Genomic DNA, 57,671 nt, shown 5'->3' with positions numbered 1-57,671 from the left:
CAGCCCACCGAGGCGAACTTCCTCGGCACGGCGCGCGCCACGGGCAAAGGAGAGCATGGATTGCACCATCTCCAGCCCGCGCTTGCCGCAGTCGCGCACCAGTTCACCCAGCCGCGCGAGCTGCGGATCGTCGTTGCGGTGACGCAGGGTTTCGCCAGCCAGCAGCAGCGGTTGCAGCAGGTTGCGCAGGTCGTGGCTGAGGCCGCCGGCCAGCATGGCCAGGCTCTCGAAGCGCTGCGCGCGGATCAACTCTGCTTCGGCACGCTGGTTGGCGCGGTGTTCCGCAGCCTCGGCCAGCGCGCGACGCACGGCGCTGGCGAGGCGCGCCGGGTTCTGCTTGAGGATGTAGTCGGTGGCGCCGTTGCGCAGTGCCGCAATGGCCGCCTCCTCGCCCAGCGTGGCGGAGACGAAGATGAAGGGCAGGTCCTCGTCGCACTGGCGCAGCAGCTCCAGCGCGCGCTGGCCGGAGAAGCCCGGCAGGCTGAGGTCGGAGAGCACGATGTCCGGCGCGAACTCGCGCAGGGCGGCGAGATAGGTCGCCTCGTCGTCCACCACGCGCGCCTCGTGCACCAGTGCGTCGTCGGTCAGCTCGGCCAGCGCCAGCTCGGCGTCTTCGCGACTGTCCTCCACCACCAGCACCCGGATCGGACGGGTACCACAATTTTGCGAACCATGCATGGATGCATCCATTGCTCGTGGTCCTCAATCGTATTCGGGCGCCTGGTTCAACACCGCCCAGAATTGCCCCAGCGTGCGCACGGCGTTGAAGAACTGATCCACGTCCACTGGCTTGATGACGTAGGCGTTCACGCCGAGGTCCCAGCTGTGCGCCAGATCGCTTTCCTCACGCGAAGAAGAAAGGATCACCACCGGGATGCGCTTCAGTCGCTTGTCGGCACGCATGTGCTTGAGCACTTCCAGGCCATCCATGCGCGGCATCTTGATGTCCAGCAGCACCACGACGGGGTTGCCCGGTTCGCGCGTGGCCCAGGCGCCGCGGCATTGCAGCCAGTCCATGCACTCCACGCCATCCTGCAGATGCACCACCGGGTTGGCGAGATTGGCTTCGCGCAACGCGTCCAGCGACATTTCGGCGTCAGCCATGCTGTCTTCGACCAGCAGGATGGTGCGGATGTGGCGATTCATCACGAAAATCCCTCGTTGGTTATACCGGACAGGTCTCGTGCCGGCAGCGAAAAATGGAAACGCGCACCGTGATCAGGCTCGGCCTCGGCCCAGGCGCGGCCACCGTGGCGCGCGAGGATGCGCCGCACGTTGGCGAGACCGATGCCGTTACCCGGAAAGTCCGAAGCGCGGTGCAGACGCTGGAACACACCGAACAGCTTGTCAGCGTACTGCATGTCGAAACCTGCACCGTCGTCGCTCACGGTGAATACATAGTCGCCGTTGCGGCTGCGTTGCACATCCACCGCGATATGCGCGACTTCACGCTGGCCGGTGTACTTCACCGCGTTGCCGATCAGGTTCTGCCACACCGTGCGCAGCATGTTCTCGTCGCCCACCACGATGGGCAGCGGCGCCATCGACCAGCTGATCCGCCGCTCCGACGTCTCCGCCACGCACAGTGCGCGCGCCTCCTCCGCCAGCGACTGCATGTCCACCGGCTGCAGGCGCAACGCGCCGCGGCCAAGACGCGAGAACACCAGCAGGTCCTCGATCAGCTGTCCCATGCGCTGCGCCGAGTCGCCGATCACGTCGAGGTAGTGGACGCCGGTTTCGTCAACCTGCTCGCCGAGATGCTGGCGCAATTTGCGCGCGAAGCCGGCGATGTGGCGGAGCGGCGCGCGCAGATCGTGCGAGACGGAATAACTGAAGGCCTCCAGCTCGCGGTTGACATCGGTGATCTGCGCCACCTTGCCCTCCAGCTGGTGGTTCAGCTCGTTGACCTTGTGCTCGGCCAGCGCGCGCGCGGTGACGTCGCTCACGGTGAGCAGCAGCGCCTGCGCGTCACTGTCCTGCTGCTGGATGCGCCGCGCGTTGACCACCACGTGCCGGTCCACGCCGTCGGGGGTGTGCTGCACCACTTCGTAATCCCACAGTTCGCGGTCGCGCAGCAGCACGTCGTTGAGCCGCTGCAGCAGCGCGCCGTCGCTCCATGCGCCATTGCCGATCTGCGGCAACGACAGCGCGCGCTGGTGTTTCGGATCCAGCCCGTACAACTCGCCGAACGCGGCGTTCACCAGCAGGCTGCGCAATTGCTCGTCGAACAAGCCGATCGGCTCACGCACCGCCTGCACGATCATCTGCGAACGCAACACCGCGCGGCCCTCGCGGGTTTCCGCCAGCTGGCGCTTGCCGATCTGCCGTTCGGAGGTGACCACCACCACGATCAGCAACAGCAACTGCGCCAACGCAATCAGGCCGAGCACGAACTGGCTGCGGTGCACCTGCTGTTTGACATCACGGCCGCGCTCGGCCAGCAGGCGGTCAGCGGACTGCACGATGTCGTCGGTCAGCGTATTCATGCGAAACAGGTCACCGGCGTCGCGCAGCGATTGCCGCGCCCCGCCGGCATCGCCCTTGTGCATCCGCGCCAGCGCCTGGTTCACCAGCGTGATGCGGCCGTTGACCACGCTCTCCAGTGCGCCGATGCTCGCCTGCTGCTCTGGACTGTCGAGGGTCAGCGCATGCAGCTGATCCAGCAGGGACGGGATCCTGCCCCTGGCCTCGAGAGCGCGCTGCTCGACGGACGCATCGCCATCGCCGGCAAGGATGCGATAGCTCGCCGCCTCGCTGTCGCGGATCAGATAAGCGATGCGGTAGGTGAGTACCTTGATCGTACTGGCATGATTGAGCCAGAGATTGGCCTGCTGCGTCTGCTCAGCCATCACGCGCATGGCGAAGTACGGCAACGCCACGATGACGACCATCGCGAGCAGCAGGCCAGCGAAACGCCAGCGCGGCAGGCCTTGGGTTTTCATCGGACACGCAACATTGGCGACTCCGGCTCGGTAGCGCCCGGCTCCCCTTCGGACGCTCTCCCTATTCTGCGCAGGTTTGCCGGCGACGGCCAACCTGCAGGCAGTATCTGTCCAAAACTCCCGCCCCACCCTTTTCGACGTTGCAGACGAGGAACTGCGTTATCGCAAGTAACAAAGTGGCTTCGATGGCCTGCCAGCGCCCGACTTCCTGCTCTCCATGCTGATTCACGCCAGCGCAAGAGCGCTGGCGAACGGCAAAGCCTGCCCGAAGGTCGCAGGGCAGGATGCCCGGAGTCAAGAGAAACAACCAGAAAGACGGCCTCATTCAATCCACTGGGACTGCAGGCAGGCCGCGTCGAGGATTCCGGAACCGCTCCCGCCTACGCGATGGACAGCACGGCTACTCAGCACCCTATCTGGAAGCCGGGATTGTCAAGCCCGGCATCCTGCCATGGCGCTTTTCGGCAACCGCAGGCCGGTCAACCCGAACGGAAGGACGGGAAACGCCCGCCCATGACCGGGTGATGACGCAGGCATGCTGGCAGAGATCCTTTGTGCCAGCCATGCGGAGATCATGGACGGACCCTCACTGCTGCCACGCGCTCATCGACGTTGGCCGTGCCGTGGTCGCCGTGCCCCATTGCCTGTTCGGCTGCGCCTGCATCACGAAGCGCAACTCGCCGCCGGCGAGGATCTCGGCATGACGCAGGAAAACGCGATCCAGCGGCTTGCCGTTGAGCGTGACCGATCCGACATACGGGTGCGCGTCGTCCATGTGCTCGGCCACGATGGTGAACGCGTGCCCGTTCGGCAGATGCAGCACGGCCTTCGGCACGAAGGGGCGGCCGATGGCGTATTCGTCGCTGGCCGGGGTGACGGGGTAGAAACCCAGCGCGGTGAAGATGTACCAGGCCGACATCTGGCCGAGGTCGTCGTTGCCGACGAGGCCGTCCGGCTTGACGCCGTACTGGCTGTCCATGATCTGCTTCAGCCGCTGCTGCGTCTTCCAGGGCGCGCCGGCGTAGTCGTAGAGATAGGCAATGTGATGGCTGGGTTCGTTGCCGTGCGCGTACCAGCCGATCAGGCCGGTGATGTCTTCCACGTTCTTGAAGATCGCCGGGTCCACCTTGGCGTCGAACATCTGGTCCAGCTTGCCAGTGAACTTCGCGTCGCCGCCATAGGCGGCCACCAGGCCCGCCACGTCCTGCGGCACATACCACGAGTATTGCCACGCATTGGCTTCGGTGTAGTCGCTGCCGTAGGCGGCCGAGGTGGGGTCGAACGGCGTGCGGAACTGGCCGTTGCTGAGCTTCGCGCGCATGAAACTGGTCTGCGGATCCCACACGTTGCGCCAGTTGGCCGCACGCTTTTCAAAGGTGGCGTAGACATCGTTCTTGCCCAGCGCCTTGGCCATCTGCGCGATGGCCCAGTCGTCGTAGGCGTATTCCTGGGTCTTGGAGCCGGCCTCCGTCTCCTTGTCGATGGGCACGTAACCGAGCTTCATGTAATCGGCGAGGTCGCCATAGTTGCCGTAGGTGGCCGTGGACACCATGGCCTTCAGCGCCTGGTCCGCATCGAAGCCGCGCACGCCCTTGATGTAGGCGTCGGCGATGATCGCCACCGCGTGGTAGCCCGTCATGCACCAGGTTTCCAGGCCCTGGTACGCCCACACCGGCAGCATGCCGAACGGGCTGGCCTTCTGCGCGGCGATCAGGGAGCGGATGAACTGCGTGCTGAGGTCGGGCCGCAGCAGCACCATCAACGGCTCCTCGGCACGGTACACGTCCCACATCGACCAGCTCGAATAGAACTCGAAGCCGTCCGCCTTGTGCACCTGGTGGTCGGGGCCACGGTATTCCCCGTTCACGTCCATGCTCAGCGTGGGCGCGAGCATGGCGTGGTAGAGAGAAGTGTAGAAGCCGGTGCGCTGCTCCGGCGTGCCTTCCACGTCGATGGCGGACAGCGCCTTGTTCCAGGCCGCGGTGGCGCTGGCGTGGCGTGCGTCGAAATCCCAGCCCTTGCCGTCCTGGTCGAGGTTGGCGACGGCATTGGCTTCACTTACCGGGGAGATCGCCACCTTCGCCAGCAGCGGCTTGCCGAGGTTGCCGAAGTCGAACACGCCTTCCAGTGCACGGCCGTTTTCGGCGTCATTGTCCTGCGGCTGGTTGCCCGGCCCCTTGAAGCCGTTGTAGACCAGACCCGTCTCGCGGTTGTATAGCGTGCGCGAAGTCATCGGCTGGCTGAAGCGCATCGCGAAGCACAGCTCGCGCCCGGGCGCCCAGCCGCGCGTGGTGCGGCAACCCGTCACCGTGCCGTCCGCACGCACGCGCAGATCGGACCACAGCACCTTGCCGGGGTAGTCGTAGATGCTGGGGCGGAAATCCAGCAGCACGTGTGCCGGCTTGTCCTTGGGGAAGGTGTAGCGGTGCCAGCCGATGCGCGGCGAGGCCGTAAGTTCCGCCCGCACGCCGTAATCGCTCAGGGTGACCGCGTAGTAGCCGGCCTGCTCCACCTCGGTGCCGTGGCTGAAGCGCGAGCGGTAGCCGCTACCTGGCTTGTCCGCATCGCCCGGATCCAGCTTCACGTCGCCGGCGATCGGCATCACCAGCACGTCGCCCATGTCCGAATGGCCGGAGCCGGAGAAGTGCGTGTGCGAGAAACCCATGATCGTGCCGTCGCCGTACTGGTAGCCGGCGGCCCATTTGTAGGCATGCTTGAAGTCCGGCATCGCGGTATCGGGCGACAGCTGGATCATGCCGAAGGGCACCGTCGCGCCCGGGAAGGTATGGCCGTCGCCGCCAGTGCCGATGCGCGGATCGACCGCAGCCGCATTGCCGCCCGTGGCCGCCGCCAACGCGCCACCGCTGGACAAGGCCAGCGACACCGCCATCGCGAGTGCCGAACAAACCTGCTTGCCGCGCTGCTTCATGGGTCGCCCCTTCGATTGCTTTGTAAAAGGTGCGGCCAGGACGGCCACCCTTCGGTTCCAGTGATCGTGGATCATCGCGAAGGCCCGGGCTCCAGCCGTGGTTGACCGTCGGCCCTCGCGATCAAAGACGACCAAAACCCTGCCGATCGCAAAAAATTTGAATCGTTCCAACCCGGGGACGCTACCATTGCGGCAGGGATATGTGCATGTTGCAACGCGGAACCACGCGTGCCGCGCATACGCTACATTTTGATCGTTCCAATCAACCTTAGACGAGCATGGCAACGGACACCACGCCTCACGCCAACCGCAAGATCACTCTCGCCGACATCGCCGCAGGCTGCGACGTGTCGCGGGCCACGGTGTCGCTGGTGTTGCGCGGCAGCCCGCTGGTCAACAAGGTCACCCGCGCCCGCGTCGAGGAGGAACTGCGCCGCCAAGGTTACGTCTACAACCGCGCCGCGGCCAACCTGCGCCGGCGTACCTCGTCCAGCATCGCGCTGGTTCTCAACGACCTCGCCAATCCGTTCTTCGCCGAATTTGCCACCGGCGTGGACGAGGCGCTCGGCGGCGCCGGCTACGTCACCCTGCTGGGCAGCACCGGGGAATCGATCGCACGCGAGCAGGCGGTGCTCGGCTCGCTGCTGGAGCACGATCCGGCCGGGGTGATCCTCTCGCCCGCGGAAGGCAGCGATGCAGGCCAGGTGCTGAAGACCATCGGCGTGCGCACGCCGCTGCTGCTGTTCAACCGCGAACTCGCCGGCAAGGCCTCGTCCGACGCGCCATGGGACCGGCTGATGCTGGACAACCAGCGCGGCGCGCGGCTGGCGACTGAACACCTGATCGCGCTGGGCCAGAAGCGCATCGCCTTCTTTGGCGGCCACGCGAATTCAAGCTCCTGCCAGCAACGCCATGCCGGCTACGTCGAGGCCATGAAGGCGGCAGGCCTGCCGATCGAACCGCACTGGCGCATCGAGTGCGCACCGAACCGCGTGGACGCGGCGGCGCAGTGCGGCGCACTGTTCTTCGACTCGCCCGCACCCACCGCGGCGGTCTGCTACAACGACGCGGTGGCGCTGGGCCTGATGCTGGGCCTGTACCAGCGCGGCATCCGGCCCGGCCGCGACTTCGCCGTGACCGGCTTCGACGACATCGCCGAAGCCGCGTTGAGCGCACCGCCGCTTACCACGCTTGCCTCCATGCCGCGCGCGCGCGGGCGCCAGGCCGCCGAACTGCTGTTGCGCCGCCTCGGCGAGCCGGAGGCCGAGCCACAGCGCACCGTGTTCCCGGTGCAACTGGTCGTGCGGGGCAGTAGCTGCCCGCCGCCCACGCCCTGATTCATCGCACTACCCATCGCTCCAGGGGAACCGAATGGCCTTTGCCTCCGCACCAACGCCCTCTTCCGCCGCCCATGCCGGCGCCGACGGCGGCCGCTTCACCGATTACCCGGCGGCGATGGCGTCCTGCACGGTGATCTTCTTCATGTGGGGCTTCCTGACCAGCCTCAACGACGTGCTGATCCCGCATTTGAAGGCGTTATTCACGCTCGACTACACCCAGGCGATGCTGGTGCAGTTCGTGTTCTTCGGCGCCTATTTCCTGATGTCGCTGCCCGCGGGCAAGCTGGTGGAACGGATCGGCTTCAAGTTCGGCATGGTGGTTGGCTTGCTGGTCGCCGGCGTCGGTGCTGCGATGTTCTGGCCGGCCGCGCGGTGGCAAAACTACGACCTGTTCCTGGCGGCCTTCTTCGTGCTCGCCACCGGCATCACCGTGCTGCAGGTGGCGGCCAATCCCTACGTCGGCCTGCTCGGGCCGGAGCGCACCGCGTCCAGCCGGCTGACGCTGGCGCAGACACTCAATTCACTGGGCACCACGCTGGGCCCGAAGCTGGGCGGCATCGTGATCCTCGGCACCATCCTCGGCGCGGATCAGATCAGCAAGCTGTCCGACACCCAGCTTGCCGCCTACCACGTGCAGCAGGCGCAACTGGTGCAGGTGCCATACCTGGTGCTGGCCGCGCTGCTGGTGCTGCTGGCGCTGTTCGTCTGGTGGGTGCGCCTGCCTTCGCGGCTGGGCAATGTCGTCGCCGCCGATCGCGATCATTCGCTGTGGGATGCGCTGCGCGTTCCGCACGTTGCCTACGCGGTAGTCGCGATCTTCTGCTACGTCGGCGCGGAAGTGGCCATCGGCAGCTTCCTGATCAGCTACCTGTCGCAGCCGGAGATCGGCAACATCAGCGAAGCGCACGCGGCCGACTACGTGGCCTATTACTGGGGCGGCGCGATGCTGGGGCGTTTCATCGGCACCTTCCTGCTGGCCCGCTTCGATCCACGCAAGCTGCTGGCGCTGTTCGCCGCCATCGCCGGCATGCTGGTGCTGGCCAGCATGCTCAGCTATCACGGCCTGGCGATGTACAGCATCGTGGCGGTGGGTCTGTTCAACTCGATCATGTTCCCGACTATCTTCGCGCTGGGCATCGAGCGCCTCGGCCCCTTGACCGACAAGGCTTCCAGCCTGCTGGTGATGGCCATCGTCGGCGGCGCGGTGATTCCGTATATCCAGGGCGCATTGGCCGACCACCTTGGCATCCACCATGCCTTCGTGCTGCCGCTGCTGTGCTACGCCTACATCATCTTCTACGGTCGCAGCGGATCGAAGATCCGTGATGTCGCCGCCAATCAGGGATAATTCTCGCAATGCGTTCCGTACTCTGCTTCGGCGAAGCGCTGATCGATTTCCACGCCGAAGGCCGCGACACGCACGGCTACCCGCGTGCCTTCGTGCCCTTTGCCGGTGGCGCGCCCGCCAACGTGGCGGTGGCCGTGGCGAAGCTGGGCGGTGCCGCGCGCTTCGCCGGCATGCTGGGCACCGACCTGTTCGGCGACCTGCTGCTGGACAGCCTGAAGCACGCCAATGTGGACACCCGCGACGTGACGCGCACCGGCGAAGCGAACACCGCGCTGGCCTTCGTGGCGCTGGATGCGCACGGCGACCGCAGTTTCAGCTTCTATCGCCCCCCTTCCGCCGACCTGCTGTTCCGCCCCGAGCACTTCCGCGCGGATGCGTTCGACGGCACCGCCGTGTTCCACATCTGCTCCAACAGCATGACCGAACCCGGCGCGGCGGAAACCACCCGCGAAGGCATGCGCCGCGCACGCGACGCCGGTGCGCTGGTGAGCTTCGACCTCAACCTGCGCCCCGCGCTGTGGCCGCGCGACGTGGACGCTCGCGCACACGTCTGGCCGGCGCTGCAACTGGCCGACCTGGTGAAGCTCAGCGCCGAGGAATTCGAGTGGCTGGCGGTGGACGGCGAAGAGGCCGTGCTGGACCGCCTCTGGCAGGGCCATGCACGCCTGCTGGTAGTCACCGATGGCCCGAACCCGCTGCGCTGGTTCCATCCCGACGCCGACGGCGAACTACCCGCCTATCGCGTGCCGATGGTGGACAGCACGGCCGCGGGCGACGCCTTCGTTGGCGGCCTGCTGCAGCAGATCGCTGAACAGCAGATCGGCGCCCGCGACCTCGACACGCTGGTCGCCACGCTGCCGCGCCTGCACGCCACGTTGCGCCACGCCGCCGCCGCCGCCGCGATCGCAGTGACGCGCCAGGGCTCGTTCGTCTCGCTGCCGACCACCGACGAAGTTCTCGCTTTCATGGCAACACACTCCTGAGTCCCGCATTCATGACCCACGTACTGCCCGCCACGCCGCTCCCCGACTTCAATTCCCCGGCCTTCCTGCGCCGGCACATCGCCGACACCATGGCGTTCTACCACCCGCGCGCGATCGATCCGGCCGGCGGCTTCTTCCACTATTACAAGGACGATGGCGCGATCTACGACCGCAGCCACCGCCACCTGGTGAGCAGCACGCGCTTCGTCTTCAACTACGCGATGGCCGCCATCGAATTCGCCGACGACACCACACTCGCCGCCGAGTACCACGACGCCTTGCGGCACGGCCTGCGCTACCTGCGCGACGTGCATCGCAATGCGCAGAGCGGCGGTTACACATGGACGATCCGCGACGGCGTGCCGGAAGACCGCACCAACCACGCCTACGGCGTCGCCTTCGTGCTGCTGGCCTACTCCAGCGCGCTGAAAGCCGGCGTCGCCGAAGCCGGCGCGTGGATGGAAGAAACGTGGAATCTGCTCGAACACCGCTTCTGGGATGCCGAGGCCGGGCTGTACCGCGACGAGGCCGATGCGGACTGGAACTTCGGCAGCTACCGCGGCCAGAACGCCAACATGCACATGTGCGAGGCGATGCTCGCCGCGTATCAGGCCAGCGACGACGTGCGCTACCTCGACCGCGCGCTCACGCTCGCCGACCACATGACGCGCCGCCAGGCCGCGCTGGCCGACGGCCTGGTGTGGGAGCACTACGACACGCAGTGGCACATCGACTGGAACTACAACAAGGACAACCCGAAGCACCTGTTCCGTCCGTGGGGTTTCCAGCCCGGCCACCAGACCGAATGGGCCAAGCTGCTGATGATCCTCGAACCGCTGCTGCTGGAACGCAACCGCGAGGAACACTGGATCCTGCCCGTCGCACGCCACCTGTTCGATACCGCGGTGAAGCACGCCTGGGACGAGACGCATGGCGGCCTGTGCTACGGCTTCGCACCCGACGGCAGTGTGTGCGACGACGACAAGTATTTCTGGGTGCAGGCCGAATCGCTCGCCGCTGCGGCCCTGCTGCATGCGCGCACCGGCGACGCCAGCTACGCCGCATGGCACGACAAGCTGTGGGCGTATTCGTGGAAGCACTTCGTCGACCACGAATACGGCGCGTGGTACCGCATCCTCACCCGCGACAACCGCAAGTACAGCGACGAGAAGAGCCCCGCCGGCAAGGTGGACTACCACACCATGGGTGCGTGCTACGAGCTACTGCAGTTGCACGAGCGCTGACAGCAGCCACGCTTTTGTTCCGCACATGCCCGCGCAAGCGGGCATGTTTTTTTGCGCTTCCGGGTAGCCGCAATGCGATAGCCGCAGAGGACGGCATGTCCCTCCCGTCATGTAAAAAAACGCCCCGGTCGAAACCGGGGCGTCGGGGAAAGCCCAACCTGAGAGGGATCAGTTGAGCTTGTAGTCAAAGGTCAGGAACAACTCACGACCGTCGTACTCGCTGCCGGTCTGTCCGGTCGTGACGAATTCGAAGCCGCCGGCGTAGTACGGGATCGAAGAGACCTTGTTGAAGATGTTGGACACGGTGAAGCTCAGCTTGGTCTCCGGGTTGATCTGCCAGCCAAGCGAACCGCTCCAGGTGATCCACGCCGGCACGTGGCCGTAGTAGACGGTGTCGTTGACGGTTACCCCGCCGATCTGGCAGACGCCGGTATCGACCGTCGTCCCGTCGGGGCTGACGACAGCCACCGGGCTCGGCTGGATGCCATTGGGCAGCGTGTTGCAGTTACCGTAGCCTGGCGCGCGCATGCGGCCATCGCGCACGCCGGAGAGCGACGCGTTCCAGTCGCCCTTCTGCCAGGTGCCGATCCAGGTGACCCTGCTCGCCACATTCTGGTAACGGGTGTTCAGCAACGGGTCGGAAGACAGCACGCGCTGCTTGTACGAGAGGTTGTCGGTGTAGTTGACGCTGGTGGTGAAATTGCCGTAGTCCTCGGTATTCAGCTTGTACTCCAGCGTGGCATCGACACCGCTCACGTACAGCGAGGCCTCGTTGATCGGGCCGGATTGCACTGAAGTGATTTGGCCTGCCGCATTGCGCTGCACATCCGCTATCACCATCTGGCAATACGCCGATCCCTGTACGTGCGCGGTGTACGGTGTCAGACCCGTTGAGCCGTCCGGCTGATAGCCGGTAAGGCAGCCAGCCTCGTCCTGGAGCACGGTGCCCTGGCTGATGTACTCGATGGCGTTGCTCACACCCATGTGCCAGTAGTCGGCAGACACCGACAAGCCCTGCACGCCCGGAACCTGCCACACGAAACCATAGGTCCAGGAGTGGCCAGTCTGCGGCACCAGGCCCGGGCCGCCGACCGTTGTCGCCTCGTACCACTGCGACTGGGGACGTTGAATACTGCCGTTGCACCAGGTGCTCGAGGTGTTGCCCGCCTTGATGGCGTTGATGCAACTCAGGTAATCCTCGTAAATGCCTTGCGGTACGACGGAGCCGCCCTGGTAGATCGCCTCCATGTCCGGCGCCTTGAAATTGGTGCCGTAGCTGCCGCGGATCAGCAGGCTGTCGAGCGGTCGCCATTCGAGGCCGGTGCCCCAGGTGCGGGCAATGTCGGCGCTGCTGGCGTCGTGGTACTTGTCGAGGCGGCCGGAGATGGTCCAGGTCACCGAGTCCAGCACCGGCACGCGGAACTCGGTGCCCAGCGAAAGGCGCTGGCGGCTGCCGCCGCCAAAGTTGTCGTTATAGAAGGGATCCACGAAGGTCGCGCCGTTGGCCTCGCGCGGATCCGGCGACAGCAGGAAATCGTTGTCCGCAGCTTCCAGCACGGCTGCCCAACCCACCGACTCGTCCACCCACGGTAACTTGAACAGGTCACCGTTGACGCGGAACTGCGCCTGGTTCAGCGACGACTCCGCCGTGTTCTCGCCATTGACCGCGAACTGGCTGTATTGCTGCGGCGTGATGGGGTTCCAGAAGCGCTGCCAGTTGACGGCATAGATGGGCAGCCCACCGGCGGTGGTTCCCGTTTGCTGGCCGAGGAAGAAGTTGTTCATGGCCGCCTGGTCCATGCCCGTAAAGTCCTCGCGCACGATGTACTTCTGGCTATTGAGGCTGAAGTCCCAGTTGAAGTTGCCGTCGAACATGGTGCCGCGCAGGCCGGCCGTGATGTTCCAGTTCTGCTCGCGGTCATGGGTATTGGCGGACGTGCCGATTTCCTGCGCGGTCAACTGGCGGTCGAGCGCGTTGATGGTCTGCCCCGTGGTCGAGTCATAGAACGGGCTGCCGTAGCCAAAGAAGGGCAACTGGGTCTGGGAGATACCCACCGAGTCGTACAGGGCCGCCGAGCCGTAGAGTTGCAGGCCATTGCTGAAATCGTATTCGCCAGCCAGGTAACCGTTGTTGGTGCGGCTGCCCGGCGTCAGCACCCAGTTCTGGAACAGGTTGGGCTGCGAGCAGAAGGAGCCGTTGTCGGTCGTCCCGGTGATCTGGGTGCCGCTGGTGGTGACGCTGTGCGATTCGCTCAACTGCGAGTTGCTGAACTTGCCACAGGTGCCCGCCGGCGGCGTGATGAACTGGCCATTGCCGTTCGTCGCGGAGAGAGCGATGGCGCCGGCCGGAGCGTACTGGTAGCCGAACATGCGGTCGGCCGCGTTCCAGGAACCATAGCCTGCATCGGACACCGAATCCTGGTACGGACGATCGCTGCCCCACAAGGCCGTGCGGTTGGACTTCTCCACGTTGTAGAGAATGTGCCAGTTTTCGCCGGACTTGCCACCGAAGAAATTGATGTCGCCATAGGAACGGCCGCCACGGGTGGCGCCGCCACCGGTGACCTGCAGGTCGTCACCCTGGTAGTTCTTCTTCAGGATCACGTTGACCACGCCCGCCACCGCATCCGAACCGTAGATCGACGAGGCACCGGAGGCCAGGATCTCGACATGGTCGATCATGCCGCTAGGCAGGTTTGCGTAGTTCTGGAAGTTGCTCTGCCCGTACAGCGGCTGCGCGTAATCCACCACGCGAACGCCGTTAATCAGCAGCAGGCTGAAGCCCGGACCCAGGTTGCGCAGATTCACCGGGCGCGCATTCACCGCGGTGGCTCCCCAACTGGCCGGATCCTGCGGCTGCTGGCCCATCTGCGGCAGCGAATCCAGGAATTCCCACAGCGTGGTGAAGCCCTGCTGTTTGATCTGCGTGCCGCTGATGGAAACCACAGGCGCGGGACCTTCGACTTCCACGCGCGGGATCATCGAGCCGGTGACGGTGACCGTCTGCAGCTGCTTGGCCTTGTTCTGGTCAGGCTGCCCGCTGGACGAGCTCGTCTGCGACGAACTGGACTGGGCATCGGCAGCCGTAGCCGTCTGCGCCTGGACGGCGAGCGGCGACAGCAGCGCGATGGAAAGCGCACTCACGAGTGTGGTGCGACGCAAAGCGATGGCGTGACGCATGGGAACCCCTCCCTCAAAAATGTTGTTTGCCGTTGTCGCACGACCTGGCGAGAACACCCCAGACTCGCCTAGTCCTGCTGGTTTCTTTTGCCACCGACTCGATTGGATCGAGTCAAATTCCAATCGGGCCGATCTACAATCTTGTCTGCGTAGGCTGACAAATTTGCGCGGAACTTCCTGCGCCAGTTTGCAAGCCTGAAATCCTTGGCGTTATTTAGATCGATCCATATATGAAGCTATCATTCACCCATGAACGATGCAAGCGGCATTGCAATATGCCGGTAACGCCGGCCTGGCAAGGCCAGGCTGGGCGCCATGCCGTGGCTCAATTGCTCTCGATCGGCTTCACTTCGTCATGGAACAGCTTCACCGGGCCGTCCAGCGTGAGTGCCAGCACGGTAACCTCGGGGTCCAGCGTGTCCGCCGGCAGGTCGACGTAGAGCAAGCCCGGGACTTTGCTCCAATAAGCCTTGCCCACCACCTGCGTGTCGAGCGTGGTGCCGTTGCCGACCACGCGTGCGTGCAGCACGCGGTTCATCAGGCCCTTCACCAGCACCGGTCCGTTTGGACGTCCATCCACGAACAGGTACAGCGTGCTGCCGTCCTTGGACAAGGTACTGGAGCCTGCGTAGTAGTCCTTGGGGATGCCGGCCTGGGTGCCGTAGATCGCCTCGGCGTTCTTGTGCGTCCAGCGACCGATTTCCTTCAGCGTGTCGACTTCCTGCTGCGGAATCGTGCCGTCGGGGCGCGGACCGATGTCCAGCAGCAGGTTGCCACCCATGCCGATGGTGTCCGCAAGTATCCGGATCAGCTGGTTGGCACTCTTGAAGTGGTCGTCGTTCGGCTGCCAGCCCCAGGAGTTGTTCATGGTCATGCACAGCTCCCAGTATTTCTGGGGCGGCGGCGTGATCGGCACGCCCTGCTCGGGCGTGGCGTAGTCGCCATAACCGGCGAGGCGCGAGTTGATGATGGCCATGGGGTTGCGCGCCAGCAGCATCCCGCGCACCTCCTTGGCGTGCCACTCCTCGGCGCTGTGCTCCCAGTCGCCGTCGAACCAGTACAGGTCGGGGTTGTAGCGCTGCGACAGATCCTTTAACTGGCCCTGGTAGTACTGCACGAAACGGTTCCACCGCGCGGGATCGGCCTTGGCGTCGTAGCGCGACTCGGTCTTGGTGAAGCCCGGATAGTCCGGATACGACCAGTCGATCAGCGAGAAATACAGGCCTACCTTGACGCCGTCCTTGCGCAAGGCCTGCACGAACGGCCCCACCAGGTCGCGCCGGGCCGGCGTGTCTTTCACCACGTTGAGGCCCTGTGCGGTATCCCACAGCGCCACGCCATCGTGGTGCTTGGCGGTGAGCACCGCATAGCGCGCGCCGCTTTCGCGGATCAGGTCGGCCCAACCCTGCGGATGGTAGTTCGCCGCAGTGAAGCCCTTGAGTTGCTGCATGTAGTGGTCGTAGCTGACATAGCCGTCGAAGAACGACCACGACTCGTCGATGCCGTCCACCGCGTAGATGCCGTAGTGGATGAAGATGCCGAACTTCGCATCTGCGAACCATTGCATGCGCTGCGCTTCGGTGGGCGCAGTCGTGGAGGCCGGCGACGAGCCCGTCGGTGTCGCGGCATGCACGGCGAGGCTGGCGCAGGCAGAGGCAAGCAGCAGGACGATCCGCCGGCAGAATTTACTTGGCATGGGTTTGCGAGAAAGTGCTTCGAACGATGGTTGTTGCAATGGACTGGGCATCTTCTGGGATCACAGGTACGGGAATGTCGGTTACTTCAATTTGGCATTGCGCGGCGTCATCGATGGAGGCGCATCATCCGGATCGGCTCCCCAGGACTTGTTCGGCTCCGGCCCCATGGTCAGCACCAGCTTGGCACCTTCCGCGATGTCGGCCTGGCTGAACCATGGCTTGTTCCACGGCTTGCCGTTGAGCGTCGCCGACTGGATGTACATGTTACGCGCCGAATTGTTGAGTGCATCGATCTCGAGCACCTTGCCGTTGCCCATGTGCAAGCGCATCTGGTCGAAGATCGGGCTGCCCAGGATGTAATCCGGAGTGGACGGGTCCACCGGATAGAAGCCCATCGCACTGAGCACGTACCAGGACGAAGTCGAACCCTGGTCGTCCATGCCGGGGAAGGCATAGCCGCTGGCGTCGCTGCCGTACATCTCGGTGAGGATGCGGCGCGCCAGCGCCTGCGTCTTCCAGGGCTGGCCGCTCCAGGCGTAGAGATAGGCCGCCTGCTGGTCAGGCTGGTTGCCCTGCACGTATTGCCCGATCAGGCCGGTGCAATCGCGGCAGATGCCTTTGGCCGTGTACGGCGTGGAGAAGAACGCGTCGAGCTTGGCGTTGAACGCGTCGCGGCCGCCGAGCAGGTCCATCAAGCCCTGCACGTCGTGTGGCACCAGCCATAGCGTGGACCAGCCCGAGGCCTCCTTCATCATGAAGTTGTAGTAGGGCTCGCCCGGGTCGAACGGCGAGATCCACTGGCCGTCCGCGGTCCTGCCGCGCATGAAGCCGACCGACGGATCGAACACGTTGCGGTAATTCGCGGCGCGGCGCTCGAACATTTGCGCGTCGTCGGTCTTGCCGAGGCGGCTTGCCATATCGGCCAGCGCATGGTCGTCCCAGGCGTATTCCAGCGTGGTGGCCGCACCCGCCTTGCCGCCGGCATACGGCGGGCTTGGGTTGCCCGGCGGGACGATGTCGGAGATCCAGCCGTTCTTCATGTATTCGGCGAGATAGCCGCGCGGCCCCTTGGGGTCGGTCGCGTTCTTGCGCAGATAGTCATAGGCGGCGGCATAGTCGTACGGAATGCCGCGCTGCCAGGCGCCGTCGTACAGGAACACGGCATGGTCGCCGTGGAACGAGGTGTCCATGTAGCCGCGTTCGCGCGCCCGGTCCAGCTCGGAATGCATGATGTCCTGCACGACCTTCGGTTCCAGCAGCATCAGCAGCACGATCTGGTTGCGGCCGGTATCCCAGAACGGCACCGGGCCGTAGCGGTCGTAGCCGGCGACCTGGACCTTGCCGTCCGCTCCGGTGAAGTGCTCGCCCTTGCGCGCCAGCAGCCGCGGACTGGCGAAGGAGTGGTACAGCGTCGAGTAGAACAGCATGCGCTGCTTCGGCGTGCCGCCGGTGACTTCGACACGGTCGAGTATTTGCGCCCACGCTTCGCGTGCCTTGGCATGCACGCGCTCGAAATCCCAGTCCGGTTCTTCGTCGTGCAGCCGCTGTTCGGCCTCATCGGCACTGTGGCCGTGGGCGATCTTCACCAGCACCTGTTCGCCGGCCTTGGTGTCGAAAGTGACGTAAGCCCCGGCGTAACTGCCGGAAACCGTATGCCGGCCCTGTTGCACGTCGGCATCGCCGATGCCATAGCCGTCGTGGTCGCGGTCTGCGCGGAAGGTGCCGAATCCGGCGAACGGGCGCGAGAACTCGGCGACGAACCAGGAGCCATCCGAGTCGCGTTCCGGGCGACCGCCCGCGGCGACGCCGCGGATGGTGTGGTCGTCGACCACTTCCACATCGCCGCCGGGGCGGCGCAGGTTGATGATGACGTTCGAACGATGGCTCGCCGGAAACGTGAAACGCATCAGGCTGGTGCGCTGCGTCGCCGTGAGCTCGACCTTGGTATGGAAGGTGGCCAGGTCCACCGTGTAGTAGCCCGGGGACGCCTTTTCGCTCGCCTTGTCGTAATACGACTGCGCGTAGTCGGGCGGCACGGTCCAGTCGCCCACGACCGGCATGATCATCGGCGATGCCTGGCCGCCATAGGTCGAGCCGCCGCCGGTGAACCCGATCATCGTCGGTCTGGGGTAGTAGTACGACATGCCGACGCCCGCGGGATAGCTGAGGTCGACATTGAGGTTGACCGGCGTCGCCTCGGTCGCGCTTTGCGGCAGGCTCGCGCCCGGCGAGGTCATGCCCGAATACAGCGGCTCGCCCGGCGGTGGCGCGTTGCCGATCAGCTCCTGCCGGTCGAGCGGCGCGGTACCGACCAGCGGATTGGCTTCGTCGACGGACTGCACCGCGGATGGCGGTGCATTGCCGGCGCGGGCATGCCCTGCCCCGCTAGCCGGCACGCTGATCGCCAGGGCGACCAGCAAGGCAGCGGAACGATGATGCAGGGCCGGCGAAGTGCGGCTGGCTGGACGTGTGCTGGATGTATGCATGATTCCCCCAACGAGGAGATGAAGTCGCGCCCTCCCCGTGACCTTGCGACCGCCATCCATGGCAGTCGCCCTTCAGGTCATCGCTGGCGCGCGCAAGAATCGCTCCCGCGATATCTGGCAACCATCGTCCATGGCCGTTGCCGCCTGGCTCAGTCGCCCGTGCCGAAGTTGTACGTGAGGCCCACGTAATACTGGCGCCCGTCGTACTCGAGGGTGTTCAGGCGGTCGGTCGTGTCGCTGCCCAGGTAGGAGCGCGTGGTGGAGCGCGTCAGGTTGAGGACCGACGCGGTGACCATCAGGTGCTTGTTGATCTGGTACTGGCCGTTCAGGTCGATCTCGTTGTACGGCGCCGTGTACTCCGGAAGACCCGCGGCCAGGCCGTCCATCACGCGGCCCGTCCAGTTGGACGACGCGCGCAGCAGCAGCCCGTTCTTCTGGTAGAACAGCGAGAGGTTCCCTGCGTATTTGGCGCTGCCGATCAGCGAAGCACTGCCGATGCGCGTGTCGCCGATGGAAACCGCCGTCGAGTTGGTCTTGTTGAGCGTGTAGTTCGCGATGACGCCGAAGCCCGACGACCAGGTGTGCTGCGTGTACAGCTCGATGCCCTTGGAAACACCGGCCTGCCCGTTGGCATTGGTGCTGTACTGCGCGAACAGCGTCGGCGTGCTGTTCACGTCCACCGTGAAGTTGTTCACCTGGACCGGCACCACGAAGTTCTTCACCGTCTTGTAGAACAGGTCGAAACCCAGCACCGATTCCGGCGCGTAGTACCACTCCACCGCTGCATCGTACTGAGTGGCGAGAAAGGGTTGCAGATTGTTGTCGGCACCGCTGCCATACCAGCCGGGCAGCGGCGCACCGAACTGGCTGCGGTCGCTGTAATAGGTCGGGAGGTAGTCGTTGAGGCTGCCCAACTGGGCCAGATCGCCATAGTTGGCGCGCGCCATGGCGCGGTTGGCGGCGACGCGCAGGTCGAAGTCGTCGGTGAAGTTCCACACCAGGTTGAAGCTGGGCAGGAAGTTCCGGTAGCGCCGGCGCTGGGTGTTGAGGGTGTAGGCCTCGTAATACGAACACTTCCCGGCCTGCCCGGCCGCAAACGTTGTGCACTGCTGAGGGAGATATTCGAAATCGCCGGGAGCGCACGGGCCGCCGGCGGAGTTCAGGCCGCTGGCCGGACAGATCAGGATGGAACCATCCGCGCCATGGTAGTAGTCCGCGAAGTAGGTGGTGACCTGGTCGGCGGTGGTCACGTCCTGCAGGGTGTCCACGTAGCGCAGGCCGAAATTGCCGTGCAGGGTGTCGGTGTCGAAATTCACCTGCACGTAAGCCGCCGAAATCGACTCGCGCACCCTCGCCTGATTGTCTGGATCCATGTACTTGACGGGATCGTAGGTCTGGTTGAGGTAGTTGTAGTACGCCGGGAAATTGATCCCCGGGAAGATGTTGTCGTGGTATGCCAGCGTATTGGTGGTCAGCTCATACGGCAGCAGGAGACTCGGTTGCAGGTTGCCGGCATTGGGGTCGCAGCTCTGGAACTGCTGGTCCGTGCCAGGGCAGTACCAGCGCAACTGACCACTCTGCTGGAAGGCCGTGTTGTAGCGGTACTTGGCGCCGAACTGCACCGACGACAGCCAGTCCTGGTCGAAATCCAGCGTGAAATCGGCCTGGGCGACGTTCTGCGACGTCGTAGTGTTGATGAAGCCGGACCCGGTGGAACCCAGGTCCACCTGCCCCTCGCCGTTCAGCATGTTCTGCAGCGTGTCCGTCGAAGCCGAGATACCCGGCGTGCCCTCGCTGCCATTCAGCGTCCACTGGCTGTATCCGCTGCCGTCCACCCACTGCCCGTTGACGAAGTTGCGCGGCTTGGCCGCCACGCCAAACTCCACCGACGGACCGCCCGTCGCCCAGGTGCGGCCGAGGTTGAACGTGCCGCTGAGGATGCCGCCGGTATTCCATTCACCCTCGATGTTGGCGGTCTGCGACGTCGCCTTTTCGACGGAGTAGTTGCCATTGAGCCACGGCGTCTGCGTGGAGCAGACATCCACCGGCTGGCGCTGCGCGCCGGTGATCGGATTGGTCAGCGAGTTGCATCCCGTGCCGGCCGCCGGCAACCGGTAGTTGGCGCCGGTGACGACCGTGCCCGACGGGTCGAACGTCAGCCCGTTGGGCGCCAGCAGGTTGCCCTGCTGATTCGCGTAGGTGTCGGTGGGCAGGTTCCATTCGGGAATCTCCAGCGTATTGGTGATCTGATCGCGGTCCAGCTGGAAGCGGAAGTAGTTGGCCGTCATCTGGAAACGGTCGCTGGGCTTGAACTGCAGAGTGAGCTGGGCAGCCTTGTTCTTCAGGTTCAACTGCGTCTGGCTGGTGCTGAACTGCTGCGGCATCCAGTAGCCCGAATAGGCGCGCCCGCCCTGGTCGACGATGCCGCCCGGCGGCACGTTGCCCCATTCGGGAATGTTGGGCTCCACATAGCCGCCGAACTGGTTGCCGCCGACGCTCACCGGCGGCTGCGTGTTGTAGTTGTTGGCCCACCAGTACCAGTTCGTGGCGCTGGACGTGTATTCGGTTTCCTGCCGTTTGTCGTAGGCGCCGCTCACCAGCACACCGAAGGTGCTGTCGCTGTTGTGCCAGGAGTAGAGGCCGGAAACCTGCGGGTTGATCTTGCCGTTGTTGTCGGCACCCGTTTCATTGACGGTGAGGAAGCCGTCGTTGGGCTTCATGTCGAGCGGCTTGCGCGTGTGCGCCTCCACCACGCCGCCGATGCCGCCTTCGTCCAGCGATGCCATCTGGCTCTTGTAGAGCTTGACGCTGGAAAACATGTTGGCCGGCAGCAGCTGGTAGTTGAATGAGCGATCGAGCCCGCTCGATGTATCGGCGGAGGCGACGTAGTTGCCGTTGAGCTCGGTCAGCGTGAGCTCCGGCGCCAGGCCACGGATGCTGATGTTCTTGCCTTCGCCGTCGCTGCGGCTGATGACCACGCCGGGGACGAACTGCAGGGCGTCGGCGATGTTCTGGGCCGGGAACTGGGCGATGTTCTGCGCGTTGACGACTTCCACGATCTCGTTGGTGTTGCGCTTGTCCTGCAGGTTCTGGTCGATCGACTGGCGGTAACCCGTGACGACCATGCCTTGCAGGACCACAGGTTTCTCGTTTGCGGCCTTCTTCTTGCCATCCGTCTTCGTCTTCGTCGTGTCGGATGTCGTGTTGTCGGTCGTTTGAGGTGATGGCGAGCTTGCCGGCGCTGCCGGTGCCTGCTCGGCATGGGCGGCGACGGATAGGCAACCACCCGAAGACAGGATCGCTAGGGTGAGCGCTGCATACAACGGCTTTCGGGCAAAAAAACGTGACAGACAGGTCATTTTTTGAATCCCCATTTCGTTGGCGCGCGCTGTTTATCGGAGTCAGCGCGACATCTCCTTCCCCCTGTTCAGACAGGCATCGAATTCACGCAATCATCACAACATCCGATATCCGGCAGATAATCCATGGCGCGAGCATCGCCCCTGAGCGATACGCGCACTTCCCCTGCGCCATGCCAAGACATGGACGTTGCGAAAAAGCCGTATTTGTATCGATCTAAATTACATTCGAAACTTATACACCGAGGCGCAGCATGTCACGCTGCACTGCGCAAAATTTTCGCACTTTCTTAATCGCCGAATGCCGGCGAAATTCGCTACGCCGCATTGCGTTCAATTCAATATCGGCAATCAGGCGCAAGCGGCGGTACGGGAGGAGGGAAAAGCCCTCCTCCACTGAATATTCATTAGCCGTTTTGACAGGAAACTGACAAAGCTTAATTAATCAAAACGAATCACGGCATTCCACCTGCCCGAATTACCGCCTGGTTGATCGCGCGCACCTTGGCTTCGTCGACCTTTTCGATCTTGCGGTCGTAGGTGAACAGCCCGTTGTGCTCGCCCTCGACATCGGTGATCTGGGTATAGACGCTGCCGGACATTCCCTTGGGCACGCCCTTGTCGAGCAGCACCTGGGTGTTGGCGACATAGCCGGCAACCAGCGCCGAGCGATCCTTCACCGCACCATAGGGGTTGATCGGCGTACCGGGCCAGACATGGCCGGGAATGCCGAGGGTAAGGCCGCCGTGCTCGCCGTCGATGGCGGCACGCGTGGCATCCGGACTGGGCAGACCCGGCCCCTGATAGTCGTGCACGTCGTAGACGTCGCCGGCATGCGGGTCGCCCTTCATGTCGCAGCAATTGGCACCGCTGCGCGCATCGACGAGACGCGACGGGTCGAGCTGCTTGATTTGTGCAGCCAGCTCGGCCGCGGCGGGAATGCTCCACTGGCCCCAGCCCTCGTTGAAGGGAATCCAGCCGACGATTGCCGTCGTACCTTTGAGCTGGTCGACGACTGCCGATACCTGCGTGCGGAAGTTGTCCTTGTCGGCCTCGCTGAGCTTGTCGTTGCGGTCCGTGGGCAGCGCCGGCATGTCCTGCCACACCATCACGCCCAGGCGGTCGGCCCAGTAGTACCAGCGCGCCGGTTCGACCTTGATGTGCTTGCGGATGGTGTTGAAGCCGAGATCCCTGGTTTTCTGGATGTCGAACTTCAAGGCCTCGTCGGTGGGCGCGGTATAGATACCGTCCGGCCAATATCCCTGGTCCAGCGTTGCCAGCAGGAAGGTCGGTTTGCCATTCAGCACGATGCGGTTGCGGCCGTCCTCCGGCTTGATCGCAATGCTGCGCAGGCCGGCGTAACTGGTCACCGCGTCGCTTTGCCCATCCCGCGTGAGGGTGGCCTTGAAGGTGTAGAGGAAGGGGTCCGATGGACTCCACAGGTGCGGTCGCGCAATCGCCAGATGCAGCGGTCGATCTGACGGGCCATCCGCCTCTCCCGCCACTTTGTCGCCCGCATAGGCGGTGACGCGCAGCGTGGCGCCCTCGCTTCCGTGCACCTTGGCGGTCACGGTGAAGGCATCCAGGCTCTGTGTCGGCGTGAAGACGAGCTGCGCGAGGCTGGTGGCCGGTGCCGGCTCCAGCCACACCGACTGCCAGATGCCCGAGGCCGCCGTGTAGAAAATGCCGCCGGGCTTCAGGCGCTGCTTGCCTACCATCACGTTGAGGCTGTCCACCGGCGCGTGCACGGCGACGACGATCTCCTGCGTTCCGCGCAGATGAAGATAAGGCGTGATGTCCACACTGAAGGATGTGTAGCCGCCCACGTGCCGGGCCACTTCCTTGCCGTTGACGTAGACCGTAGCCTCGCGGTCCACCGCGCCGAAGTTCAGCCATACGTGCTGGCCGTGCGCGGTGAATGCTGGCGGGATATCCACCAGCCGGCGGTAGAACATGAAGTCGGCATGCTGCTGCACGCCCGACAGCACGGACTCGATCGGATATGGCACCAGCACGCGTCCCGCCAGCGTCTTGCCGAACGGCGGGGCGCCCTTGCCGTCATCCGGCGCAAACTGCCACAGGCCGTTCAAGTTCATCCATTGCGGATGTGCCAGCGATGGCCGGGCGAGCTGTGGGCGCGGGTAGTCCGGCAACGCATTGGCTGGCGAGACCTTGGCCGTCCATGGTGTCGCCAATGGCGCGACCTTGCCGCTCCATGTGGCCGCCTGATCCGGCGCCGCCATCGCCATGGGGGCAGACCCCATGGCGACCGCCAGACCGACCCACGCCATCACGTGTCGCATCCCGCCCTTCTCGATCATGCGCGCGCCCTATCAGTCATGCCTTGGTCTCGGTGGCCAGATGGCCGAACGACGGCGGACGATCTTCCGGTGCCGCGCCGAACTTCTTGTTCGGCTGGTCGCCCATCTCGAACACCAGCGTGCCGCCCGCGGCCAGCTCCGCGTGGCTGATCCAGCTCTTCGTCCACGGCTTGCCGTTCCACGTCACGGACTGGATGTAGGGCTTGCCCGGACCGTTGCCGTTCGCTTCGACGACGAGTTTCTTGCCGTCGCCCACCATCACCTCGCCGCGATCCACCAGCGGGCTGCCGAACACCCATTCGGCGCTCACCGGATCCACCGCGTACAGGCCCAGCGCGCTCAGCACGTACCACGCGCTCATCTGCCCGCAGTCGTCGTTGCCGGCGGTACCGTCGGGCAGCGGCGGGTACATGGTTTCCAGCAGCGAACGCACGCGCGACTGCGTCTTCCAGTGCGAGCCGGTGTAGGCATACAGATAGGCCACGTGGTGGCTGGGTTCGTTGCCGTGCGCGTACTGGCCCACCATGCCGGCGATGTCCGGCGGCGCATCGGCGGGCAGTTCGGAGCTGGTGGTGAACAGTTCGTCCAGCTTGCGTTCGAACGCAGGTGTGCCGCCGAACATCGACATATAGCCGTAGAGATCGTGCTGGTTGAGGAAGGTGGCTTCCCATGGGTTCGACTCGGTGAAGTCGCGCCACTTCTCGAAGTGCCCCATCTCGCGCGGATCGAACGGCTCGATCCACTGGCCCTTGCTGTCGCGCGGACGCATGAAGGCGATCTTGGGGTCGAACACGTTGCGGTAATTGCGCGAACGCTTGCGCAGCGCCTCCGCATCCGCGTGCTGGCCCACGCCGTCGGCCAGGCGCGCCATCGCCCAGTCGTCGTAGGAGTATTCCAAGGTCTTGCTCACCGACTCCCACTCCATGTCGGCGGGGATGAACCCCATCTCGCGGTACAGCGGCAAACCGCGGTAATCGTCATCGAAGGCGCGCTTGCGATAGACCGGCCATGCCTTGTCGAAGGCGATGCCGGGGTAGCCCTTGGCCTGCGCCTCGGCGAGCAGCACGATGGAGTGGTAGCCAATCATGCAACCGGTCTCGACGCCCTGCAGCGGCCATACCGCCGGACCCTCCGGGCTTTCGTTCGCCTGGCGGATCAGGTCGTTGGCGAAGTCGGGAATGCGCTCCGGCTGGAACAACGTGTACAGGGGATGCAGCGCGCGGTAGATGTCCCACAGCGAATACGTGCTGTAGGTGTGCTGCCCCTCCGGCAAGGCGTGTACCTTGAGGTCCATGCCGCGGTAACGGCCATCGACGTCGCTGAAAAGCGTGGGCGCGACCATCGTGTGATAGAGCGAGCTGTAGAACGTCTTCAGCACCACGTTGGACGAGCTGTCGATGCGGATGCGCGAGAGTTCCTGCTCCCACTGCTGCGCGGCAGCTTGCTGCACACGTTCGAAATTCCAGTCGGGCAATTCCGTTTCGAGGTTGCGCAGCGCGCCGTCGACATCCACGGCCGAGAGGCCCACCTTGACCAGCAGCGGCGCCTTGTTCGCGTCGTCGAAATGCAGCGCGGCCTTGAGATGGTCGCCCGAGGCTTCGTGCATGCCGCTCGGCAGCGGCGCATCCTCGATGTACAGCGTGGCCTTGGCGATGGGCCGCGACAGCTTCATCGCGAAGTAGATGTAGCGGCCAGGCGCCCATTCGCCCACGCGACGGCCGCCGACCAGGGTGTCGTTGCCGACCAGGCGCAACTTGGCGTCGGAGACCTTGCACGGCGTGTTCGCGTTGTCCTGGTAGCCGTGCGTGAAATCGAGCAGCAGATGGCCGGGGCCGCTCTTGTTGAAGGTGTAGCGATGGAAACCAGTGCGTGCAGTCGCAGTCAGCTCGGCGAGGATGTCGTTGTCGGTGAGGCGCACGCGGTAGTAACCCGGCACCGCCTGTTCCGAACCCTTGTCGTAGCGCGAGCGGTAGCCCTTGCCGGGGTGCGCCACCGAGTCCGCCGTGAGGTGCGGCCCATGCGCCGCGCCGTCGAACTTGGAGTAGTACAGCTGGTCGGGCAGCCCCCGCTCGCCCGGCATGAGCAGCACCTCGCCCTGCCTCGGCATCACCAGCACGTCCAGCAGGTCGCCGCCGCCGGTGCCGCTCAGGTGGGTATGCGAGAAGCCCATGATGGAACCATCGGCCTGGTGGTAGCCCGAGCAGGCATCCCAGCCGTAGTTGTTGGTGTCGGGCGAGAGCTGCACCATGCCCCACGGCAGCGTGGGGCCGGGATAGGTATGTCCGTGGCCGCCGGTGCCGACGAAGATGTCGACGTATTTCGACACGTTGTTCTTCGGCAGGCTGGACAAGGACAGCGCGTCAGCACCGCCTTGCGCGTGTGTTGCGGCCAGCGCGCGGTGCGCGTCGATGCCGCCAAGCAGGGTCAATGCCGTCGCGCCTTGCAGGAATCGTCTGCGGGTCACCATGTTCGTGGGCTCCTTCGGGGATGTGGGGTGCGGAGTTACCGCAGCAGCTCGGGGTGGTGGTCGGCCAGGTCGACGATCAGTTCGCCGAACAGGCTGTTGGCCCAGGCGAACCAGGGCCGGGTGAATTTCGCGGGATCGTCCTGATCGAAGGCTTCGTGCATGAAGCCGGTGCCGGCGTGCGTGGTCTTGAGCCAGTGCAGGCACTGGCGGATCTCGCCCGTGTCCTCGCTGGTGAGTGCGCGCACCATCAGCGCCATCGGCCAGATCATGCGCAGGCCCTCGTGCGGACCGCCGATGCCCTCCGCCGCCTTGCCGCGGAAGAAATACGGATTGTGCTCGCTCCAGGCACGGGCGCGGGTGCGGCGATAGCGCGCATCGTCGCGCGCGCAGAAGCCGAGATACGGCAAGGCCAGCAGGCTGGGCACGTTGGCGTCGTCCATGAACAGCTGGTTGCCGTAGCCGTCGATTTCGTAGGCCCAGAAATCCTGGCCGCCGTCGGTCATGACGGCGTACTTTTCCAGCGCAGCCTGCACCTCGCCGGCCAGCGCCTCGCAATCGGCGGCGAACGCGGCGTCGCCATGCAGGGCGCGCGACATTTCGGCCAGTTGCCGCAGCGAAACCACGGCGAAGGCATTGGCCGGCACGAACAACGGATAGATGCAGGCATCGTCCGAGGGACGGAACATCGAGAAGACCATCCCTACCGGCAACGCCGGGTTGCCGTAGCCGTCCAGCGGCACGGTGTCGGTGGGTACGGCCGATGCACGCTGGAAGTGGTACGGCCCCTTGCCGTCCTTGCGCTGCTGCGCGCGGAATGTCGCCAGCACCTGGTGCATCGCGGCGCGCCAGTCGTCATCGAACGGCACGCGATCGCCAGTGGCTTTCCAGTAGCCGTGCGCGATGCGTATCGTCCAGCACAGCGAATCGATCTCCCACTTGCGTTCGGCTACGCCGGGCTTCATGTCGGTGAGGTCGTGCTGCGCCCAGTCCAGTGTGGTGTGCGCCTGCGAGTCGGGCAGGAAGGCGTTGGCGTAGGGATCAATCGCGATGCACGCCGCGTGGCGGTGGATCAGCCCGCGGTACAGCCGGCGCAGCGATTCGTCTTTCGCCGCCAGCGGCAGGTACGGCCACACCTGCGCCGAGGAATCGCGCAGCCACATCGCGTCGATGTCGCCGGTGACGATGAAGGTGTCCGGCTTGCCGCGCAGAGTGCCGATATGCACGGTGGTGTCCAGCGTGTTCGGGTAGCAGTTGCCGAACAGCCACGCCAGCTCGGGGTCGCCGATCTTCGCCTGTACGCGCGCGATCTCCGCCTCCACCGCCGCACTGGTGAACTTGCGCTTGCCCGGCGGCGGCCGGTGGTCGGGCCGCGCCGGCTTCGTGCCCGCCGTGGCGAAACGCGGCAAGGCCAGCGCGAAAGCACCGGCACCGACCAGCTTGAGCATGTCGCGCCGGGTGAGCGTGTCCATGGTCATGGTGCCAACACCTCTTTGCCGTTGATGGTGAATGTGGATGCGACACCCGCAGCCTCGCCGGGCTGGCCGCCGCCAATGAACACACGATAGCGGCCGGGTTCGACGGCGCGCACGCCCGCCGCGTCCACGCTGCTCACGTCGCGCGCTGAGAGTATGAAGTTCACGCGCCGGCTTTCGCCCGGCTTGAGATGCACGCGCTGGAAGCCGACCAGCGCGTGCCGCGGCACCAGCGGCGACGGCGGCGCGTCCAGATACACCTGCACCACCTCGTCTCCCGCACGCAATCCGGCGTTGCGCAACTCGGCGCTCACCTGCAACGTGCCACCAGCCCTGAGCGCATCCGCCGACAACGTGGGCTTGGCATAGGCGAAGTGCGTGTAGCTAAGGCCATGGCCGAAGGCATACAGCGGCGTGCCCTGGAAATAACGGTAGGTGCGTCCCTGCATCGTGTAGCTCGTGAACGGCGGCAGATCCTGCGCCGTGCGATAGAACGTGACCGGCAACCGGCCACTTGGATTGGCGTCGCCCGCCAGAGTCTGCGCGATCGCCGTGCCACCTGCCTGCCCCGGATACCACGCGGCAAGGATGGCGTCGGCGTGCAGTTTCGCCCAATCCAGTGCCACCGCGCCGCCGGACATCAACACGACGACCAGCGGCTTGCCGGAGGCCGCGGCGCGTTCCAGCAACGCGCGTTGCGGTGCCGGCAGGTCGAGCGAAGTGCGGTCGCCGCCCGCGAAGCCGGGCACCTCGACCTGCAGGGCTTCGCCTTCCACGTCGGGCGACAGGCCGACGAAGGCGACCACCGCATCCGCCGCATGCATCGCGCGGTCGGCCTCGGCGAGTTGCGCCGTGGGTGGCGCCAGCCATTGCAGGCGCACGCCACCATCACGGCTGCGGTGCAGCAGCTCCATGCGCAAGGTATGCGGCTTGCCGTCGGCGAAATGCAGCTTCGCCTGCAGGTGCTTGTCGTCGCCTTCGTCCGCGAGCACTGGCTTGCCATCCACGAACAGGCGCACCGCGTCGTGCGCGTCGCAATCGAAACAGCGGTCCACGTGCAAGGCCAGCACGTAATCTCCGGGGCCAGGTGGCAACAGCTCGCCGCTCCAGCGCACTGCGTAATGACCAGCGTCGAGACCGGCAGCAGGCACCGCGCGATCCCAGTCGAAGTCGATCACGCGATCGGTACGCGTGATACGCGGCGTACCGTGGAAGTCGGCGCCCGCGTAGTACTCGCCCGTAAGGCCCGCCACGCCGCTTGTCGTGCGCAGCGCGCTCTCTGGCACTGGGACCGGAACGCCGATTGCGACCGGCGCCCCTTGCGCGTAACTGACGTGGTCGTTGCCGAAACGCGCGCGCAGCCCCTGCAACGGCGTCACCGACCCGCGCGCGGTGCCATGGTAGTTCGCCTCCAGCGTCTCCAGCGTATCCGCGTCCGGACCGACGACCGCAAGGCGCAGGCCGGCCCGCAGCGGCAGCGTGTCATGTGCGTTCTTCAGCAGCACCAGCGACTCCTGTGCGGCCTGCAACGCCAGCTTGCGGTGCGCGTCGCTGTCGATGTCGTCCGCGCCGATGCGTGCATACCTATCGCCGCCGCCGAGTTCACCAAGGCGATAGCGCGCGTTGAACAGGCGCACCAGCGCGGCATCCAGCGCGGACTCCGGAAGCTTGCCCTTGCCGACCATGGCGGCGAGGCTGGCGTAGGTGTGGCCGCAGTCGAGGTCGGTGCCGGCGCGCAATGCGGCCGCGGCAGCCTGGCCGTCGTCGGGCCTGTAATGGTGGAAGGCCGAGATGTCGCCTACCGCATCGCAATCGGAGACCACATAGCCCTTGAAGCCCCAGTCCTTGCGCAGGCGCGTGTCCAGCAGCGCCGCGTTGGCGCACATCGGCACGCCGTCCAGCGCGTTGTAGGAACACATCACCGAGCCCGCGCCACCCTCGGTGACGGCTGCACGGAACGCCGGCAGGTAGGTGTCTTCCAGGTCATGCGGCGACACCACTGCGTTGAAACTGTCGCGACCGGTCTCCGGCCCGCTGTGCGCCACGAAGTGCTTGGGCGTGGCGATGGCACGCGGATGCTGTGCATCGTCGCCCTGGATGCCATGCACGAAGGCCACCGCGAGGCTGCCGGTGAGGAAGGGATCCTCGCCGTAGGTTTCCTGGCCGCGCCCCCAGCGCGGATCGCGGTCGATGTTGATGTTGGGCGACCAGATGGTCAGGCCCTGGTAGCGCTCGTGCGCATGGCCCGCGCCGACTGCATTGAAGCTGGCGCGCGCCTCGGTCGATACCACCGTCCCCACCGCCTGCAGCAACGGCGCATCCCAGCTCGCCGCGAGGCCGATGGCCTGCGGGAACACGGTGGCGTAGCCGTCGCGCGCGTGGCCATGCAGGCCCTCGTTCCACCATTCGTAGGCCGGCACGCCGAGGCGCGGGATCGCCGCCGCGTCGTTCTGCAGCTGCGAGACCTTTTCCGCCAGCGTCATCTTCGCCACCAGCGCCGATGCCTGCGCTTCGGCGTCTTGCGTTTGCGCTGCGGCGGACCCCGCCGCCAGCAGCAGCGCAATGACGGCGATGCTGGCGACGCGTTTCGTCACGGCGCGGTTACCGTGGCGCCGTACAGGCTACGCACTGTCATGGAGCGCTGCAAGGCGGCCGCATCCGCGGCACTCTCGACATGCAGCGTCACCGATTCGCCGGGCAGCAGGTCGAAGGCGTTGTCGGACAGGCGCGCATCGGGATCGGCGAAGTCCAGCCATACCTCGCGCGCGAGGTGTTGCGCACTCACCGTGACGCTGTGACCGTCCGCGGAGAGCTCCGCCTTCAGGCCGGGATCGGGCAACGCCAGGTTCTTCGCATCATCGAAGTACACCAGGTGCCGCGAAACTGGCTTGCCTTGTTCAAGCAACTCGAACACCGCCACAGCGCGACGCGGATCGGCGCCATGCAGCAATTGCGCGTCGGTGTAGTCACCAGCCGGCGTGCTGGCCAACGCCGCCACGTGCGCAGGCTGCGTGTGCTCCGAGATCGTCTTGCCATCCATGTCGAGCACGCGCACACGCAATTCGGCGTCGAACGCCCCGGTGCGGTCGGACACCAGCGACACCTGCGTCTTGCCGTCCTTGCGCAGGGCCACTACGCGCAGCGGGGCGTAGAAGCGCTTGGCGTGGTATTGCAGCGCCTTCCAGCGGCCGTAGTAGTCGATGCTGGCCCAGGTGGCGCCCGGCCACACGTCGTTGAGCTGCCAGTACAGCGAACCCATGCTCTGCGGCCGCGAGGCGCGCAAGTGTTCGGCGGCGAGCTGGATGCCCTCGGCCTGCATCACCTGGCTGAGGTACACCAGCGAGGCGAAATCCTTGGGCTTGCCGTATCCGCGCTCCACGTACATCAGCAGGCGCCGGTTGCCCCTGCCCTTGTCGAATTTCTGGTGCGCTCGCAGCACCGGCGAATCGATGGAGAGGTCGGACGGCTCGAGCGCGCTGCGCAGCGTCGCCATTGAGGGGAAGGATTGCAGGCCGTATTCGGACTGGAAACGCGGGGTCACGTCGAGGTAGGCCGTCGGCGGCAGCGCGTCGCCCGACCACACGTTCCAGTAGTGGTAGTCGCCGTTGTCCAGCACGTTGGCCTTGTCGTCGTAGTCGCTGCTGGGGGTGCTCGGCCAGTACGGCGTCTCGGGCGACTGCGACGCCACCACGCCGCGCAGCGTGTGGTCGAACAGTTCGCGCATGCCCTGCACGATGCGCTGCACTTCGGCCCTGGGCTGCGTGGCTTCGAGATGCGCACCGCCGCCCCAGGTCTCCCACGCGGTCTCGACCTCGTTGTTACCGACCCATATGACAATGGAGGGATGATCGCGCAGGCGATCCACCTGCTCGACGGCCTCGGCGCGCGTGTTGTCGCGGTAGGCCTTGTCGTAGGGCGTGATGGCGCCGCCGAACATGAAGTCCTGCCACACCATCAGGCCCAGCTTGTCGGCCTCGGCGTAGAACGCGTCGTCGAAGTAGTAGCCGCCGCCCCAGATGCGCAGCATGTTCATGTTGGCGTCGCGCGCGGACTGCAGCATCGCGTCGATGCGTGCCGGCGTGACGCGGTTCGGGAACATGTCCTGCGGAATCACGTCCGCGCCCTTGGCGAAGATGGGCACGCCGTTCACCACGAATTCGAAGCTCTTGCCCCACTGGTCCTTCTGCCTGCGCAATTCGACGCTGCGCAGGCCGGTGCTGCGATCCGCGCTGGCCACGGCCTGGCCGCCCATGTCCACATCGACGTGGAAGTCGTACAGATTCGGTGCGCCGTAGCCGACCGGCCACCAGCGCTGCGGATGGGCGATGCGCAGCGGCAGCACGATGTGATTGTCGCCGGCCGTCAGCGCGATGTCGCTGGCTTGCGATTGCGTGCTGCCATCCGGGGCACGCCAGCGCAGCATGGCCCTGGCATGGCCTGCGGCATCGGCATGGATGTCGAGCTGCGCCTGCAGCTCCGCGACATCTGCCGTGACTTTCGGTTGCGCGATGTGGAAGTCGGCGAGACGCAGCGCGTCCCAGCTTTCCAGCTTCACATCTCTCCAGATGCCTTCGGTGACGATGCGTGGGCCCCAGTCCCAGCCGTATTGCCAGGCGGCCTTGCGCACGTAATTGGCTGTCTGCTTGCCTTCGGGCTCGTCTCCGAAGGGCGTGTCGAACTCGCCCGGCAGCGCATAAGGCTGCTTCAGCAACCAGGGTTGCAGGCGCGCGATCGGCGAATGCAGGGTGACTTCCAGCGTGTTCGCACCCGCGTGCAGCCATGCCTTCACCGGCACGCGCCAGCGGCGGAACATGTTGTCCGCGACGAGCAGCTTGTGGCCGTTGAGCGAGACGTCGGCAAAGGTGTCCAACCCGTCGAACACCAGTTCCACGTGCTTGCGCGCCAGCGTGGCGGCTTCCACGGTGAAGGTGCTGCGGTACTGCCAGTCGGACAGGCCCACCCACTGGATCCTGGCCTCGTTGTCGCGCCAGTACGGATCGGGCACCAGCTTTGCGGCCAGCAGGTCGGTCTGCACCGTGCCGGGCACGGTGGCCGGCAGCCATTGCGCGGCCTCGGCATGGTCGGTGGCGTGCTTGTCGCCGGGCGCGAGGCGAAGCTGCCAGCCACTGTCCAGCGATTGCGTCGCCAGCGTCGATGCCACGCCCGGCAGGGGCAAGGCCAGCACCAGGGCCGCCAGTACGGACAGCAGCCTGTGGCATGCCGGGATGCCTCGCGCCCATCGCTTCTTCATCGCCCACCCCTTTCGTGTTGCCACAAGCCGGCTCTGTGACTGTCAAAATTTAGATCGATCCATGTGGACGCTAACACCGACCTGACCGTGGCGCATGCCGCAGCGCAAAATCCGCTGGCGATCTTGCATGGATCAGCGACTTCAACCGATCCAAAGCAAGGCTCCAACCGCTGGCGGGAAATGAGGAGCAAGCACATGAATACGTATGCATCAGGCTGGCTGCTGCATTGCGATGCCACCTAACCTCGCGGAATCACCTTTCCCAGGCTCGCGCCCTTGACGTCCGCTCCCGCTTACCGCGCCCCATCGCAACAACAGCCCGAGCTCTCCTTCCGGCAGATCTGGAACATGTGTTTCGGCTTCCTCGGCATCCAGTTCGGCTTTGCGCTGCAGACCGCCGACGTCAGCCGCATCTTCCAGACGCTGGGCGCCTCGCTGGAACAGATCCCGTCGCTGTGGATAGCTGCGCCGCTCACCGGGTTGATCGTGCAGCCGATCATCGGCCACTGCTCCGACCGTACCTGGACGCGACTGGGCCGGCGCCGCCCGTACTTCCTCGCCGGCGCGCTGCTGTCCACGCTGGCGCTGCTGTGGATGCCTAACGCCGGCGTGCTGTGGATGGCGGCGATCCTGCTGTGGTTGATGGATGCCAGCTTCAACGTGGCCATGGAGCCGTTCCGCGCCTTCGTCGCTGACCAGTTGCCGGTGCGCCAGCGCCCGCAGGGCTACCTGATGCAGAGCTTCTTCATCGGCGTGGGCGCGGTGGTCGCTTCGATGCTGCCGTGGATCCTCGCTCACCTGGGCATCAGCAACGTAGCGCCGGACGGTGGCATTCCCGATACGGTGAAGTACTCGTTCTACGCCGGCGGCGCGGCGCTGCTGGGCGCGGTGCTGTGGACGGTGCTCAGCACGCGCGAATATCCGCCCGAACAGTTGCACAGCTTCGATGCCGCACCGGTACACGAGAGCCTGCCCGATCTGCGCGGCATCTGGCGCCGCGGCAGCCTGTGGCTGGTCGCGGGCATGGCGCTCGGTGTGCTGGTCTGGTTCCTGCAACTGCGCGACGAGGTGTACCTGCTGGCCGCCGGCCTGGCCTTCTACGGCCTGCTGCTGATCGGCTACGAGGCAGCCATGAAGATGCGTCCCGCACTGGCGGAAAAGCGCGGCCTGCTCGGCCACGTGCTCGGCGACCTGCACGCGATGCCCGTGGCGATGCGCCAACTCGCGTGGGTGCAGTTGTTCTCGTGGTTCGCCCTGTTCGCGATGTGGATCTACACCACAGCCACGGTGGCGCAGGTGCAGTACGGCGTCACGGACGCGCACTCCGCGCTCTACAACGAAGCGGCGAACTGGGTCGGCGTGCTTTCCGCCGCATACAACGTCTGCGCGGCGGTGGCGGCAATGGTCATTCCACGGATGGTGCGCCGCTGGGGCCTGCGCAGGAGCCACCTGGTTAACCTGTGGCTGGGCGGTCTGGGACTGGCGTCCTTTCTGTTCGTGCGCGACCCGCGCTGGCTGCTGCTGCCGATGGTCGGCGTAGGTTTCGCGTGGGCATCCATCCTGTCGCTGCCCTACGCCATGCTCTCCGACAACCTGCCTGCGTCGAAAATGGGCGTCTACATGGGCATCTTCAATTTCTTCATCGTGATCCCGCAACTGGTCGCCGCCAGCGTGCTGGGCGAACTGCTGAAGCGTTGCTTCCACGACCAGCCGGTATGGGCACTCGTGGCCGGCGGGGTCAGCCTGTTCGTGGCGGGGTTGTGTACGTTGCGCGTGCGCCTGGGAAAGGGACTCGCGAACTGAGGGGCCGTTCAAAAAGCCCTTGATACGCAACGTCGGAAGACAGCTATATTGCTCCGGCGCAAGGAACAAGGCGGTTTCGGCCGACTGCCGGCGGTCGAGTTATCTTTCGTTGCTGGCGCACGCCACCGCAGCAGCGGCGGCAGACGGCGAAGCCTGCCGAGGGCTGATGGCAGGATGTCTGGACTCAAGAGAGGTGCCCCAGAGAGCTGCAGCCGCCGGGACTACAAAGCCGGGACTACAAATCTAGTTGTATCGAGGCTGTGGAAGCCACTCCAACCTACGCGATAAACGGCGCGGCCACGCCGCGCCTTATCCGGAGATAAAGGGATCTCTAGCTCGTTATCAGCTCGCCTACGCAGAGATTTCGAACCGGCTCTTAGAGCGTTTCCAACGCAGCGTCATAGTTCGGCTCGTGGGTGATCTCGTCCACCAGCTCGGCGTGGATCACCTTGTCATGCTCGTCGAGCACCACCACCGCGCGGGCGGCAAGACCGGCCAGCGGACCGTCTGCGATCGCCACGCCGTAGTCGCGCAGGAACTCGCGCCCACGCATCAGCGACAGCATCTGCACGTTCTGGATGCCCTCGGCGCCGCAGAAGCGACCCTGCGCGAACGGCAGGTCGGCCGAGATGCACAGCACCACGGTGTTGGCGAGCTTGGTCGCCAGTTCGTTGAAGCGGCGCACCGAAGTCGCGCACACGCCGGTGTCCACGCTGGGAAAGATGTTCAGCACCTTGCGTTTGCCGGCGTGGTTGGCCAGCGTGACCTCGGACAGGTCACCGCCAACTAGATGGAATGCCGGCGCCTGGCTGTCGAGCGCAGGGAAACTGCCGTCGACGCGTACTGGCAGGCCCTTGAAATGGACTGTGGACATGGCGCACCTCTCGATGGGGAAGACAGGGCCTACAAGTAGAACATGGTCTTGGCCGGAAAGACGATGGCCGCCATCGCTGGCGGCACGACGCAATGCGTATTTCCGCACATGCGCCGATTGCCGCCACGCCACCCGCTACTTCTCCACGAACGCCCGCTCGACCACGTAGTCGCCCGGCTCGCGCGTGCGCGGCGAGGCGTGGAAGCCGCGGCCGTCGAGCAGGGCGCAGAGGTCGTCCAGCATTGCCGGGCTGCCGCACAGCATCACGCGGTCCGTCTCAGGGTTCAATGGCGGCAGGCCGGTGACCGCGCTCATCGCTCCATCGGCGATCGCATCGGTGATGCGGCCGCGGTTGCGGAACGGCTCGCGCGTCACCGTGGGGTAATAGACCAGCTTCTCGCGCACCAGCTCGCCAAGGTATTCGTGCTGTGGCAGTTCGTGTTCGAGGTAGTGCGCATAGGCAAGGTCGTTGACGTGGCGCACGCCATGCGCAAGCACGATCCTGTCGTAGCGCTGATAGGTGTCCGGGTCGCGGATGATGCTCAGGAACGGCGCGAGGCCGGTGCCGGTGCCGAGCAGGTAGAGATGCCTGCCGGGCTTGAGGTCGGTGAGCACCAGCGTACCGGTGGGCTTGCGCGTCACCTGCAGCGGATCGCCCGGCTTGAGGTGCTGCAGGCGCGAGGTGAGCGGGCCGTCCGGCACCTTGATCGAGAAGAACTCCAGGTGCTCCTCCCAGCTCGCGCTGGCGATCGAGTAGGCGCGCATCAACGGGCGACCTTCCATTTCCAGCCCGATCATCACGAACTGTCCGCTGTCGAAACGGAAGGCCTGATCGCGCGTGGTGCGGAAGGAGAACAGCGTGTCGTTCCAGTGCTGCACGTCGATCACGTGCTCGGTTGCGAAAGCCACCATGGGTGTCTAGTCTCGGATTGCGTGTCGGGGAAAGCGCGCCGTCGCACGACGGCAGCGGGACTCGCGTGGGGTAGCGTGGACCAGGGAACCTGGCGAGTGCCGCGCGAACGTGGCAATGCACAATTTTACGTGATCCGCGCCAGCGCCGCCTGCCATTTTCTTCGGCATCATGCGCACAGTCGTACAAAGGGAGAGGACGATGGAACCGAATGCCGCCCCACCCACGCACGAGCAGCCCGTGCGTGAACACCATATCCACCAGCGCCACTTCGATCGGCTGGTAATGCTCGCCGACGGCGTGTTCGCGATCGCGCTGACCCTGTCGGCGGTGGAGCTGCGGCCGGAGGCCCGATCCGGCCAGAGCCTGCTGGACGTCTGGGGAGTGCCACTACTGGTCTATTTCTTCAGCTTCTACCTGATCGCCGGGGTGTGGTACCAGCATCGCCGCGCCATGGCGCAACTGCGCCGCATCGACGCACCGCTGACCGTGCTCACCATGCTGCTGCTCAGCCTGGTGGCACTGGTGCCAGTGTTGATCCGCAACATGATCGCCGGCGGGGTCCTCCATGAAATGCCGCTGGGGCCGGCAATGCACGCGATGATCACCGCCAGCAATGTGCCGAGCACATTGCCGCCAGGCAATGCCGCTCTTGCGCACGGCTCGGTGTATGTGTTTTCGATGAATGGCTTCGTGCCGTACGCGCTCATCATGTTGATGATCCAATCCTGCCTCACCGCCGCCTGGGGCTATGCGGCCTTCATCGCCAGGCTGGCACCCGATCTGCTGCCTGCTCGTACCAAGGCCTGGCTGCTGCACGATCTGTCCCTCACTGCAGTCTGGGCCACGCTCATTGTTTGGAGTCTGCAAATGCTCTGGCTGGCGGTGGTGCTGCTCGTAGTGGTGGTGGCCCTGCGCATCACAGAGAGACGCATGCGACGCGCGGCAATGGCTGCCGAAGGCTGATTTCCACCACGCCGTACCGATACGGGACAATAGCGGCCTGATGACCGCCTTTGCCCCCAAACCCGACACCAACGACTGGCGCCTGTCCGTTGCGCCCATGATGGACTGGACGGACCGGCACTGCCGTTTCTTCCACCGCCTGCTCTCCCCGCACGCGCGGCTGTACACCGAAATGGTGACCAGCGCGGCGCTGGTGCGCGGCAGGCAGTTTCGCCTGCTCGAACACAGCCACGAGGAACACCCAGTGGCGCTGCAGCTCGGCGGCAGCGATCCGCACGAGCTGGCGCAGGCCGCGCGCTTCGGTGCCGAGGCTGGCTACGACGAGATCAACCTCAACGTGGGTTGCCCGTCCGACCGCGTGCAATCCGGCCGCTTCGGCGCCTGCCTGATGTACGAGCCCGCGCTGGTGGCCGACTGCGTGAAGGCGATGCGCGACACGGTGAGCGTTCCGGTGACAGTGAAGTGCCGCATCGGCGTCGACGAACAGGACGATTACGCCGACCTGCAGCATTTCACCGAAACCATGCTGGAAGCCGGTGTCGAAGTACTGGTGGTGCATGCGCGCAAGGCGTGGCTGAAAGGCCTGTCGCCAAAGGAGAACCGCGAGATCCCGCCACTGGACTACCCGCGCGTGCACCGCCTGAAGCGCGAGTTCCCGCAACTGGTGGTCGCCATCAACGGCGGCATCACCACGGTGGAACAGGTACAGGCGCAACTGGCCGAGCTCGACGGCGTGATGCTGGGTCGCGCCGCCTACCATGACCCGTACATCCTGGCCCGGCTGGAACACGCGCTCTATGGCACGCCCCTGCCCGGCCGCGAGGACGTGCTGCGGCGTCTGCAGCCCTACATCGAAGCCGAGCTGAAGCGCGGCACCGCGCTGAAGCACATCACCCGCCACCTGCTGGGGCTGTACCAGGGCGAGCCGGGCGCACGCGGCTTCCGCCGCACGCTCAGCGAGGGTGCGCACCTGCCGGGCGCCGGCTGGGCGCTGATCGAGCAGGCCATGATCCCGCTGCAACCGGCCGCGTGACAGCCGCCGCTCGTCCGGTCACTATTCAGCCCGACTCGCCCAAACTGAACGACCAGAGACATACCCATGGTCGAGGCATGACATGAAAACCCGCTGCACCCTCGCGCTGTTGGCGTTGGCGTTGGCGCTGGGCATGGGCCCGGCGGTGGCGCAGGCACAGCAACAAGCCAGGCCGGGCGAACTGAGCCTCGGCCAGGCCGTGGACAAGGCGAAGCAGGAAACCAGGGGGCAAGTGCTGTCGGCCGAATCGCGACACTATGATCGCCGCACCGAGTACCGCATCAAGGTGCTCACGCCGGAAGGCCACGTGCAGGTGATGAGCATACCCGCCAGTGGAGGCGACAGCCTCCGGCAGCCCACCCAGACCACCCGCAACCCGCCCGGCCGGCACGCCGGGGGCAAGGAGAAACACTGATGCGCATCCTTTTGGTGGAAGACGAGGCCCCGCTGCGCGAGACGCTGGCGGCACGCCTGAAGCGTGACGGCTTCGCCGTCGACGCGGCGCAGGACGGCGAGGAGGCGCTCTACCTCGGACGCGAAGTGCCGTTCGACCTCGCCATCATCGACCTGGGCCTGCCCAAGATGTCCGGCATGGACCTGATCAAGGCACTCCGCGAGGCCGGCCAGCGTTATCCGGTACTGATCCTCACCGCGCGCGGCGGCTGGCAGGACAAGGTGGAGGGCCTCAAGCAGGGGGCCGACGACTACCTCGTCAAGCCGTTCCACGTCGAGGAGCTGCTGGCGCGCATCAACGCGCTGGTCCGCCGCGCCAGCGGCTGGTCCAAGCCGGTGCTGGCCTGCGGCCCGATCAAGCTGGACACCACCGCGCAGACGGTGACGGTGGAAGACAAGATCGTCGACCTCACCAGCTACGAGTACAAGGTGCTGGAATACCTGATGCTGCACGCGGGCGAGCTGGTCTCCAAGGCCGATCTCACCGAGCACATCTACCAGCAGGACTTCGACCGCGACTCCAACGTGCTGGAAGTCTTCATCGGCCGCCTGCGCCGCAAGCTGGATCCGGAAGGCGCCTTGAAGCCCATCGAAACCGTGCGCGGCCGTGGATATCGCTTTGCCATCCCCCGCACCGACGGCGACGAGTGAGCCTGCGCCGCGCCGCCCGCTCTCGCTGGCGGCGCGCTCGGCCATCACCACCGGTTTCGTACTGGCCGCCTTCCTCGGGCTGGTCGGCGTGGTCATGTCCGTGGTCAAGAAGGACACCGCGCTGAACAGCTTGCAGACAAGCCTGCGCGACTCCGCCGTCACGGACATCATCACCCACACCGACGTCGATCGTTATGGCCGCCTGCTGCCTCCCGATTCGCCACCGCAGAAGTTCTCCCAGCCCGGCTCCGGCCTGTACGCGCTGATCCTCGGACCGAACGGCTACCGCTGGAAATCCAATTCGGCGCTCAACAGCGACTTCAGTTTCCTGAAGCCACTGCCTCCAGGCAAAGACCAGTTCGGCGGCCCGGTCGATACCCGCATGGGCCGCGTGTACTACTACGCCATCGGCGTGACATTCGACTACCTGGGCAACCAGTCCACGCCGACCACCGTCATGGTGGCGCAGACCGAACAGCAGCTCGAAGGCGAAAACGCCGTATACCGGCGCACCCTGGCATTGTGGCTGTCGGTACTGGGCGTGTTGCTGATCGTGCTGCAATTGCTGCTGTTGCGCTGGAGCCTCACCCCGTTGCGCAAGGTAGCCAGCGACATGAGCCGCGTCGAGCGCGGCGACAGCGACCATCTGGACAGCCAGTACCCGCTGGAGCTGACCGGTCTGACCGAGCGCATCAACGCCTTCATCGAGAGCGAGCGCGAACAGCGCACGCGCTACCGCCATACCCTCGCCGACCTCGCGCACAGCCTGAAGACACCGCTTGCGGTGATCCGCTCGCAAATGGAGTCCGCCAGCGAGGAGCCCGCGCGGCGCGACGTGCTCGACCAGGTACGCCGCATGGACGAACTGGTCGCCTACCAGCTCGCCCGCGCCGCCACCTCGGGCCGGCAGACGTTCGCTGCGGCGGTTCCCATTGCCGGCCACGCCGAGGACCTGGTGCAGAGCCTGGAGAAGGTCTACGCCACCAAGAACGTGCTGTGTGAGTTCGACATCGCGGACGGTGCCTCCTTCCACGGCGAACTGAACGACCTGCTGGAACTGATGGGCAACCTGCTGGAGAACGCGTTCAAATGGACGCGCCACCACGTGCTGCTGGTGGTGCAGAAGCAACCCCAGCCGGGCCGAGGCCGCCCCGGTCTGCTGATCAGCGTGGAAGACGACGGCCCCGGCATCGCCGAGGACAAGATCGAGAAGGTGCTGCAGCGTGGCGTGCGCGGCGACGAACGCGTGCAGGGCCACGGCATCGGCCTGTCCATCGTGCAGGACATCGTGCGCGCCTATCGCGGCGAACTGGTGGTGGATCGTTCGCCCGACTTCGGTGGCGCGCGCTTCAGTGTGAAGTTGCCGCCGGAATAAAGGCCGGCGACGACGGCGGACGAATGAATTACTGGATCGAACCCGGCAGCAGCGATTGCCAACCCAGCGTGGCCGGCTTTGCCGTCGTAGGTGCGGAGATGCGACCACCGTGCTCGCTGCCGCCGGCCGTGCCATTGCTGCGAGCATCGGCATCGCCGTTGTCGGCATCGCTGCCGCGGTGGGAGGCCGGGCAATCGCGGTTGAGCCCGAGCGCATCGGCGCCACCGTTGCCACCGGCGTCATGCGCGTTGCTGTCCGCCGCGGGGCGGCTGGTCGCAGTGATGTCGCGGGCGCCGAGGTCCGACGCCATCGCGCTGCCCATGCCGGCCAAGCCGATCAGGCAACCGATCATCCAGTGTCTGGCACTCATGGCTGGGCACCCCTTGACGCGCAGGCGAGATTCCCGATCCTCGCAGAAACCGAGGCATGGGCGCCAGTGCCGCTGCGAGGGCCGGCCTTGGCCGGCTAGAATCCGCCGGATGCGCGCCACCTTCCCCTTTCACTGATGCAAGCCGCCGACTTGTTGGCCGAACTGGCTGCAGGCGAACCGCGCTCCGGTGTCGAGCTCGCCGCCAAGGCCGGCGTCACCCGGGCCGCGGTCTGGAAACAGATCCAGGCGCTGCGCACGCGCGGCGTGCCGATCGAAGCCGGCGGCGCCGGCGGCTACCGGCTGCCGTGGCCCGTGCAGGTGCTGGATGCCGGTCGCATCCGCGCCGCCCTGCCCGCTGGCGTCGCCGAGCAATTGGGTGCGCTGGAGGTACATTGGGAACTCGACTCCACCTCCAGCGAGTTGCAGCGCCGTGGCTCTGCCACGCCGGATCTGTCCATGGTGATGGCCGAGACGCAGAGCGCCGGCCGCGGGCGGCGCGGCCGCACCTGGCTGTCGCCGCCGGGACTGAACATCTACCTGTCCTGCGTGAAGCGCTTCGACACCGGCTTCGCCGCGCTGTCGGGGCTGTCGCTGGCGATCGGCGTGATCGTGCTGCGCACGCTGGCGGCGCTGGGCGTCACAGGCGCGGGCCTGAAATGGCCGAATGACGTGCTCGCGGCGACTCCCGACGCCGCGCCTGGCAAGCTGGCCGGCATCCTCGTCGAACTGAGCGGCGAATATCAGGGACCGTGTGCCGCAATTATCGGCGTCGGCCTCAACCTGCGGCTCACCGATGCGCTGCGCGGACAGGCCGGCCAGCCGATCTGCGACCTCGCCACGCTGGCCGGCGGCGCGGCGCCGGATCGCAACCGCGCCGCCGCCGCGCTGGTTGCCGCCCTGGCCGACGGCCTGCGCCAGTTCGAGCGGGAAGGCTTCGCCGCATTCGCCGAGGAATACGCCCGCCACGACCTGCTGCACGGACAGCCGCTGCGGCTCAGCGGCGCCGGCGGTGAACGCGACGGCGTCGGTGCGGGCGTGGACAACCGCGGCGCCCTGCTGTTGCGCCTGCCCGACGGCGAAATCCAGCGCATCGACAGCGCCGACGTCACGGTACGCCGCGCATGAAGCTGCTGCTGGATCTGGGCAATACGCGCCTGAAATGGGCACTTCATCGAGGCACGGACGTGCTCGCCGGCGATGCGGTGGCATGGAACGAGAGCGTGGCGGAAGCCCTGGCAGCCTCGTGGGCAGGGCTCGCGCCGCCTTCCGCCATATTCGGCGCGTCGGTGGTGGATGCCGCGCGCGAGCAACTGGTGGCCGCCAGCGCCACCGCCGCGTTCGGGCGCGAACCGTGGTGGCTGCGCACGCCCGCCGAAGCCTGTGGCGTGCGCAACGCCTATGCCGAACCTCAGCGATTGGGCGTGGATCGCTTCCTCGCGATGGTCGCTGCCCGCGCCGAAGGCAGTGCACCCTGCATATTGGCCGGCGTGGGCACTGCATTGACGCTGGATGCACTGGCCGCCGACGGCCGTCATCTTGGCGGCCTGATCGCACCGGGGCCACGACTGATGCAGCAGTCCCTGCTGGGGGCGACCGCACAGGTACGCCCCGCACACGCCGGCACGATCGTCGAGGTGGCGGACAACACCGCCGACGCGGTGGCCTCCGGCTGCTGGCTGGCGGCGGCGGCCCTGGTCGGACGCTTCGCGGCCCACATGTCGCCTGCGCTCGGTGGTGCGCCATCACTGCGCCTCGGCGGCGGCGACGCGGAGGCACTGTTGCCCTTGCTCGCCACGCCAGCGCAACTCGTCCACGACAACGTGCTGCGCGGACTGGCGGCATGGGCCGCGGCACAATAGGCAAGCAAACGCCGCTGGCGTGAATGACGGGGGATCGATGTTCCTGCGATTGCTGTTCGTGCTGCTGATCATGCTCAACATCGTGGCCGGGGCGTGGCTGTTCCTCGGCCAACCGTATGCGCACGTGCCGCCGGCCACCGACCCGGGCGTACCGGAACTGCACCTGCTTTCCGAACTGCCCGCGCAGGTGGCCACGACAAATCCTGTCGCGGACACTTCAGCGCCGATGCCGCCTGCTCCCACTCCCGTGGCACCGGACACCGCCAGCGGGAGTGCGTCCGAGTCGGGCACCACCGAGCTCCGCTGCCTCACCCTTGGCCCGTTCGCCACGCCGCACGACCTGCTGCAGGCCCGCACCGCGCTCACGTCCATCACCAAGCGCATGCGCTCGCGCCAGGAGCAGGTCGCGCAATCGCGCAGCTGGTGGGTCTACCTGCCCGCGCCCACCAGCCGCGCGCAGGCCTTGGCATTGACCAAGCAACTCGCTGCGCACGGCATCGGCGACTACTTCGTGGTCGGTGGAGGCGATCAGCCGAACACGATCTCGCTTGGCCTGTTCAAGGATCAGGACAACGCACGCAAGCGGCGCACCGAAGTGGTAGCCGCCGGCTTTCCCGCGCGCATCACCGAGCGCAGCGAAACCGCGCCGCAATACTGGCTCGACCTCGTGGCCGCCAGCAACAGGTTCGACTGGCAGAGCCGAGTCCACGCCGACGGCGTGGATTCGCACAGCACATCCTGCTTTTGAACATCCCCTGCTAGAATCTGCCGCTGCGCCGGCATAGCTCAGTTGGTAGAGCAACTGATTTGTAATCAGTAGGTCGCGGGTTCGATTCCTGCTGCCGGCAGACTCCCTCCGAAACGGCCTCGTTGCAGCCGACCCGTTACACTTGATGGCTGCAAGTCATCGACGTGGACACGCAACATGAGCAAGCAGACCATCGCCCTGGTGGGCGTACCCACCGACATCGGCGCAGGCCATCGCGGAGCCTCGATGGGACCGGAGGCGCTGCGCGTGGCGCAGATCGCGGAGAAGCTGCGCGCGCGCGGGCTGGACGTAGTCGACCGCGGCAACCTGCACGGCCCGCATAACCCTTGGCTGCCGCCAGTCAATGGCTACCGCCATCTCGCCGAAGTAGTGGCGTGGAACCAGGCGACGCATACGGCGATCTACGATGAACTGGCGCATGGCCACCTGCCGGTCATGCTGGGCGGCGACCATTGCCTCGCGATCGGCACGATCAGCGCGGTGGCGCGCCACTGCCGCGAGCAGGGCAAGAAACTGCGCGTGCTGTGGCTGGATGCGCACGCCGACTTCAACACCGCCACCATCACGCCCTCGGGCAACATCCACGGCATGCCAGTGGCCTGCCTGTGCGGCAACGGCCCGGCGGAACTGGTGCGGATCGGCGACCACGTGCCGGCGACCACGCCCGACGTGTTCCGCCAGATCGGCATCCGCTCGGTGGACGAGGGCGAGAAGCGGCTGGTGCGCGAGGCGCAGATCGTCGTGCACGACATGCGCAGCATCGACGAGATGGGCATGCGCAGCACGATGGAGCAGGCGCTCGCCGACATGGACGGCGGCACCCACCTGCACGTGAGCTTCGACGTGGATTTCCTCGATCCCATCATCGCGCCCGGCGTGGGCACCACCGTGCGTGGCGGCCCGAACTATCGTGAAGCACAGCTGTGCATGGAAATGATCGCCGACAGCGGCAGGCTTTCCTCGCTCGACATCGTGGAACTCAATCCCGCATTCGACAAGCGCAACCAGACCGCGAAACTCGCTGTGGACCTGGTCGAATCCCTGTTCGGTAAGTCCACCCTGCTGCGCTGAGCAAGCGAAACCAGGCGGAGTCATTGACGCGTGCCACCTCCGACCATTGAGGTCAGCCCGTAACCGTGTCGCAATAGCTCCAGATTGGCTCGTTGAATTGCTGCATATGCCTATGCCATTCTGGTCGAGGGAACAGCAGTTCGACCGGTATCGAGCGGCGCTTGACGTCAGGATGCGCAGATCCGGTAGACGGCGAAACATGGACATTTCGACCGCAAGGAGGCATTCGCATGTCATTCACCCGTTCTTCGCCCCTGTCGCATCGTTTGGTCAATTGGATAGGGGCATGCTTCCTGTTGCTGTTCGCGACGTGTGTATCCGCCCAAGACCATACCTGCGAGGCCAATTTCACCCATGGCGGCGATGCTGCCAGCGGCCTGACCTTCGCCACTTCACGAACGATTGCCGGACTTTCGCCTCGCGAGGCGCTAGCGCAATACAAGCCCATCGCTCAAAGCCAGGGTTTTGCCATCGGACAAGAATCCTATGGTAAGCAGGGCGGCGATCTCATCGTAAGCCAACGAGCGTCCATCAATGCCCGCGGCTTTGACTTGCATTTGCAGGCCGACACCGCCGGCAACGTATCGATATCTGCAACCCTCCCGGTCGGCATGAGTGCCACGCCCGAGGCTTTCCGCAACAGCATGTGCCAAGCGCTCGACAGGCTTCGGGTGGGCGCCACCCCTGCCGCGATCGCAAATACGACGACGCAAATCCCGAGCTTTGTTCCGACCCCGCAAGAAAGCACCGATATCTGCACGGCCAATTTCCTTCCCAGCGGCACATCGGTCGAAGGTCAAACCTTCTCCACCTGGTCGCTGGGCTCGGCGATGGACATTTCATCTGCCATCGAAAACCTGAAAGCCTTCACTTCACAAGTGAAAGCCATGCATCTTTCGACCAGCGCAGTTCACGGCAAGAAAGCCACGCTGACGGTTGCACTGGACAACGCCGCCATCGTGTTCGATGGCGGCTACTCCATCAATGGGCCCGATCTGCGCGGATTCACCATCCGCCTCGACCTTGATGCCGCGCTCGATGCCGTTTCCTTCTCGGTCCGCATGAACAAGGAGCAGCAAAGCATCAATCAGGATCGCATGCGCCGCCTTGCCTGCACGTTGGTCGCCATCGTCGCCAATGGCGCCCCCCCTCCGGAAGAGAAAAAGCCTTCACGCTTCCGCAACCCATTCAAGAATCCGCAAAAAGACGCGCAAACGCAGTTGGATAAGGAAATCGAGTTGATGCGCAAGGCCAGGACATCGCTCTATCAACGCGCCGTGCATGCGGGCAAGGCGATTTTGTTCCTGCCGATGACCAACGTGGATCACAAATACGCTCAGGCGACCGCGAACGACCTCATCCCCGGTGGCGCCATTCACCAGTCCTATCACTTCGACCAGACGACCGTACTGATATGGCGCGCAACGGGTGATACCGACGACATCATCAGAGTGGGCGACCAGATATCCCTGATTCGCGAAGGCTTGTTCGGCTATGTCCAGAGCGCGAGCGCCAACAAGACCAGATACGGCATATACATAGCCGATCCGGGCAGCTACGACCTGGTCGGCCTGACCTACGACCTGGCACACACCTCACTGCCGGCATTGAGCTCCAAGCACTGGACGACGACACCAAGACTCGGCATGGGCATACTAGCCATCACCCGCGACGTCGAATTCAGCTCGCACCAGCAATGGTTCAACGCGCAGTACCAGAATGTGCAAGTCTACGATGGCTCGACCTGCGACATGGTGCAAACGGGTGGCGGAGTAAGCGGTTGCGCCCATTGGCAGGAAAACTATCACGACGAGACTCACGTGAGCGATCCGGGTGGTTGGCGCACAATGGTGGATAAAGGCTATGCCGGAGGCCTTGCGACTTCCATAAAATTCGCAAAGCCGTTTGCCCATTTCGATGTAAAGCCGGGTGCCATCATAGTCAGCGACGGATTTGCGGCGACGCCGGATAGCATTCAGTTTGACAGCAATGCCTGCCATCAGGCAGGCGACAGCCTCGTCGACTGCAACATCGATTCGGTGAAGCTGTTCCGTATCCCGGGCAGCACCAGCGAGTTGCAGATCTCGCCTGAGACAGCCGCCAAGATACCCGAAGTCGCCAACTTCATTTCCAAGGCGACCTATCAACCCATGACCGTCAACGCAACGAAACTTGAGGAAACACCGGGCAGTTACGAGGCTTCGTGGGCTACGCCGTATTCACTGACCGTGCATTGATGCCCAAAGGCAAGCGGAAAACGATGCAGGAAGAGCCGCAAGGATAAAAGCGGCGACATGAAATTCCGAAAACTTGGTTCTGCAAGTCACCGCATTCGTCATCGAGACGTTGGGAAAGATCCGGTGTAATCGATCTGATGAGGGCAAACTCGACTGCAGCACGTACACCGGACCAAACCTACAATCATCACGGCAACCCAAGACAACCGCATCACCATAAGAAACGGCGACAATGGGTGCACGACATCATCACTGCAAGCGTGACCGGACCTCGACGACGATTTCATCGAATTGCCTGCACATATATCGGCCACAGCTTAGGAACGGCAGTTGGCTTGGTGGCAAGACACTTGGTATTGGAGACGCAATGACGACCGATAACAACAGGCTAAGAGATCTACTGATTTAGACGTAAATGCCGTGGGAGTGTCGCCATGGGTGACGAATCCATCAAGGGTACCTTTCAAGCGATTGCAACACCTGCCTGTACCGCATAACCAAACATGCGGGCATCTCCTTGAGGTCCCGGAACGATTCGACGCAAACACCAGGAACGGCCTCCATCCAGCACGTTCCTCCGCCGACCGCGTAAACTGCTCCATTTCCGCAACCGTGCGCATCATGCAGACCCGAGTCCTCACCGGAATCACCACCACCGGCACCCCGCATCTCGGCAACTACGTGGGCGCGATCCGCCCCGCGGTCAAGGCCAGCCGCCACGCGGACGTGGATGCGTTCTTCTTTCTCGCCGACTACCACGCGCTGATCAAGAGTGACGACGCCGCGCGCATCGAGCGCTCGCGGCTGGAGATCGCGGCGACCTGGCTGGCCGCCGGACTCGATCCCGCGCGCGTAACCTTCTACCGCCAGTCGGACATCCCCGAAATTCCCGAGCTGACCTGGTTCCTCACCTGCGTCACCGCCAAGGGCCTGCTCAACCGCGCACACGCCTACAAGGCCGCGGTGGACCGCAACGGCGAGATCGGCGAAGACCCCGACGCGGGCGTCACCGCGGGCCTGTACATGTACCCGGTGCTGATGGCCGCCGACATCCTCGCGTTCGACGCGCACAAGGTGCCGGTGGGCCGAGACCAGATCCAGCACATCGAGATGGCGCGCGACATCGGGCAGCGCTTCAACCACATCTACGGCCGCGACTTCTTCGTGCTGCCCGAGGTCGTGATCGAGGAGCAGGTGGCCACCCTGCCCGGCCTGGACGGCCGCAAGATGTCGAAGAGCTACGACAATACCGTGCCCCTGTTCGCCGGCGGCGCGAAGGCGCTGCGCGAGGCGATCATGCGCATCGTCACCGACTCGCGCGCGCCAGGCGAGGCGAAGGACCCGGACAGCTCGTCGCTGTACACGATCTTCCGCGCCTTCGCCGACGAGGCGGAAAGCGCGGCGTTCCGCCAGTCGCTGCTGGACGGCATCGGTTGGGGCGAAGCCAAGCAGCGCCTGTTCGAGCGCATCGAGACCGACGTGGCGCCGATGCGCGAGCGCTACGAGGCCCTGATCGCCAAGCCCGACGAGATCGAGGCCATCCTGCGCGACGGCGCAGCCAAGGCGCGTGCCATCGCCTCGCCGAAGCTGGCCGCGATCCGCGACTCTATCGGCCTGCGCGCGATGGGCAGTACGCCTGCCGCCAAATCGAACAAGACGGCTGCCGCCAAGGGCGGCAAGGCGCCGCGCTTCGCCAGTTTCCGCGACGGCGCCACCGGCTTCCGCTTCCGCCTGTTCGCCGCCGACGGCGAGGAGCTGCTGCTCTCCATGCCGTTCGCCGACCCCAAGGCCGGCGGCGCGTTGCAACAGCGCATCCGCCAGTTGGGCCATGCCGCCGTGTTGCGCGAAGACGGCGAAGCGCTGGTGCTGGAACTGGACGGCGAGGCCGTCGCCCGGACCCCGCAGGCCGGCGACGAGCTGCTCTCACGCCTGCGCGAGGCGCTGGAACAGTTGGCCGCGCAAGACTGAGCCGACAGCCAACGATGCGCTACCTCGCCCTGTTGCTGCTTGCGCCCTGGCTGCTGATTCTCGGCTGGGCTTACGCGAGCTACCCGAAGTCGCTTCCGCGCACGCCGGCGCGGCGACTGTTCGACGCACTGGCACTGCTGTTGGCGTTCTCCGCAGCGGCCTACGCCGGCCTGCTCGGTCACGACGCGGTGCAGCTGCCCGGGCTCGATGAGGCCGGCCGCCGCGCCAGCGGCGCAATCTGGCAGCAGGTACTGCCCGCATTGTGCGGCTACGGCGCCTTCGCCGCCGTGCTCGCACTGGCGCTGCCGCTACGTCACCTGCTCTGGCAACGCCTGCGCTGAAGCGCAGGCACATACGGAATCGCCGTCATGGACATCGCCACACTGCAACGCCACCTGCTGCGCTTGTTCGAGCGTCACGAGGTAGAGCTCGAACCCGACGAGGACTGGCTGCTTACCGATGGCGACTTCCCCGCGGTCCGCGCCAGCTGGCATGACGCCATCGCCGATGCGCCGGGACGGCTGGATCTCGACATCGTGCTCAGCGAGGACCAGCAGATCGAGGAAAGCTACGCCGGCATCGGCACTGGCGACACGGCTTGCCGCGACGCGCTGGAGCGCTTCGAGCAAGGCAGCCTGCATGTGCTGCTGGCCGCTTGCTGGTATGTCACCGACGCACGCAAGTTGCAGTTGGATTCGTGGGACATCGGCGTGCACGGCTGGGATGCGTTCATCGGCCCGCTTGTCGTCCAGGGCACGGCGGTGACGCTGCCGGCGGATGCGCTGGCGCCGTTGACCGCTGCGCTCCGCAGCGAAGTGCTGGCGCCGCGGATGCATTGGGTGCGGATGTTCCTGCGCCGGGAGGCGAACGGCAAAACGACCGTCGAGACGCGGCTCGACAATGAGTCGTGGCCGGCAGGCGACCGCGCCCTCGCTGCCGTGGCGTGGCCGCAAGCAGCGGAACCTTACAGCGTGCGTTGCTTCATGATGCTGGACATCCGCGACTACTAAAGATGCCCTGATCAGCAGATCCCATGTTCGTCATTCCTGCGAAAGCAGGACAAAAGCAAGCCATGCAAGCGTTGAACGGCCGAAGGCTGGTCCCGAAGGGGCGAGCGTAGCGAGTCGTCCAGCGCCTTTGCGTTCCATGGCCTACAGGCACTGGATCCCCGCCTTCGCTGGGATGACGGGCAAAGTCAGAGTTTCCCTAACGCTACTCAGTCCCAGCGGTTGAGGTGCTGACCGAACGCAGCGCGCTGTTTCTGCACGATACAGAAGCGCTGGCCGCTGGGCGCTTCCATCACCCACCAGCGCCGCCGCACGAAAGCGATGCGCTTCGCACTCAATTACTCCAGGCGCATCGCCTCGGCTTCGAGATCGTCGGTTTCGATATCCAGGTGCACGCGGCTCTCGTGCTCGACTTTCTGCAGCAGGATCAGCGGCTCGTCGTCCGTCGTGCACAGTTCGGCATAACGGCCGTCGCCATCCTGGTCCAGCGCGGCGATGGGCTTGCCCAGCGTCGCGCTCCAGAATCTCGCGGCATCACCGAGATCATCGACCCTGCAGTCCAGTACCAGGGCACACAGCCGGCTGTGATGCATGGGACACCTCGCGATGGGACGAGATGCCCAGTGTGCGCCGGCTGCGCATTCGTCGTGTCGTGGTCAGCGCGCCAGCGGCGCGATGCGCTGCTCGATCGCGCCGAAGATCGAAGCGCCTTGCGGGTCGGTGACCTCGATGCGCAGCGTGTCGCCGAACTTCATGAACGGCGTGCTCGGCTTGCCATCGCGCAATGTCTCCACCGTGCGCTGCTCGGCGAGGCAGGAGGCGCCCTTCGAGGTGTCCTGGTTGGCGATCGTGCCGGAACCGACGATGGTGCCGGCGGTGAGCGGCCGCGTCTTGGCCGCGTGCGCCACCAGTTCGGCGAAGCTGAACTGCATGTCCACGCCGCATTCGGCCTCGCCGAACCAGGCGCCGTTCAACCAGGTGCGCATCGGCAGGTGCAGCTTCTCGCTCTGCCAGTTCGCGCCCAGTTCGTCCGGCGTGACGAACACCGGCGACAGCGCCGAGCGCGGCTTGCTCTGCAGGAAGCCGAAACCCTTGGCCAGCTCGCCGGGGATCAGCCCACGCAGCGAGACGTCGTTGATCAGGCCAACCAGTTGGATGTGTTCGGCAGCCTCAGCCGGCGCGGCCGCCATCGGCACGTCGTCGGTGACCACGACCACCTCGGCTTCGAGGTCGATGCCGTAGTCCTCGCTGGGCACCACCACCGGATCGCGCGGACCGAGGAAGCCGGCGCTGGTGGCCTGGTACATCAGCGGGTCGGTATAGAACGAAGCCGGCACTTCGGCGCCACGCGCCTTGCGCACGCGCTCCACGTGCGGCAGATAGGCGCTGCCGTCCACGAATTCGTAGGCACGCGGCAGCGGCGCGGCAAGCTGTGCCATGTCCAGCGCGAAGGCGCCTTCGGCGGTATCGGCGTTCAACGCATCGGACAGCGCGTTGAGCCGCGGAGCGGCGTTCGACCAGTCGTCCAGCGCAGCCTGCAGCGTAGGTGCGACGCCCGTGGCCTTCACCGCGCGCGCGAGATCGCGGCTCACCACCACCAGGGTGCCGTCGCGGCCGCCTTCTTTCAAACTGCCAAGCTTCATTGCGTGTGCTCCAGATCGTTTATGCGCGCGACGAATCGAAGTGCTTGCGGATGCCCTGCCAGCACTCGTAGTAATTCTGCTGCAACTGCGGCGCCGCCAGCGCCTGCGCAGTGGGCCGGATCACCTTGCGCGTCTCGAACATGAAGGCCATGGTGTTCGCAAGATGGTCGGGCTTGCCTGTGTCCGCCGCGCTGGCCTTCTCAAAGCTGGCCGCGTCAGGGCCGTGGCCGCTCATGCAGTTGTGCAGGCTCATGCCACCCGGCGCGAAGCCGCCGACCTTGGCGTCGTAGGCGCCTTCGATCAGGCCCATGAACTCGCTGGCCACGTTGCGGTGGAAATACGGCGGACGGAAGGTGTGTTCGGCCACCAGCCAACGCGGCGGGAAGATCACGAAATCCATGTTCGCCGTGCCGTGCGTATCCGACGGCGAGGTCAGCACGGTGAAGATCGACGGGTCAGGATGATCCACGCTGATCGAACCCACGGTGTTGTAGCGCGTGAGATCGTATTTGCACGGCGCGTAGTTGCCGTGCCAGGCGACCACGTCCAGCGGCGAGTGGTCGATGTCCGCCTGCCACAGTGCGCCCTGGAACTTGGCGACGAGCTTGAAGCTGCCCTCGATATCTTCGTACGCCGCATGCGGCGCGAGGAAGTCGCGCGGCAGCGCCATCGAATTCGCGCCGATCGGGCCGGCATCAGGCAGGCGAAGCAGCGCGCCGAAGTTCTCCGCCACGTAGCCGCGCGCTGCGGCATCCAGCAGTTCCACGCGGAAGCGCACGCCGCGCGGGATCAGGGCGATTTCCAGCGGAGCAACTTCCAGCACGCCCAGCTCGGTGGCGATGCGCAGGCGCCCCTGCTGCGGCACGATCAGCAGTTCGCCATCTGCGTCGTAGAAGTAGCGCCCTTCCATCGAGCGGTTCGCCGCATAGACGTGGATGCCCACGCCAGCCTGCTCCGCCGCACTGCCATTGCCGGCGATGGTGACCAGGCCATCGAGGAAATCGGTGGGCGCCTCGGGCAGCTGCCACGGGTCCCAGCGCAACTGGTTCGGCGTGGCGGGCGTCTCGTCGAAGCGGTTGTGGAACGTGGTGTGCGCCATCTGCACGAACGGTTTGTGCATCGCCGCCGGGCGGATGCGGTACAGCCAGCTGCGGCGGTTCTCATGGCGCGGTGCGGTGAACGCAGTGCCGGAAAGCTGCTCCGCGTACAGACCGTGCGCCACGCGCTGCGGCGAATTCTGGCCCGCGGGAAGCACCCCCGGAATCGCCTCACTGGCGAATTCGTTGGCGAAGCCGGATTGGTAGTTCATGCGTCGTCTTTCCGTCAGGTTTGACGCGCGACGGCATCCCCACCGTTCGCGCCGAGCGAAGCTACGAGAGCCAGGGATGTCCTGGCTTACAGCACGCCGCGCTTCATCTGGTCGCGCTCGATGCTCTCGAACAGCGCCTGGAAGTTACCTTCGCCGAAGCCCTCGTTGCCCTTGCGCTGGATGATCTCGAAGAAGATCGGGCCGATGTTGTTCTGCGTGAAGATCTGCAGCAGCAGGCGCTGCTTGGTCTCCTGGTCGGCATCGATCAGGATCTTGTTCCTGCGCAGGCGCGGCACGTCCTCGCCGTTGTTCGGGATACGAAGATCCACCACGTCGAAATAGGTATCCGGCGTATCGAGGAATTCCACGCCCTGCGCACGCATCGCCTCCACCGTGTCGTAGATGTTGTCGGTGAACATCGCGATGTGCTGGATGCCCTCGCCATGATACGCATCGAGGTATTCGTTGATCTGCGACTTCGGGTCGCTCGACTCATTGAGCGGGATGCGCACGATGCCATCCGGCGCGGTCATCGCCTTGGACACTAGGCCGGTCTTGGCGCCCTTGATGTCGAAGTAGCGGATCTCGCGGAAGTTGAACAGCTTCTCGTAGTAGTCCGACCACTTCTGCATGTTGCCGAAATACAGGTTGTGCGTGAGGTGGTCGATGAAGGTGAGGCCGAAACCCGCGGGGTTCTGCGTCACGCCAGCCACCGGCTCATAATCGCCGTCGTAGATGCTGCCCTTGTCGCCGTAGCGATCCACCAGGTACAGCATGCAGTCGCCGATACCCTTCACCACCGGTGCATCCACGGCCTTGCTGTCGGCCTTGTCGCCCACCGCCTCGCCGCCGTTGGCGAGCACGGCGTCGAACACTTCGTTCGCAGGCTTTCTGAAGCGGATGGCGAAGCCACAGGCGCAGGGGCCGTGCTTGGCGGCAAAATCGGCGGCGAAGGAATCCGGCGCCTCGTTGACCAGCACGTTCACGTCGTTCTGGCGGTATACCGTGATCGGCCGCGACTTGTGCTTAAGCACCGCGGTGAAACCCATCCTGCGGAAGAGGTCGTGCAATTCGTGCGCACGGCCTTCCGGCGCGGCAAACTCGACGAACTCGAAACCGTTGATCCCCATCGGGTTCTCGAAAGTGGTGACCTGCATGCCGAGGTTGGGCTGGGCTGTCATGCGATTTCTCCGACGGGCTACGATAGGGGGAACAAGCTGCGTCGCCGAATGCTTTTGGCACTTGGGGCGCTAACGCGAAGCGTACTTTTCGTGAAAACTGCAGCAATGTAAGGCTACGCACCCCACGCCATCCGCGCGCCACGTCCAGCGCGCGTTTTTCATGAAGAGTGCGGCCATGGATGGCCGCCCATTTGACTTTCGCGATCATGGATGAGCGCACCCATCATGGTTTCAACTGAAACCATTTGCAAGGAACACCGCACCAGTGCCTGCCAAACGCCATCCCGACCATGCTCCACTGGAGCTGGAACGCTTCCTGCCCTACCAGCTATCCATCGTCTCCAACACGGTGAGCCAGGCGATCGCCGACGACTACCAGGCGCGCCACGACCTCAGCGTCACCGAATGGCGGGTGATGGCGGTACTGGCGCGTTTCGACGGCCTCTCCGCGCGCGAAGTGGCCGAACGCACCGCGATGGACAAGGTGGCGGTGAGCCGTGCGCTGGCTCGGCTGGTCGCCGCCGGCCGCGTGCGCCGGCATATCCACGCCAACGACAAGCGCCGTTCGGTGCTGGGGCTCACGGCCACCGGATGGCGCATCCACGACGAGGTGGCGCCGATGGCGCGGCAGCGGGAAAGGGAATTACTGGCACGGCTGGCGCCAGAGGAGCAAGCGTGGCTGCAGCAGATCTTGGACAAACTGATGCCGCAGGACGTGGTGAAAAGCTGACGGGCGCCTTTATCTGTGTCCCGGCGGGGCTTGCGCCGCGCCGGGACCCGCCTCGGCACAGGCGCAACCTGGTCGAGACCACGCCGGGCGGATACGCCGCCCGACCGGAGCCATGCTTGGCCCGCTATTTCACCCCGTGCATGAGCCGGTTCAGCAGCGGCGCGATCAGCAGCAACACCGCACCTGAAATCAGCAGCAGCCAGAATCCGAACGTGAACCCCGACAGCGCCGAAGCTGCCGTCATGCCGTTCTGGCCGGCGATGTAGCTGGCGAGCAGGCCGGAAAGGTTGCCGCCAGCCGCGGTGGAAAGGAACCAGCCACCCATCGCCAGACCCACCAGCCGCGGCGGCGCCAGCTTGGTCACCATCGACAGGCCAATCGGCGACAGGCACAGCTCGCCCACGGTCTGCAGCGCGTAGCAGGCCGCCAGCGGCCAGAACGGAATCATGCCGCGTGGGTCGATCAGGCTCTTGAGCGCGTACATCAGCACCAGAAAGCCCAGCCCGTTGAAGATCAGGCCGAAGCCGAACTTGCGCGGAATCGACGGCTCCGCGCGCCGTCGCTGCAACCAGGCCCAGACAAGACTGACCACCGGCGCCAGCACGATGATGGTGAGCGGACTGACCGACTGGAACCAGCTCGTCGGGAACATCCAGCCGAACATCTTGCGGTCGACCAGGTTCTCGGCGAGGAAGTTGAACGAGCTGCCGAGCTGGTAATAGAACATCCAGAACAGCACGTTGAAGCCGAAGATGATGAGCATGGCCCACACGCGGTCCAGCTGAATGCGGTCGTGGCGCATGGCTTCGCTGATCAGCATCGCCGAGACGCCCACTGCCAGCAGACCGATGATCCACTGCAGGCCGATGGTGCCCACGCGGGACAGCAGCAGGTATACCAGCGGCGCGGCCACCAGCGATCCCAGCAGCACCAGCAGCGAGCGGCCACGACCTTCCATGCCGGGCAGCGGCCGGCCCACGTCGGCAAGCTGGCGGCGGCCGAACCAGAACCACACCAGACTCAGCAACATGCCCACGCCCGCGGCGAGGAATACCACGCGGTAGTTCTGCTGCGTTGGCGTGTCGGTGAAATAGCCGGCCATCCAGCCGGTGAGCAGCGGAGCGACGAAGGCGCCGGCATTGATGCCCATGTAGAACAGGGTGAAGCCGCGATCGCGGCGTGGATCATCGCGGCCATATAACTGACCCACCATCGAGGAAATGTTGGGTTTGAACAGTCCGTCGCCCACGATGACCAGCGACAGGCCGAGCAGGAACACCGCCTTGCTCGGCACCATCAGCGTGAACAGCCCAGCCGCCATCACCAGCGCACCGATCAGGATGGCGCGCTGGTAGCCGATCAACTTGTCGGCCACGTAGCCGCCGAAGATGCCCGTACCGAAGATGAGTGCCGTGTAGGTGCCGAAAATCGTGCCGGCCCAGCCCTGGCCCGCCGAGTCGCCGTGGTAGAACTGCGCGACCACGTACAGTGCCACCGCCCAGCTCACGCTGTAGAACGCGAAGCGCTCCCAGAACTCGGTCATGAACAGCATCCACAGCGGACGCGGATGGCCGAGCAGCTGCGGAAACTGCGGAACAGCTTGCGCTGCGGTTGTGTCGGTCGTCGTCATGGGGCCTGCTCGTGATGATGGTTCGTCGGAAACCTGGAAGCGCCACACGTGTACTTGCCGGAACTGTCGCCGTCAACCGGCATCAAGGCAGCCCCGTGCCCGCCGGCTCCGGCGAACCGGCACGAAAAGTCTGCCCCAGGCGTCGCGCCTCGCCGAAATAATGGCGAAACACGTACAGCAGCGGCGACCATGCCATGACATCGACGTGCTGTGTACCTGGCACCACGATGCCGGCATGCGCATGCACCCGCTCGACGCGAGTCTCGACGATCAACGTGGGGTCGATCGGATCGTCGCCGCAAACATGCATCGCCACCACACGCGCTTCCAGCTGCAGCGGGCATTCGGCGATCCGCGGCGGCGCCACCGTCTGGGAAGGCGTGGCAGTCAGCCCGGCACAGGCGAACTTGTCGGGCTCGAAACGGTAGCCCATTGCACGTTTGTGCTCGGGTACGGGATGACTGCCGGTGGTGCTGGCGATGGCTTCGACCCGCTGCCAAAGCTTCGCGTCCGGCAAGTTGATCACACACTCGCCCAGGCGCCGCAGGTTGGCCACGCACTGACCACACCCGCCCAGACCCAGTACCACGCGGTCATCCAGGGCCCAGGCCGATGACATCGGCGAAATGTTGGCCAAACCATCCGGTTGCATGGTGGTGATCAGCGCCACTGGCGTGCCGAAATAGAGAACGCTGGGATTGATGACTAGGCTGTCCATGCCTGCCAGTGTCCGACAGGCGACGCGGCCAGTGCTTCGTTGCGCATCGAAACATCAGCCCGTGGGGATGGCTATTGTCCGCGCGTAGTGATCCG

The 57,671-nt window shown here is 65.2% G+C and carries 40 protein-coding genes, 1 tRNA gene and 1 pseudogene (1 of these 42 cut by a window edge); 20 read left to right on the top strand and 22 right to left on the bottom strand.

Going from position 1 to position 57,671, the window contains the following annotated elements; genetic code table 11:
* From IHE49_RS14130 to IHE49_RS14115, 4 genes are all read right to left on the bottom strand, one after another.
* Positions 1-678, bottom strand: the 5' portion of a protein-coding gene (locus IHE49_RS14130; RefSeq protein ID WP_192158966.1) for a response regulator. Its footprint begins 876 nt before the window's first position; only the first 678 of its 1,554 coding nucleotides appear in the window; the start codon lies at positions 676-678; its stop codon lies beyond the left edge, outside the window.
* A gap of 24 nt (positions 679-702) precedes the next feature.
* Positions 703-1,146, bottom strand: coding sequence for a response regulator (locus IHE49_RS14125; RefSeq protein WP_192158964.1), 444 nt, complete (start codon positions 1,144-1,146; stop codon positions 703-705).
* Positions 1,146-2,942 carry an ATP-binding protein gene (locus tag IHE49_RS14120; RefSeq protein ID WP_192158962.1) on the bottom strand — a complete coding sequence of 599 codons (1,797 nt, stop codon included), beginning with the start codon at positions 2,940-2,942 and terminating at the stop codon, positions 1,146-1,148. Before IHE49_RS14120 ends, IHE49_RS14125 begins: the two co-directional genes overlap by 1 nt.
* Before the next feature lie 586 nt (positions 2,943-3,528).
* A complete protein-coding gene (locus tag IHE49_RS14115; RefSeq protein ID WP_225578463.1) occupies positions 3,529-5,832 on the bottom strand; it encodes a GH92 family glycosyl hydrolase in 2,304 nt (767 codons plus the stop codon).
* A 317-nt stretch (positions 5,833-6,149) separates the two neighbouring features.
* On the opposite strand from IHE49_RS14115, the gene IHE49_RS14110 reads away from it, so the two are divergent.
* The 4 genes from IHE49_RS14110 to IHE49_RS14095 all read left to right on the top strand — a co-directional run bounded on the left by IHE49_RS14110 (position 6,150) and on the right by IHE49_RS14095 (position 10,786).
* Entirely contained in the window at positions 6,150-7,208 is a 1,059-nt protein-coding gene (locus IHE49_RS14110; protein WP_192158956.1) for a LacI family DNA-binding transcriptional regulator, read from the top strand.
* A 118-nt stretch (positions 7,209-7,326) separates the two neighbouring features.
* Positions 7,327-8,559 (top strand): L-fucose:H+ symporter permease, encoded by a 1,233-nt coding sequence (gene fucP, locus IHE49_RS14105; RefSeq protein ID WP_225578462.1) that lies wholly within the window; start codon positions 7,327-7,329, stop codon positions 8,557-8,559.
* A gap of 8 nt (positions 8,560-8,567) precedes the next feature.
* Positions 8,568-9,542: a carbohydrate kinase gene (locus tag IHE49_RS14100; protein WP_192158950.1), complete on the top strand. Its 975-nt coding sequence runs from the start codon at positions 8,568-8,570 to the stop codon at positions 9,540-9,542.
* An 11-nt stretch (positions 9,543-9,553) separates the two neighbouring features.
* A complete protein-coding gene (locus tag IHE49_RS14095) occupies positions 9,554-10,786 on the top strand; it encodes an AGE family epimerase/isomerase (protein ID WP_192158948.1) in 1,233 nt (410 codons plus the stop codon).
* Between the two features lie 168 nt (positions 10,787-10,954).
* Here IHE49_RS14095 and IHE49_RS14090 read toward each other — a convergent pair whose 3' ends face one another.
* The 9 genes from IHE49_RS14090 to IHE49_RS14050 form a co-directional block, all read right to left on the bottom strand.
* Positions 10,955-13,966, bottom strand: a complete 3,012-nt coding sequence (locus IHE49_RS14090) for a TonB-dependent receptor (RefSeq protein WP_192158946.1) — start codon at positions 13,964-13,966, stop codon at positions 10,955-10,957.
* A gap of 325 nt (positions 13,967-14,291) precedes the next feature.
* The gene (locus IHE49_RS14085) at positions 14,292-15,662 is read right to left on the bottom strand and encodes an alpha-L-fucosidase (protein WP_192158944.1); all 1,371 of its coding nucleotides are present in this window, start codon (positions 15,660-15,662) and stop codon (positions 14,292-14,294) included.
* An 81-nt stretch (positions 15,663-15,743) separates the two neighbouring features.
* A complete protein-coding gene (locus tag IHE49_RS14080; RefSeq protein WP_192158942.1) occupies positions 15,744-18,149 on the bottom strand; it encodes a GH92 family glycosyl hydrolase in 2,406 nt (801 codons plus the stop codon).
* A gap of 149 nt (positions 18,150-18,298) precedes the next feature.
* Positions 18,299-21,289 (bottom strand): TonB-dependent receptor, encoded by a 2,991-nt coding sequence (locus tag IHE49_RS14075; protein WP_343227582.1) that lies wholly within the window; start codon positions 21,287-21,289, stop codon positions 18,299-18,301.
* Between the two features lie 674 nt (positions 21,290-21,963).
* Positions 21,964-23,772 carry a sugar-binding domain-containing protein gene (locus tag IHE49_RS14070; RefSeq protein WP_225578445.1) on the bottom strand — a complete coding sequence of 603 codons (1,809 nt, stop codon included), beginning with the start codon at positions 23,770-23,772 and terminating at the stop codon, positions 21,964-21,966.
* Positions 23,773-23,845: 73 nt separating this feature from the next.
* Entirely contained in the window at positions 23,846-26,296 is a 2,451-nt protein-coding gene (locus IHE49_RS14065; RefSeq protein WP_192158936.1) for a GH92 family glycosyl hydrolase, read from the bottom strand.
* A gap of 35 nt (positions 26,297-26,331) precedes the next feature.
* Complete coding sequence (locus IHE49_RS14060) at positions 26,332-27,765, bottom strand: glycoside hydrolase family 125 protein (RefSeq protein WP_192159000.1); 1,434 nt, start codon at positions 27,763-27,765, stop codon at positions 26,332-26,334.
* 2 nt (positions 27,766-27,767) lie between these two features.
* Positions 27,768-30,341 carry a glycoside hydrolase family 3 C-terminal domain-containing protein gene (locus IHE49_RS14055; protein WP_343227583.1) on the bottom strand — a complete coding sequence of 858 codons (2,574 nt, stop codon included), beginning with the start codon at positions 30,339-30,341 and terminating at the stop codon, positions 27,768-27,770.
* Positions 30,342-30,358: 17 nt separating this feature from the next.
* On the bottom strand, positions 30,359-32,995 hold the full coding sequence (locus IHE49_RS14050; protein ID WP_192158998.1) for a glycoside hydrolase family 2 protein: 2,637 nt from the start codon (positions 32,993-32,995) through the stop codon (positions 30,359-30,361).
* Between the two features lie 372 nt (positions 32,996-33,367).
* Between IHE49_RS14050 and IHE49_RS14045 the strand changes: the two genes are divergently transcribed.
* Complete coding sequence (locus IHE49_RS14045; protein WP_192158997.1) at positions 33,368-34,822, top strand: MFS transporter; 1,455 nt, start codon at positions 33,368-33,370, stop codon at positions 34,820-34,822.
* A 376-nt stretch (positions 34,823-35,198) separates the two neighbouring features.
* Here IHE49_RS14045 and tpx read toward each other — a convergent pair whose 3' ends face one another.
* Together tpx and IHE49_RS14035 are read right to left on the bottom strand one after the other, a co-directional pair.
* Positions 35,199-35,696, bottom strand: coding sequence for a thiol peroxidase (tpx, locus tag IHE49_RS14040; RefSeq protein WP_192158934.1), 498 nt, complete (start codon positions 35,694-35,696; stop codon positions 35,199-35,201).
* 135 nt (positions 35,697-35,831) lie between these two features.
* Entirely contained in the window at positions 35,832-36,608 is a 777-nt protein-coding gene (locus tag IHE49_RS14035) for a ferredoxin--NADP reductase (RefSeq protein WP_192158932.1), read from the bottom strand.
* Positions 36,609-36,891: 283 nt separating this feature from the next.
* Between IHE49_RS14035 and IHE49_RS14030 the strand changes: the two genes are divergently transcribed.
* From IHE49_RS14030 to IHE49_RS14010, 5 genes are all read left to right on the top strand, one after another.
* On the top strand, positions 36,892-37,572 hold the full coding sequence (locus tag IHE49_RS14030; RefSeq protein WP_255523433.1) for a TMEM175 family protein: 681 nt from the start codon (positions 36,892-36,894) through the stop codon (positions 37,570-37,572).
* 40 nt (positions 37,573-37,612) lie between these two features.
* Complete coding sequence (gene dusA / locus IHE49_RS14025) at positions 37,613-38,605, top strand: tRNA dihydrouridine(20/20a) synthase DusA (protein WP_192158929.1); 993 nt, start codon at positions 37,613-37,615, stop codon at positions 38,603-38,605.
* Between the two features lie 82 nt (positions 38,606-38,687).
* Positions 38,688-39,020: a PepSY domain-containing protein gene (locus IHE49_RS14020; protein WP_192158927.1), complete on the top strand. Its 333-nt coding sequence runs from the start codon at positions 38,688-38,690 to the stop codon at positions 39,018-39,020.
* Positions 39,020-39,709, top strand: a complete 690-nt coding sequence (locus IHE49_RS14015; protein WP_192158925.1) for a response regulator transcription factor — start codon at positions 39,020-39,022, stop codon at positions 39,707-39,709. The genes IHE49_RS14020 and IHE49_RS14015 overlap by 1 nt, the downstream gene beginning before the upstream one ends.
* A complete protein-coding gene (locus tag IHE49_RS14010; RefSeq protein ID WP_192158924.1) occupies positions 39,678-41,084 on the top strand; it encodes an ATP-binding protein in 1,407 nt (468 codons plus the stop codon). The genes IHE49_RS14015 and IHE49_RS14010 overlap by 32 nt, the downstream gene beginning before the upstream one ends.
* A 28-nt stretch (positions 41,085-41,112) precedes the next feature.
* Here IHE49_RS14010 and IHE49_RS14005 read toward each other — a convergent pair whose 3' ends face one another.
* On the bottom strand, positions 41,113-41,454 hold the full coding sequence (locus tag IHE49_RS14005; protein WP_192158922.1) for a hypothetical protein: 342 nt from the start codon (positions 41,452-41,454) through the stop codon (positions 41,113-41,115).
* A 135-nt stretch (positions 41,455-41,589) separates the two neighbouring features.
* Here IHE49_RS14005 and IHE49_RS14000 point away from each other — a divergent pair, with 135 nt between their 5' ends.
* From IHE49_RS14000 to IHE49_RS13960, 9 genes are all read left to right on the top strand, one after another.
* Complete coding sequence (locus IHE49_RS14000; protein WP_192158920.1) at positions 41,590-42,579, top strand: biotin--[acetyl-CoA-carboxylase] ligase; 990 nt, start codon at positions 41,590-41,592, stop codon at positions 42,577-42,579.
* A complete protein-coding gene (locus IHE49_RS13995; RefSeq protein WP_192158919.1) occupies positions 42,576-43,313 on the top strand; it encodes a type III pantothenate kinase in 738 nt (245 codons plus the stop codon). The genes IHE49_RS14000 and IHE49_RS13995 overlap by 4 nt, the downstream gene beginning before the upstream one ends.
* A 37-nt stretch (positions 43,314-43,350) precedes the next feature.
* The gene (locus tag IHE49_RS13990) at positions 43,351-44,061 is read left to right on the top strand and encodes an SPOR domain-containing protein (protein ID WP_192158917.1); all 711 of its coding nucleotides are present in this window, start codon (positions 43,351-43,353) and stop codon (positions 44,059-44,061) included.
* Between the two features lie 27 nt (positions 44,062-44,088).
* Positions 44,089-44,161, top strand: a tRNA-Thr gene (locus IHE49_RS13985).
* A gap of 77 nt (positions 44,162-44,238) precedes the next feature.
* The gene (rocF, locus tag IHE49_RS13980; RefSeq protein WP_192158915.1) at positions 44,239-45,153 is read left to right on the top strand and encodes an arginase; all 915 of its coding nucleotides are present in this window, start codon (positions 44,239-44,241) and stop codon (positions 45,151-45,153) included.
* Positions 45,154-45,383: 230 nt separating this feature from the next.
* Positions 45,384-47,390: a hypothetical protein gene (locus IHE49_RS13975; protein WP_192158913.1), complete on the top strand. Its 2,007-nt coding sequence runs from the start codon at positions 45,384-45,386 to the stop codon at positions 47,388-47,390.
* 621 nt (positions 47,391-48,011) lie between these two features.
* On the top strand, positions 48,012-49,358 hold the full coding sequence (locus tag IHE49_RS13970) for a tryptophan--tRNA ligase (protein ID WP_192158912.1): 1,347 nt from the start codon (positions 48,012-48,014) through the stop codon (positions 49,356-49,358).
* 14 nt (positions 49,359-49,372) lie between these two features.
* Positions 49,373-49,699, top strand: coding sequence for a hypothetical protein (locus tag IHE49_RS13965; RefSeq protein ID WP_192158910.1), 327 nt, complete (start codon positions 49,373-49,375; stop codon positions 49,697-49,699).
* Positions 49,700-49,726: 27 nt separating this feature from the next.
* Positions 49,727-50,368, top strand: a complete 642-nt coding sequence (locus IHE49_RS13960) for a DUF6348 family protein (protein ID WP_192158908.1) — start codon at positions 49,727-49,729, stop codon at positions 50,366-50,368.
* 206 nt (positions 50,369-50,574) lie between these two features.
* On the opposite strand, the pseudogene IHE49_RS13955 reads toward IHE49_RS13960, so the two are convergent.
* The 4 genes and pseudogenes from IHE49_RS13955 to hppD all read right to left on the bottom strand — a co-directional run bounded on the left by IHE49_RS13955 (position 50,575) and on the right by hppD (position 54,498).
* Positions 50,575-50,958: pseudogene (locus tag IHE49_RS13955) on the bottom strand (VOC family protein).
* Between the two features lie 63 nt (positions 50,959-51,021).
* The gene (locus IHE49_RS13950) at positions 51,022-52,008 is read right to left on the bottom strand and encodes a fumarylacetoacetate hydrolase family protein (RefSeq protein WP_192158906.1); all 987 of its coding nucleotides are present in this window, start codon (positions 52,006-52,008) and stop codon (positions 51,022-51,024) included.
* Positions 52,009-52,027: 19 nt separating this feature from the next.
* Entirely contained in the window at positions 52,028-53,317 is a 1,290-nt protein-coding gene (hmgA, locus tag IHE49_RS13945) for a homogentisate 1,2-dioxygenase (RefSeq protein WP_192158898.1), read from the bottom strand.
* A gap of 86 nt (positions 53,318-53,403) precedes the next feature.
* The gene (gene hppD / locus IHE49_RS13940; protein WP_225578443.1) at positions 53,404-54,498 is read right to left on the bottom strand and encodes a 4-hydroxyphenylpyruvate dioxygenase; all 1,095 of its coding nucleotides are present in this window, start codon (positions 54,496-54,498) and stop codon (positions 53,404-53,406) included.
* Positions 54,499-54,763: 265 nt separating this feature from the next.
* Between hppD and IHE49_RS13935 the strand changes: the two genes are divergently transcribed.
* Complete coding sequence (locus IHE49_RS13935) at positions 54,764-55,228, top strand: MarR family winged helix-turn-helix transcriptional regulator (RefSeq protein ID WP_192158897.1); 465 nt, start codon at positions 54,764-54,766, stop codon at positions 55,226-55,228.
* 124 nt (positions 55,229-55,352) lie between these two features.
* Here the strand turns inward: IHE49_RS13935 and IHE49_RS13930 are convergent, their stop codons facing one another.
* Both IHE49_RS13930 and IHE49_RS13925 read right to left on the bottom strand, forming a co-directional pair.
* On the bottom strand, positions 55,353-56,858 hold the full coding sequence (locus IHE49_RS13930) for a peptide MFS transporter (RefSeq protein ID WP_192158895.1): 1,506 nt from the start codon (positions 56,856-56,858) through the stop codon (positions 55,353-55,355).
* A gap of 82 nt (positions 56,859-56,940) precedes the next feature.
* Positions 56,941-57,576: a flavin reductase family protein gene (locus IHE49_RS13925; protein ID WP_192158893.1), complete on the bottom strand. Its 636-nt coding sequence runs from the start codon at positions 57,574-57,576 to the stop codon at positions 56,941-56,943.
* Positions 57,577-57,671 lie beyond the last annotated feature (95 nt).

This window comes from Rhodanobacter sp. 7MK24 (assembly GCF_014842995.1).
GTDB lineage: Bacteria > Pseudomonadota > Gammaproteobacteria > Xanthomonadales > Rhodanobacteraceae > Rhodanobacter_A.
The sequence above is the reverse complement of the archived record's forward strand: the minus strand, read 5'-3'. Positions and strand labels throughout refer to the sequence as shown.

Excerpts from the sequence above, each read along its gene's own strand:
- IHE49_RS14085 (WP_192158944.1), bottom strand. The coding sequence starts at position 15,662 with ATGCCAAGTAAATTCTGCCGGCGGATCGTCCTGCTGCTTGCCTCTGCC.
- IHE49_RS13970 (WP_192158912.1), top strand. The coding sequence starts at position 48,012 with ATGCAGACCCGAGTCCTCACCGGAATCACCACCACCGGCACCCCGCAT.
- IHE49_RS14115 (WP_225578463.1), bottom strand. The coding sequence starts at position 5,832 with ATGGCGGTGTCGCTGGCCTTGTCCAGCGGTGGCGCGTTGGCGGCGGCC.
- IHE49_RS14005 (WP_192158922.1), bottom strand. The coding sequence starts at position 41,454 with ATGAGTGCCAGACACTGGATGATCGGTTGCCTGATCGGCTTGGCCGGC.
- IHE49_RS14015 (WP_192158925.1), top strand. The coding sequence starts at position 39,020 with ATGCGCATCCTTTTGGTGGAAGACGAGGCCCCGCTGCGCGAGACGCTG.
- IHE49_RS14000 (WP_192158920.1), top strand. The coding sequence starts at position 41,590 with ATGCAAGCCGCCGACTTGTTGGCCGAACTGGCTGCAGGCGAACCGCGC.
- hmgA (WP_192158898.1), bottom strand. The coding sequence starts at position 53,317 with ATGAACTACCAATCCGGCTTCGCCAACGAATTCGCCAGTGAGGCGATT.
- IHE49_RS13950 (WP_192158906.1), bottom strand. The coding sequence starts at position 52,008 with ATGAAGCTTGGCAGTTTGAAAGAAGGCGGCCGCGACGGCACCCTGGTG.
- IHE49_RS14060 (WP_192159000.1), bottom strand. The coding sequence starts at position 27,765 with ATGGACACGCTCACCCGGCGCGACATGCTCAAGCTGGTCGGTGCCGGT.
- IHE49_RS13930 (WP_192158895.1), bottom strand. The coding sequence starts at position 56,858 with ATGACGACGACCGACACAACCGCAGCGCAAGCTGTTCCGCAGTTTCCG.
- fucP (WP_225578462.1), top strand. The coding sequence starts at position 7,327 with ATGGCGTCCTGCACGGTGATCTTCTTCATGTGGGGCTTCCTGACCAGC.
- IHE49_RS14030 (WP_255523433.1), top strand. The coding sequence starts at position 36,892 with ATGCTCGCCGACGGCGTGTTCGCGATCGCGCTGACCCTGTCGGCGGTG.
- IHE49_RS13925 (WP_192158893.1), bottom strand. The coding sequence starts at position 57,576 with ATGGACAGCCTAGTCATCAATCCCAGCGTTCTCTATTTCGGCACGCCA.
- IHE49_RS13990 (WP_192158917.1), top strand. The coding sequence starts at position 43,351 with ATGTTCCTGCGATTGCTGTTCGTGCTGCTGATCATGCTCAACATCGTG.
- IHE49_RS14080 (WP_192158942.1), bottom strand. The coding sequence starts at position 18,149 with ATGCATACATCCAGCACACGTCCAGCCAGCCGCACTTCGCCGGCCCTG.
- IHE49_RS14090 (WP_192158946.1), bottom strand. The coding sequence starts at position 13,966 with ATGCGTCACGCCATCGCTTTGCGTCGCACCACACTCGTGAGTGCGCTT.
- hppD (WP_225578443.1), bottom strand. The coding sequence starts at position 54,498 with ATGACAGCCCAGCCCAACCTCGGCATGCAGGTCACCACTTTCGAGAAC.
- IHE49_RS14095 (WP_192158948.1), top strand. The coding sequence starts at position 9,554 with ATGACCCACGTACTGCCCGCCACGCCGCTCCCCGACTTCAATTCCCCG.
- IHE49_RS14065 (WP_192158936.1), bottom strand. The coding sequence starts at position 26,296 with ATGGTGACCCGCAGACGATTCCTGCAAGGCGCGACGGCATTGACCCTG.
- IHE49_RS13975 (WP_192158913.1), top strand. The coding sequence starts at position 45,384 with ATGTCATTCACCCGTTCTTCGCCCCTGTCGCATCGTTTGGTCAATTGG.
- IHE49_RS13960 (WP_192158908.1), top strand. The coding sequence starts at position 49,727 with ATGGACATCGCCACACTGCAACGCCACCTGCTGCGCTTGTTCGAGCGT.
- IHE49_RS14070 (WP_225578445.1), bottom strand. The coding sequence starts at position 23,772 with ATGGGGTCTGCCCCCATGGCGATGGCGGCGCCGGATCAGGCGGCCACA.
- IHE49_RS14125 (WP_192158964.1), bottom strand. The coding sequence starts at position 1,146 with ATGAATCGCCACATCCGCACCATCCTGCTGGTCGAAGACAGCATGGCT.
- IHE49_RS14100 (WP_192158950.1), top strand. The coding sequence starts at position 8,568 with ATGCGTTCCGTACTCTGCTTCGGCGAAGCGCTGATCGATTTCCACGCC.
- tpx (WP_192158934.1), bottom strand. The coding sequence starts at position 35,696 with ATGTCCACAGTCCATTTCAAGGGCCTGCCAGTACGCGTCGACGGCAGT.
- IHE49_RS14120 (WP_192158962.1), bottom strand. The coding sequence starts at position 2,942 with ATGAAAACCCAAGGCCTGCCGCGCTGGCGTTTCGCTGGCCTGCTGCTC.
- IHE49_RS13965 (WP_192158910.1), top strand. The coding sequence starts at position 49,373 with ATGCGCTACCTCGCCCTGTTGCTGCTTGCGCCCTGGCTGCTGATTCTC.
- IHE49_RS14020 (WP_192158927.1), top strand. The coding sequence starts at position 38,688 with ATGAAAACCCGCTGCACCCTCGCGCTGTTGGCGTTGGCGTTGGCGCTG.
- IHE49_RS14110 (WP_192158956.1), top strand. The coding sequence starts at position 6,150 with ATGGCAACGGACACCACGCCTCACGCCAACCGCAAGATCACTCTCGCC.
- IHE49_RS14045 (WP_192158997.1), top strand. The coding sequence starts at position 33,368 with ATGTGTTTCGGCTTCCTCGGCATCCAGTTCGGCTTTGCGCTGCAGACC.
- IHE49_RS14035 (WP_192158932.1), bottom strand. The coding sequence starts at position 36,608 with ATGGTGGCTTTCGCAACCGAGCACGTGATCGACGTGCAGCACTGGAAC.
- IHE49_RS13995 (WP_192158919.1), top strand. The coding sequence starts at position 42,576 with ATGAAGCTGCTGCTGGATCTGGGCAATACGCGCCTGAAATGGGCACTT.
- dusA (WP_192158929.1), top strand. The coding sequence starts at position 37,613 with ATGACCGCCTTTGCCCCCAAACCCGACACCAACGACTGGCGCCTGTCC.
- rocF (WP_192158915.1), top strand. The coding sequence starts at position 44,239 with ATGAGCAAGCAGACCATCGCCCTGGTGGGCGTACCCACCGACATCGGC.